General features: G+C 67.3%; 56 protein-coding genes, 2 pseudogenes and 1 riboswitch (1 of these 59 only partly in view). Of the genes and pseudogenes, 25 read left to right on the forward strand and 33 right to left on the reverse strand.

Annotated elements, in window-relative coordinates; translation table 11 throughout:
- Positions 1 to 209: 209 nt before the first annotated feature.
- The gene (locus ACFOD4_RS13095; RefSeq protein WP_379597076.1) at positions 210 to 1,157 is read right to left on the reverse strand and encodes a YihY/virulence factor BrkB family protein; all 948 of its coding nucleotides are present in this window, start codon (positions 1,155 to 1,157) and stop codon (positions 210 to 212) included.
- Between the two features lie 542 nt (positions 1,158 to 1,699).
- On the opposite strand from ACFOD4_RS13095, the gene ACFOD4_RS13100 reads away from it, so the two are divergent.
- The 7 genes from ACFOD4_RS13100 (at position 1,700) to ACFOD4_RS13130 (ending at position 9,149) form a co-directional block, all read left to right on the forward strand.
- Complete coding sequence (locus tag ACFOD4_RS13100) at positions 1,700 to 2,578, forward strand: oxygenase MpaB family protein (RefSeq protein WP_379597077.1); 879 nt, start codon at positions 1,700 to 1,702, stop codon at positions 2,576 to 2,578.
- A gap of 595 nt (positions 2,579 to 3,173) precedes the next feature.
- Positions 3,174 to 3,830, forward strand: a complete 657-nt coding sequence (locus ACFOD4_RS13105; protein ID WP_379597079.1) for a hydrolase — start codon at positions 3,174 to 3,176, stop codon at positions 3,828 to 3,830.
- 158 nt (positions 3,831 to 3,988) lie between these two features.
- Complete coding sequence (locus tag ACFOD4_RS13110) at positions 3,989 to 4,825, forward strand: alpha/beta fold hydrolase (protein WP_379597081.1); 837 nt, start codon at positions 3,989 to 3,991, stop codon at positions 4,823 to 4,825.
- Positions 4,826 to 4,947: 122 nt separating this feature from the next.
- The gene (locus ACFOD4_RS13115; protein ID WP_379597082.1) at positions 4,948 to 5,205 is read left to right on the forward strand and encodes a DUF1427 family protein; all 258 of its coding nucleotides are present in this window, start codon (positions 4,948 to 4,950) and stop codon (positions 5,203 to 5,205) included.
- Positions 5,202 to 7,160: an amidohydrolase gene (locus ACFOD4_RS13120; protein ID WP_379597083.1), complete on the forward strand. Its 1,959-nt coding sequence runs from the start codon at positions 5,202 to 5,204 to the stop codon at positions 7,158 to 7,160. The genes ACFOD4_RS13115 and ACFOD4_RS13120 overlap by 4 nt, the downstream gene beginning before the upstream one ends.
- Before the next feature lie 2 nt (positions 7,161 to 7,162).
- Positions 7,163 to 7,552, forward strand: a complete 390-nt coding sequence (locus tag ACFOD4_RS13125) for a DoxX family protein (RefSeq protein WP_379597085.1) — start codon at positions 7,163 to 7,165, stop codon at positions 7,550 to 7,552.
- Positions 7,542 to 9,149, forward strand: coding sequence for an MFS transporter (locus ACFOD4_RS13130; RefSeq protein WP_379597086.1), 1,608 nt, complete (start codon positions 7,542 to 7,544; stop codon positions 9,147 to 9,149). The genes ACFOD4_RS13125 and ACFOD4_RS13130 overlap by 11 nt, the downstream gene beginning before the upstream one ends.
- A 472-nt stretch (positions 9,150 to 9,621) precedes the next feature.
- Here the strand turns inward: ACFOD4_RS13130 and ACFOD4_RS13135 are convergent, their stop codons facing one another.
- Entirely contained in the window at positions 9,622 to 10,629 is a 1,008-nt protein-coding gene (locus tag ACFOD4_RS13135; protein WP_379597087.1) for a hypothetical protein, read from the reverse strand.
- A 75-nt stretch (positions 10,630 to 10,704) separates the two neighbouring features.
- Here ACFOD4_RS13135 and ACFOD4_RS13140 point away from each other — a divergent pair, with 75 nt between their 5' ends.
- Positions 10,705 to 11,340: a TetR/AcrR family transcriptional regulator gene (locus ACFOD4_RS13140; protein ID WP_379597088.1), complete on the forward strand. Its 636-nt coding sequence runs from the start codon at positions 10,705 to 10,707 to the stop codon at positions 11,338 to 11,340.
- A gap of 74 nt (positions 11,341 to 11,414) precedes the next feature.
- Here ACFOD4_RS13140 and ACFOD4_RS13145 read toward each other — a convergent pair whose 3' ends face one another.
- Positions 11,415 to 11,807, reverse strand: coding sequence for a RidA family protein (locus ACFOD4_RS13145; RefSeq protein ID WP_379597089.1), 393 nt, complete (start codon positions 11,805 to 11,807; stop codon positions 11,415 to 11,417).
- Positions 11,808 to 11,897: 90 nt separating this feature from the next.
- Positions 11,898 to 12,044 carry a hypothetical protein gene (locus ACFOD4_RS13150; protein WP_379597091.1) on the reverse strand — a complete coding sequence of 49 codons (147 nt, stop codon included), beginning with the start codon at positions 12,042 to 12,044 and terminating at the stop codon, positions 11,898 to 11,900.
- Positions 12,045 to 12,729: 685 nt separating this feature from the next.
- On the opposite strand from ACFOD4_RS13150, the gene ACFOD4_RS13155 reads away from it, so the two are divergent.
- Positions 12,730 to 13,131: a RidA family protein gene (locus tag ACFOD4_RS13155; protein ID WP_379597092.1), complete on the forward strand. Its 402-nt coding sequence runs from the start codon at positions 12,730 to 12,732 to the stop codon at positions 13,129 to 13,131.
- 91 nt (positions 13,132 to 13,222) lie between these two features.
- Here ACFOD4_RS13155 and ACFOD4_RS13160 read toward each other — a convergent pair.
- The 4 genes and pseudogenes from ACFOD4_RS13160 to ACFOD4_RS13175 all read right to left on the reverse strand — a co-directional run bounded on the left by ACFOD4_RS13160 (position 13,223) and on the right by ACFOD4_RS13175 (position 15,917).
- Positions 13,223 to 14,219 (reverse strand): annotated as a pseudogene (locus ACFOD4_RS13160) (L-dopachrome tautomerase-related protein).
- A gap of 30 nt (positions 14,220 to 14,249) precedes the next feature.
- On the reverse strand, positions 14,250 to 15,263 hold the full coding sequence (locus ACFOD4_RS13165) for a zinc-binding alcohol dehydrogenase family protein (protein ID WP_379597093.1): 1,014 nt from the start codon (positions 15,261 to 15,263) through the stop codon (positions 14,250 to 14,252).
- Positions 15,264 to 15,288: 25 nt separating this feature from the next.
- Complete coding sequence (locus ACFOD4_RS13170; protein ID WP_379597094.1) at positions 15,289 to 15,507, reverse strand: zinc-binding dehydrogenase; 219 nt, start codon at positions 15,505 to 15,507, stop codon at positions 15,289 to 15,291.
- A complete protein-coding gene (locus ACFOD4_RS13175; RefSeq protein ID WP_379597095.1) occupies positions 15,480 to 15,917 on the reverse strand; it encodes a hypothetical protein in 438 nt (145 codons plus the stop codon). The genes ACFOD4_RS13170 and ACFOD4_RS13175 overlap by 28 nt, the downstream gene beginning before the upstream one ends.
- A gap of 133 nt (positions 15,918 to 16,050) precedes the next feature.
- Here ACFOD4_RS13175 and ACFOD4_RS13180 point away from each other — a divergent pair, with 133 nt between their 5' ends.
- Positions 16,051 to 16,932, forward strand: coding sequence for a LysR substrate-binding domain-containing protein (locus ACFOD4_RS13180; RefSeq protein ID WP_379597096.1), 882 nt, complete (start codon positions 16,051 to 16,053; stop codon positions 16,930 to 16,932).
- A 9-nt stretch (positions 16,933 to 16,941) separates the two neighbouring features.
- Here ACFOD4_RS13180 and ACFOD4_RS13185 read toward each other — a convergent pair whose 3' ends face one another.
- From ACFOD4_RS13185 to ACFOD4_RS13195, 3 genes are all read right to left on the reverse strand, one after another.
- Positions 16,942 to 17,190 (reverse strand): carboxymuconolactone decarboxylase family protein, encoded by a 249-nt coding sequence (locus ACFOD4_RS13185; protein ID WP_379597097.1) that lies wholly within the window; start codon positions 17,188 to 17,190, stop codon positions 16,942 to 16,944.
- A 297-nt stretch (positions 17,191 to 17,487) separates the two neighbouring features.
- Positions 17,488 to 18,246: an SDR family oxidoreductase gene (locus ACFOD4_RS13190; protein ID WP_379597099.1), complete on the reverse strand. Its 759-nt coding sequence runs from the start codon at positions 18,244 to 18,246 to the stop codon at positions 17,488 to 17,490.
- A 28-nt stretch (positions 18,247 to 18,274) separates the two neighbouring features.
- A complete protein-coding gene (locus ACFOD4_RS13195; protein ID WP_379597101.1) occupies positions 18,275 to 19,084 on the reverse strand; it encodes an SDR family NAD(P)-dependent oxidoreductase in 810 nt (269 codons plus the stop codon).
- Positions 19,085 to 19,203: 119 nt separating this feature from the next.
- On the opposite strand from ACFOD4_RS13195, the gene ACFOD4_RS13200 reads away from it, so the two are divergent.
- From ACFOD4_RS13200 to ACFOD4_RS13215, 4 genes are all read left to right on the forward strand, one after another.
- Positions 19,204 to 20,139: a GlxA family transcriptional regulator gene (locus tag ACFOD4_RS13200; RefSeq protein ID WP_379597102.1), complete on the forward strand. Its 936-nt coding sequence runs from the start codon at positions 19,204 to 19,206 to the stop codon at positions 20,137 to 20,139.
- Between the two features lie 232 nt (positions 20,140 to 20,371).
- Positions 20,372 to 20,959, forward strand: coding sequence for a hypothetical protein (locus ACFOD4_RS13205; protein WP_379597103.1), 588 nt, complete (start codon positions 20,372 to 20,374; stop codon positions 20,957 to 20,959).
- A gap of 5 nt (positions 20,960 to 20,964) precedes the next feature.
- On the forward strand, positions 20,965 to 21,108 hold the full coding sequence (locus tag ACFOD4_RS13210; protein ID WP_379597104.1) for a hypothetical protein: 144 nt from the start codon (positions 20,965 to 20,967) through the stop codon (positions 21,106 to 21,108).
- 245 nt (positions 21,109 to 21,353) lie between these two features.
- Positions 21,354 to 21,803, forward strand: coding sequence for a GNAT family N-acetyltransferase (locus ACFOD4_RS13215; protein WP_379597105.1), 450 nt, complete (start codon positions 21,354 to 21,356; stop codon positions 21,801 to 21,803).
- Positions 21,804 to 21,935: 132 nt separating this feature from the next.
- Here the strand turns inward: ACFOD4_RS13215 and ACFOD4_RS13220 are convergent, their stop codons facing one another.
- Positions 21,936 to 22,127, reverse strand: coding sequence for an AbrB/MazE/SpoVT family DNA-binding domain-containing protein (locus ACFOD4_RS13220; RefSeq protein WP_379597106.1), 192 nt, complete (start codon positions 22,125 to 22,127; stop codon positions 21,936 to 21,938).
- A gap of 1,335 nt (positions 22,128 to 23,462) precedes the next feature.
- Between ACFOD4_RS13220 and panB the strand changes: the two genes are divergently transcribed.
- From panB to ACFOD4_RS13235, 3 genes are all read left to right on the forward strand, one after another.
- Complete coding sequence (gene panB / locus ACFOD4_RS13225) at positions 23,463 to 24,299, forward strand: 3-methyl-2-oxobutanoate hydroxymethyltransferase (RefSeq protein WP_379597108.1); 837 nt, start codon at positions 23,463 to 23,465, stop codon at positions 24,297 to 24,299.
- A 119-nt stretch (positions 24,300 to 24,418) separates the two neighbouring features.
- Positions 24,419 to 24,916: a YaiI/YqxD family protein gene (locus tag ACFOD4_RS13230; protein WP_456316892.1), complete on the forward strand. Its 498-nt coding sequence runs from the start codon at positions 24,419 to 24,421 to the stop codon at positions 24,914 to 24,916.
- A gap of 347 nt (positions 24,917 to 25,263) precedes the next feature.
- Entirely contained in the window at positions 25,264 to 26,502 is a 1,239-nt protein-coding gene (locus ACFOD4_RS13235) for an MFS transporter (RefSeq protein WP_379597112.1), read from the forward strand.
- A gap of 115 nt (positions 26,503 to 26,617) precedes the next feature.
- On the opposite strand, the gene ACFOD4_RS13240 is transcribed toward ACFOD4_RS13235, so the two are convergent.
- The 4 genes from ACFOD4_RS13240 to ACFOD4_RS13255 form a co-directional block, all read right to left on the reverse strand.
- Complete coding sequence (locus tag ACFOD4_RS13240; protein WP_379597113.1) at positions 26,618 to 27,496, reverse strand: type 1 glutamine amidotransferase; 879 nt, start codon at positions 27,494 to 27,496, stop codon at positions 26,618 to 26,620.
- 142 nt (positions 27,497 to 27,638) lie between these two features.
- The gene (locus ACFOD4_RS13245) at positions 27,639 to 29,813 is read right to left on the reverse strand and encodes a xanthine dehydrogenase family protein molybdopterin-binding subunit (protein WP_379597114.1); all 2,175 of its coding nucleotides are present in this window, start codon (positions 29,811 to 29,813) and stop codon (positions 27,639 to 27,641) included.
- Positions 29,810 to 30,805: an FAD binding domain-containing protein gene (locus ACFOD4_RS13250; RefSeq protein ID WP_379597115.1), complete on the reverse strand. Its 996-nt coding sequence runs from the start codon at positions 30,803 to 30,805 to the stop codon at positions 29,810 to 29,812. The genes ACFOD4_RS13245 and ACFOD4_RS13250 overlap by 4 nt, the downstream gene beginning before the upstream one ends.
- Before the next feature lie 3 nt (positions 30,806 to 30,808).
- A complete protein-coding gene (locus ACFOD4_RS13255) occupies positions 30,809 to 31,279 on the reverse strand; it encodes a (2Fe-2S)-binding protein (protein ID WP_456316893.1) in 471 nt (156 codons plus the stop codon).
- A 387-nt stretch (positions 31,280 to 31,666) separates the two neighbouring features.
- On the opposite strand from ACFOD4_RS13255, the gene ACFOD4_RS13260 reads away from it, so the two are divergent.
- Complete coding sequence (locus tag ACFOD4_RS13260) at positions 31,667 to 32,623, forward strand: LysR family transcriptional regulator (protein WP_379597117.1); 957 nt, start codon at positions 31,667 to 31,669, stop codon at positions 32,621 to 32,623.
- Between the two features lie 32 nt (positions 32,624 to 32,655).
- The gene (locus ACFOD4_RS13265) at positions 32,656 to 33,072 is read left to right on the forward strand and encodes a cupin domain-containing protein (RefSeq protein ID WP_379597119.1); all 417 of its coding nucleotides are present in this window, start codon (positions 32,656 to 32,658) and stop codon (positions 33,070 to 33,072) included.
- A gap of 63 nt (positions 33,073 to 33,135) precedes the next feature.
- On the opposite strand, the gene ACFOD4_RS13270 is transcribed toward ACFOD4_RS13265, so the two are convergent.
- The gene (locus ACFOD4_RS13270; protein ID WP_379597120.1) at positions 33,136 to 34,275 is read right to left on the reverse strand and encodes an aldo/keto reductase; all 1,140 of its coding nucleotides are present in this window, start codon (positions 34,273 to 34,275) and stop codon (positions 33,136 to 33,138) included.
- Between the two features lie 344 nt (positions 34,276 to 34,619).
- On the reverse strand, positions 34,620 to 35,669 hold the full coding sequence (locus ACFOD4_RS13275; RefSeq protein ID WP_379597121.1) for a lipoate--protein ligase family protein: 1,050 nt from the start codon (positions 35,667 to 35,669) through the stop codon (positions 34,620 to 34,622).
- A gap of 224 nt (positions 35,670 to 35,893) precedes the next feature.
- On the opposite strand from ACFOD4_RS13275, the gene ACFOD4_RS13280 reads away from it, so the two are divergent.
- The 4 genes from ACFOD4_RS13280 to ACFOD4_RS13295 all read left to right on the forward strand — a co-directional run bounded on the left by ACFOD4_RS13280 (position 35,894) and on the right by ACFOD4_RS13295 (position 40,028).
- A complete protein-coding gene (locus ACFOD4_RS13280; RefSeq protein WP_379597122.1) occupies positions 35,894 to 36,667 on the forward strand; it encodes a LamB/YcsF family protein in 774 nt (257 codons plus the stop codon).
- Entirely contained in the window at positions 36,664 to 37,353 is a 690-nt protein-coding gene (gene pxpB, locus ACFOD4_RS13285; RefSeq protein ID WP_379597123.1) for a 5-oxoprolinase subunit PxpB, read from the forward strand. The genes ACFOD4_RS13280 and pxpB overlap by 4 nt, the downstream gene beginning before the upstream one ends.
- Complete coding sequence (locus ACFOD4_RS13290; RefSeq protein WP_379597124.1) at positions 37,350 to 38,309, forward strand: 5-oxoprolinase subunit C family protein; 960 nt, start codon at positions 37,350 to 37,352, stop codon at positions 38,307 to 38,309. The genes pxpB and ACFOD4_RS13290 overlap by 4 nt, the downstream gene beginning before the upstream one ends.
- Positions 38,310 to 38,420: 111 nt before the next feature.
- The gene (locus ACFOD4_RS13295) at positions 38,421 to 40,028 is read left to right on the forward strand and encodes an ABC transporter substrate-binding protein (protein WP_379597126.1); all 1,608 of its coding nucleotides are present in this window, start codon (positions 38,421 to 38,423) and stop codon (positions 40,026 to 40,028) included.
- 234 nt (positions 40,029 to 40,262) lie between these two features.
- On the opposite strand, the gene ACFOD4_RS13300 is transcribed toward ACFOD4_RS13295, so the two are convergent.
- The 6 genes and pseudogenes from ACFOD4_RS13300 to ACFOD4_RS13325 form a co-directional block, all read right to left on the reverse strand.
- Entirely contained in the window at positions 40,263 to 40,763 is a 501-nt protein-coding gene (locus tag ACFOD4_RS13300) for a hypothetical protein (RefSeq protein ID WP_379597128.1), read from the reverse strand.
- A complete protein-coding gene (locus ACFOD4_RS13305) occupies positions 40,742 to 41,227 on the reverse strand; it encodes a hypothetical protein (protein ID WP_379597130.1) in 486 nt (161 codons plus the stop codon). The genes ACFOD4_RS13300 and ACFOD4_RS13305 overlap by 22 nt, the downstream gene beginning before the upstream one ends.
- 28 nt (positions 41,228 to 41,255) lie before the next feature.
- Positions 41,256 to 41,420: pseudogene (locus ACFOD4_RS13310) on the reverse strand (hypothetical protein); the annotation flags it as partial.
- Between the two features lie 246 nt (positions 41,421 to 41,666).
- On the reverse strand, positions 41,667 to 41,966 hold the full coding sequence (locus ACFOD4_RS13315) for a hypothetical protein (RefSeq protein ID WP_379597132.1): 300 nt from the start codon (positions 41,964 to 41,966) through the stop codon (positions 41,667 to 41,669).
- Positions 41,967 to 42,198: 232 nt separating this feature from the next.
- Positions 42,199 to 42,876: an RraA family protein gene (locus tag ACFOD4_RS13320; protein WP_379597134.1), complete on the reverse strand. Its 678-nt coding sequence runs from the start codon at positions 42,874 to 42,876 to the stop codon at positions 42,199 to 42,201.
- Between the two features lie 351 nt (positions 42,877 to 43,227).
- Positions 43,228 to 43,431: a hypothetical protein gene (locus tag ACFOD4_RS13325; protein WP_379597136.1), complete on the reverse strand. Its 204-nt coding sequence runs from the start codon at positions 43,429 to 43,431 to the stop codon at positions 43,228 to 43,230.
- A gap of 79 nt (positions 43,432 to 43,510) precedes the next feature.
- Between ACFOD4_RS13325 and ACFOD4_RS13330 the strand changes: the two genes are divergently transcribed.
- Both ACFOD4_RS13330 and ACFOD4_RS13335 read left to right on the forward strand, forming a co-directional pair.
- Entirely contained in the window at positions 43,511 to 45,160 is a 1,650-nt protein-coding gene (locus ACFOD4_RS13330) for a hypothetical protein (protein WP_379597137.1), read from the forward strand.
- Positions 45,161 to 46,174, forward strand: a complete 1,014-nt coding sequence (locus ACFOD4_RS13335) for a TAXI family TRAP transporter solute-binding subunit (RefSeq protein ID WP_379597139.1) — start codon at positions 45,161 to 45,163, stop codon at positions 46,172 to 46,174.
- 6 nt (positions 46,175 to 46,180) lie between these two features.
- On the opposite strand, the gene ACFOD4_RS13340 is transcribed toward ACFOD4_RS13335, so the two are convergent.
- From ACFOD4_RS13340 to ACFOD4_RS13380, 9 genes are all read right to left on the reverse strand, one after another.
- Positions 46,181 to 46,606: a pseudoazurin gene (locus ACFOD4_RS13340; protein WP_379597140.1), complete on the reverse strand. Its 426-nt coding sequence runs from the start codon at positions 46,604 to 46,606 to the stop codon at positions 46,181 to 46,183.
- An 11-nt stretch (positions 46,607 to 46,617) separates the two neighbouring features.
- Entirely contained in the window at positions 46,618 to 47,397 is a 780-nt protein-coding gene (locus ACFOD4_RS13345; protein WP_379597142.1) for an ABC transporter ATP-binding protein, read from the reverse strand.
- Positions 47,394 to 48,443, reverse strand: coding sequence for a FecCD family ABC transporter permease (locus ACFOD4_RS13350; RefSeq protein ID WP_379597143.1), 1,050 nt, complete (start codon positions 48,441 to 48,443; stop codon positions 47,394 to 47,396). The genes ACFOD4_RS13345 and ACFOD4_RS13350 overlap by 4 nt, the downstream gene beginning before the upstream one ends.
- Complete coding sequence (locus tag ACFOD4_RS13355; RefSeq protein WP_379597145.1) at positions 48,440 to 49,459, reverse strand: ABC transporter substrate-binding protein; 1,020 nt, start codon at positions 49,457 to 49,459, stop codon at positions 48,440 to 48,442. Before ACFOD4_RS13355 ends, ACFOD4_RS13350 begins: the two co-directional genes overlap by 4 nt.
- A 121-nt stretch (positions 49,460 to 49,580) precedes the next feature.
- A riboswitch (cobalamin riboswitch) is annotated at positions 49,581 to 49,776 on the reverse strand.
- Positions 49,777 to 49,882: 106 nt separating this feature from the next.
- Positions 49,883 to 50,551 carry an ABC transporter ATP-binding protein gene (locus tag ACFOD4_RS13360; protein ID WP_379597146.1) on the reverse strand — a complete coding sequence of 223 codons (669 nt, stop codon included), beginning with the start codon at positions 50,549 to 50,551 and terminating at the stop codon, positions 49,883 to 49,885.
- Positions 50,538 to 51,308: an ABC transporter ATP-binding protein gene (locus ACFOD4_RS13365; protein WP_379597148.1), complete on the reverse strand. Its 771-nt coding sequence runs from the start codon at positions 51,306 to 51,308 to the stop codon at positions 50,538 to 50,540. Before ACFOD4_RS13365 ends, ACFOD4_RS13360 begins: the two co-directional genes overlap by 14 nt.
- The gene (locus ACFOD4_RS13370; RefSeq protein ID WP_379597150.1) at positions 51,305 to 52,246 is read right to left on the reverse strand and encodes a branched-chain amino acid ABC transporter permease; all 942 of its coding nucleotides are present in this window, start codon (positions 52,244 to 52,246) and stop codon (positions 51,305 to 51,307) included. The genes ACFOD4_RS13365 and ACFOD4_RS13370 overlap by 4 nt, the downstream gene beginning before the upstream one ends.
- Positions 52,243 to 53,178, reverse strand: coding sequence for a branched-chain amino acid ABC transporter permease (locus ACFOD4_RS13375; RefSeq protein WP_379597152.1), 936 nt, complete (start codon positions 53,176 to 53,178; stop codon positions 52,243 to 52,245). Before ACFOD4_RS13375 ends, ACFOD4_RS13370 begins: the two co-directional genes overlap by 4 nt.
- Position 53,179: 1 nt before the next feature.
- Positions 53,180 to 54,327 carry the 3' portion of an ABC transporter substrate-binding protein gene (locus ACFOD4_RS13380; protein WP_379597154.1) on the reverse strand. Its footprint extends 211 nt past the window's final position, so 1,148 of the gene's 1,359 nt are visible here — the last part of the coding sequence; its start codon lies off the right edge, out of view — the gene reads right to left on this strand; its stop codon occupies positions 53,180 to 53,182.

Raw genomic sequence — 54,327 nt, forward strand, 5'->3', positions numbered from 1 at the left:
CGTACTTGCCGCCAAGCAGCTCCTGCAACGCCGCGCCGGCATTCGGGTCCGCGCGCTTCGGCGCCGGTAGCTCAGCCTGAAGCTTGTCCACGCGCATGAACATGGGGTCGTATCCTCAAGAGTTACGAGGGTCCAACGATGTTGCCGACGATAGGTTAGCGTCAGCTTGTCTTATTAAGATGCGGAGCCGTCGTCTCTTTCATCCCGGCTCAGGCTGTTTTGTCGGCCATGGCAGCGCCGCGCTGTCCCATTGGCCGTGCTTCTCCCGTTGTGGAATCCACGGTGGTCTGCCGTTCCATCTCCGCGTTGATCTCCGCGCCGACCAGGACAACGGTGGAGGAAAGCCAGATCCATGTCATGAAGCCGACCACTGCGCCCAACGAGCCGTAAGTCTCGTCGTAGCTGCCGAAGTTCGCGGCGTACCAGGAGAATGCCGCGGAAAAGAGCAACCAGCCCAAGGATGCAAAGGCGCCGCCCCAGCTTACCCACCGCCACCTGGCACGTTCACGGCTTGGTCCGTACCGATACAGGCAGGCCAGCAACGCCGTGATGCCGATCAGCAGGATGGGCCAACGTCCCAGGGCAAGGAGCCATTCCACCGCATTCCCCAGGCCGACGAAGTTCAGGATCAGCGGCACAACAACAATGGCCGAGATCGCCAACAGAACAAAGACGATGCCGGCGATGGTGAAGGCGAGGGAGACTGCCGTACGAAGAAGGAAGCCTCGCTTCTCCTTCTCCTCATATACGATGTTCAGGGCATCGAAGAACGCCTTCGTGGCGGCGTTGGCACTCCACAGCGCCGTGCCAAGGCCAACGGCCGCGCCGATCCCCAGAGTTCCATCAGCCTTGGACGCGACCCGCCTTGCCTGCTCCTCAACGATCTGCATGCCCCCGGCAGGAAGCACCTGCGAGAGCCCTTGCAGATGACCCGTGATGGTCGCGGGTTCAGCAACCAGGCCGTAAAGCGAAACCATGGCGGTGATGGCTGGGAACAAGGCCAGGAGGGCATAGAAGGTAATACCCGCAGCCTCGGTCAGAATCCTGTTCTCGGAGACCTGCTTCGCTGCTCGGCGAAGAATGCCCCACCAGCCGGCGCGTGGTATCTGCGTCGGGCTTGCTGCGTCATGGCCCTGGCTGTCAGGCGTGGCAGCCATGGAACGCGTCCCGTCCTGGGATGATTCTGAGGGCGGGGAGGCTGGTCTGCGGCGCAGCCCTGCGGCCATGAGGCCAGCGGTGGCGAGCGCACCCTGCAAGCTGGCCCGCGGCTTCCGGTGTTCTACCATCTTCATATCCGCTGATCGTGGCTGAATGAGATCACGACGTGAGGCCCGCTGAATAGTTGCGTCGCCCTAACGAGTCCTGTTCGCTGCGTTCGGCCTACCGTGCGTGGAGATCGATAAGACCGGGCAAGTCGTCTGATCCAATGTTGCGGCCGGTTGTTCTTGAAGGCGGCCAGTCCTGCGCGCCTTTCAGTAGATCGAAGTCCGATGCTGTAGGAGGCCTCGCTTGCTTCCGGCACACGCTAATGCGGCATTGCTCCCGGCCGCACGGACATCCGCTGCTGAACACGCGCAGGAGCCGCGAGCTCGCATTCAGGGCAGGGGCGACCGCCAAGCACGGTGCCGACGCCACCACGGCAGGATGACAGCCGCTGCGACGTCACCACATCTCAAGGATCATTGAGCAGGTGCACATCATGATGCCGTTTCAGCGAGCCGGCGTCGCTCTGGATCGTCTGCCGGACCTGCTGGCTCGTCAGGTCAAGCAAGCAATCGTCGGCGAGGTTGTTGGTCTCTTCAACGATGATTCACGCGGGGAGCGTCCGGTGACCCGTCGGCCCGACGGGCTGTTTGGTCCTCGGGCGGTGGCCTGGCGGGTGCATGGCGACGTGACGTCGATGATGCTGGGCGGCATTGCCGGGCTGTTGCTGCAGATGCTGCACCCCGCCGTGCTGGCCGGCGTCTGGGATCACTCGAACTTCCGCTCCGACATGCACGGCCGGTTGAGGCGCACGGCGCGGTTCATCGCCCTGACCACCTACGGCGGGCGGGACGAAGCCGAAGCCGTGATTGCCCGCGTCAACGCTATCCACGGGAAGGTGCGGGGCACCTTACCCGATGGAACGCCCTATGCGGCCACCGATCCTGCCCTGCTGGCCTGGGTACATGTCACCGAGACCAGCAGCTTTCTTGACGCTTGGCGGCGGTACGCCGAGCCAGCCATGTCAGGCTCTGACCAGGACCGGTACTTCGGAGAGATGGCGCAGATCGCCCACATGCTGGGAGCTGATCCTGTTCCTACCAGCCGTTCCGCAGCGCGTCGTCTGATCCAGGAGATGAAACCCCGGCTGGTCTACGATCAGCGCACACGCGACGTTGCGCGGCTTGTTCTGGACCAGCCCGCGCGGCACAGCTTGGCAGAGCCGGTCCAGACCCTGACAATGCAGGCCGCGATGGATCTGTTGCCGTCCTGGGCGCAGCGCATGCATGGCATGACTGTGCCGATTTTGGGTCGGCCGCTGATCCGTGCCGGCGCCCTGGGTCTGGCGACAACGCTGCGGTGGGCTTTCCGATAGCATCGGGGTGACCTTCTGGGAAAAGAAGGCACGGCTCTTCGGTTTCGATCAGTGCAGGGTCAGATCGTCTCGATGCCCGGCCTAGGAGCAAGAAGCATTGTTCTCCCTGAGCGCTGGGAAGGGCGCACTCCTCAACAGCTTCAAGGGGCGCTGAACTCAGGGTTTGCCAGGTTTGCCGGCGCGCCGGCCCTGCTGTGACGTCTGGTCGAGCTGAATCCGGCGGCCCGCGGTGTCGCTGAATGCGGGTGTCGGCTTCTGGTGCTGTCCCCCATCGGTTTGATTGGAAGCAGTAGCCGTGAGGGGATCATTTCCAACAGGCTTTGATCTTCGGCGGCGTGAGGCTGCGTTTGCTTTTTTACTGCCGACCCGCTGGCGCGCAGCCCCCGTGTCAGGATGCTGTAGACCAACTGGCACCAGGCGGCGCTCCGCCTGAGGGCTGCGCTTCATAGCAAGATCAACCTTTTCCTGGATGAATGACCGACCCGGTGGGGAGGAGGGATTGCAGGAATGCAATTTGGATCTTGCCAGATAAGGAATTTCATTGCTCGGAATCCCAGGCAATCTGTCTCCACCCCATTGTTCCTGGAGACACGAGATGACGATCACCGCCACCCCGACCCCCGGCAAGCTGCTGCTGAACGCCAACGACCACACGCTGGTCATGATTGATTTCCAGTCGCAGATGAGCTTCGCGACCAAGTCGATCGATGCCGTGGCGCTGCGTAACAACGCGGCCCTGGTGTCCGAGGCCGCCGCCGGCTTCGGCGTCTCCACCATCCTGACCACTGTGGCCGAGAAATCCTTCTCCGGCCCGATGTTCGAGGAAATCACCAGCGCCTTCCCGGGCCAGAAGCTGCTCGACCGCACTTCCATGAACACCTGGGAGGACGCCGCGGTGATCGAGGAAGTCAACCGCATCGGCAAGCCGCGCATCGTGCTGGCGGGCCTTTGGACCTCGGTGTGCATCGTTGGCCCGGCCCTTTCGGCGCTCGACCAGGGCTTCGAGGTTTATGTGATCGCCGATGCCTGCGGCGATATTTCGGAAGAGGCGCATGAACGCGCCATGGATCGCATGGTCCAGGCCGGTGCCCGCCCCATCACCGCCCTGCAATACCTGCTCGAGCTTCAGCGCGACTGGGCCCGCACTGAAACCTATGAGATGACCACCGGCATCGCCAAGCGCCTCGGCGGCGCCTACGGCCTGGGGATCGTCTACGCCAAGAGCATGTTCGGCGCATCCGAAGGTCACTGACGCAGGCCGCGATGGCCTCGAAAGACCAAGGCGCCCGTGACTGGCGGCAACCAGCCCGGCGGCGGGCCATCGCATTGGCGGCCGTGGTGCTCACCGCACCCGGCCCGCCTTGGACAGCAAGCGCAACCACGAGAGCCGATCCAAAGGAACCGAGCACCATGGCCTATGTCACCACCCGCGATGGCGTCGAGATCTTCTACAAGGACTGGGGCCCGAAGGATGCCCAGCCGATCATGTTCCACCATGGCTGGCCGCTTTCCAGCGACGACTGGGACACGCAGATGCTCTTCTTCGTTCAGAAGGGCTTCCGGGTCGTCGCCCATGACCGCCGCGGCCATGGGCGTTCCACCCAGGGCAGCGAGGGGCACGACATGGACCACTACGCGACGGACGCCTTCGCCGTGGCCGAGCATCTTGACCTGCGGAATAGCGTCCATATCGGGCATTCCACCGGTGGTGGCGAGGTCGCCCGCTACGTGGCCCGGCACGGCCAGCCGGCCGGCCGCGTCGCGAAGGCTGTGCTGGTCAGCGCCGTGCCACCGCTGATGCTGAAGACCGGGAACAACCCCGAGGGTCTTCCGATCGAGGTGTTCGATGGCTTTCGCAAGGGCGTCGCCGAGAACCGGGCGCAGATGTTCCTGGATGTTGCCTCCGGTCCGTTCTACGGCTTCAACCGAGCGGGCGCCGAAGTTTCTCAGGGCCTGATCCAGAACTGGTGGCGCCAGGGCATGATGGGCAGTGCCAAGGCGCACTACGACGGCATCAAGGCGTTCTCGGAAACGGACCAGACCGAGGACCTGAAGGCGATCACCGTGCCGACGCTGGTTCTGCACGGCGACGACGACCAGATCGTGCCGATCGCCGCTTCGGCGGAACAATCCGTCCGCCTGCTGCAGAACGGGACCCTGAAGGTGTACCCGGGCTATTCGCATGGCATGCTCTCGACCCATGCCGAGGTGATCAACGCCGACCTGCTCGCCTTTGTGAGAGGCTGACACCCTTCCTGAACCCCGCGGCGGGGAAGAATGTGCGCGCATCGTGCCGCCTTCCCCGGATGCCGGGAGTGGCCTGGCCGTGGCCGGCCAGCGTCCGCAATGCACCAGACGAGGTCTGCCGCATGAAACCCTATTTCCTGCCGCCCGGCGCCGGGCTCGCTGTGAGCGTGGCTCATGGCCGGCTGAATGTCCGCTCGCCTGCGGCTCCGGTGCCGGCCCTGTTCGGCCTCCCCACCATCCTGTCGGGCCAGCAAGCTGTTCCTGTGACGAAGCGCGGGCCGGCCGAGCACAGTGTCAGCCCGCCCCTCCCTCGGAACAAGTGTGTCGAGTACCTTTCCGGCCGGCTTTCCGGTCACAACAACGGGGATGCCGCCGGATGACCAACCCCACGCGCCGCACCCTCGCCGGGGGGCTTGCGGCCCTCGGCTTGGCCCTTTCCAACCGGAGCTCCGCCATGGCCGCCAATGCCCCCCCCGACATGATCCTGCACAATGGCCGGATCGCCACGCTGGACCGTGCCAACCCGGCACCACAGGCCGTGGCCATCACCGCAGGCCGCTTTTCCGCCGTGGGCGATGCGGCGGAGATCCTGCCCGGCGCCGGCCCGGGCACGCAGGTGATCGACCTCGGCGGCCGCCGCATGATCCCGGGGCTGATCGACAACCACATCCACATCATTCGCGGCGGGCTGAACTACAACATGGAGCTGCGGTGGGATGGCGTGCGCAGCCTGGCCGACGCGATGGCGATGCTGAAGGCGCAGGTGGCCGTTACTCCCGCGCCGCAATGGGTTCGCATCGTCGGGGGATTCACCGAGCACCAGTTCGTCGAGAAGCGCCTGCCGACGCTGCAGGAGATCAACGCTGCCGCGCCGGACACACCGGTCTTCATCCTGCACCTCTATGACCGTGCCCTGCTGAACGCCGCCGCGCTGCGCGTGGTGGGCTACGACAAGAACACGCCGGACCCGCCGGGCGGCGAGATCCAGCGCGGGCCGGACGGCACGCCCACGGGGCTTCTGCTGGCCAGGCCGAACGCCACCATCCTCTATGCCACCCTGGCCAAGGGCCCGAAGCTGCCCTTCGATTACCAGCTCAACTCCACACGCCACTTCATGCGGGATCTGAATCGGCTGGGCGTGACCGGCGCCATCGATGCTGGAGGCGGCAACCAGAACTACCCGGACGATTACGAGGTGATCCAGAAGCTCGCCGCAGACGACCAGCTGACGGTGCGCATCGCCTACAACCTCTTCACGCAGAAGCCAAAGGCGGAGAAGGAGGATTTCCTTCGCTGGACTTCAGAGAACAAGTACCAGCAGGGAGACGATTACTTCCGCCTGAATGGCGCCGGCGAGATGCTGGTCTATTCCGCGGCCGACTTCGAGGATTTCCGCGTCGAGCGCCCGGAGATGCCGCCGGAGATGGAGCCGGAGCTGGAGCAGGTGGTGCGCGTGCTGGTGCAGAACCGCTGGCCCTGGAGGCTGCACGCTACCTACGACCAGACCATCTCCCGCGCGCTTGACGTCTTCGAGAAGGTCAACCGGGAGATGCCTCTGGGCGACCTGCACTGGATGTTCGATCACGCCGAGACGGTGAGCGAGAGGTCGCTGGAGCGCATCGCGCGGCTGGGCGGGGGCGTCGCCGTGCAGCACCGCATGGCCTACCAGGGCGAGTACTTTGTGGAGCGCTACGGCGCCCGCGCGGCGGAGGCCACGCCGCCTGTGGCGAAGATGCTGGAAATGGGCGTGAAGGTTTCCGCCGGCACGGATGCCACCCGCGTCGCCTCCTATAATCCGTGGGTTGCGCTCTACTGGCTGACAACGGGCAAAACAGTCGGTGGGCTGCGCATGGCGCCCGAGCGCAACACGCTGGACCGTGAAACGGCGCTGCGCATGATGACCGAAAAGGTCGCCTGGTTTTCCAACGAGGAGGGCAGGAAGGGCCAGATCGCGGTGGGACAGCTGGCCGACATCGCCGTGCTGGACCGGGACTACTTCAACGTGCCCGGCGACGAGGTGCAGGACATCACCTCGGTTCTCACCGTTGTTGGCGGGCGCGTGGTGCATGGCGCGGCGGATTATGCCGGGCTCTCCCCGCCTCTGCCGCCCGCCATGCCGCACTGGTCTCCAGTCAACCGCTTCGGCGGCTATCAGGACCGGGCGGCGCGACGGGGGGAAGGGCGGAATGCCTTTGCCCGGGCTGTGGCGCGCTGCTGCGACACCGCCTGCGGCGTGCACGGGCATGAACACGCCCGCGCCTGGACCGCCACCACGCCGGCCGGAAAGGATAGCGGCTTCTGGGGTGCGCTCGGCTGCTCCTGCTGGGCCTTCTGACCATGGCCCGCTGGTACCCAATTCTCATCTGGCTCGGCCTGCTGGGCCTTTGCGCCGCCTATCTGCAGGGCGGGCTGAACAAGCTGCTGGATTATCCCGGCGCGGTCGCTGAGGCCGCGCATTTCGGCTTGCCGCTGCCGCCGCTTGTTGCGGCGGCGACCATCGCGCTGGAGTTGATCGCCAGCCTGCTGGTGCTCACCGGCCGGCTGCGCTGGCTGGGAGCGCTGGCGCTCTGCGCTTTCACCCTGGCCGCGACCTTTATCGCCAACCGCTACTGGAGCCTGCCTCCAGGGCAGGAGCGTTTCATGATGGCCAATGCCTTCTACGAGCATCTCGGGCTTGCCGGTGCCTTCCTGGTGGTCTTCGCCTGGGACCACGCCCGTGAGCGCTAAGCAACAAGGCGGCAGCTTCGCTCCGCTGCTGCAGCCGACCTTTGCGTTGCTGTGGGCCGCCACGGTGATCGGCAATGTCGGCAGCTTCATGCGCGACGTGGCCAGCGCCTGGCTGGTCACGGAAGCCGCTGCCGGCCCTGCCGCGGTGGCGCTGATCCAGGCGGCAGGTACGCTGCCGGTCTTCCTGCTGGCCATTCCGGCCGGCGTCATGGCGGACATCCTGGACCGGCGGAAATTCCTGTTGGCCGTGCAGGTGATGCTGGCCTGCGTGAGCCTGTCGCTGATGCTGCTGGCACAGGCGGGGTTGACGTCCGTGGCCGCACTGGCAGGGCTGACCTTTCTCGGCGGCATCGGTGCCGCGCTGATGGCGCCGACCTGGCAGGCGATCGTGCCCGAGCTGGTGCAGCCCAAGGACACCCGCAACGCCGTTGCGCTGAACTCCCTGGGCATCAACATCGCCCGCGCCATCGGTCCGGCTGCGGGCGGGCTGATCCTGGCCAGCTTCGGGGCCGCCGTGACCTATGGTGTCGATGTGGCCAGCTATGTCGTGGTCATCGCGGCCCTGCTGCTCTGGCGCCGTGCGCGGAAGGAGGAAGACCCGCTGGACGAGCGCTTCGCCGGCGCCTTCCGTGCCGGGCTGCGTTACGCTCGCGCCAGCCGCGAACTGCACATTGTGCTGCTGCGCGCCGCGTTGTTCTTCCTGCTGGCCAGCGCAGTCTGGGCTTTGCTGCCGCTGGTGGCGCGGCAGTTGCTGGGCGGCGATGCGGGATATTACGGCATGCTGCTGGGCGCAGTGGGGATGGGCGCCATCTTTGGAGCAGTGCTGCTGCCAAGGGTGCGTCAGCGCCTCGATACGGATGGCGTGCTGCTCTTCTCGGCCCTGCTGACCGCCGCTGTGATGGCATCGCTGGCCTTCGCGCCACCGCGCGCGCTGGCACCCTTTGTGCTGGTGCTTCTCGGCATGGCCTGGATCGCGGCGCTGACGGGGTTGAACGGCACGGCGCAGGCCATCCTGCCCAACTGGGTGCGTGGCCGGGCCCTGGCGGTCTACCTCACCGTATTCAACGGCGCCATGACGGCAGGCAGCCTGATCTGGGGGGCGGTAGCCGAGATGCTCGGCGTGCCCTGGACCTTGTGGACTGCGGCGCTGCTGCTGGCTGTTTCCGCCATCCTGCTGCGACGCATTCCGCTGCCGCGGGGGGAGGCGGACCTCACCCCTTCCAACCATTGGCCAGAGCCGCTGCTGGCCGCCCCGGTGGCGCAGGACCGTGGTCCCGTGATGATCCTGGTTGAGTACCGCGTCGCGCCCGAAGTGCGTGCAGACTTTCTGGCAACCATCCACCGGCTGTCCGCCACGCGCCGGCGTGACGGCGCCTATGGTTGGGGTATTGCCGAGGACGCCGCCGATCCATCGCTCATGGTGGAATGGTTCATGGTGGAATCCTGGGCCGAGCACCTGCGCCAGCACAGGCGCGTGGCGCAGGTGGATGCCGACCTGCAGATCGAGCTGCGGCGGTATCATACCGGGCCGGAGGCACCGCGCGTGCGGCACCTGCTGGCCAGCGACAAGGCAGTCTCGGCGATACCTGCGGCCTAACAGAGGCGCGTGGGAAGGCGAGAAGACTTGCCGCGAGGCTGATCCTTCCGGGCGGGGACGGTAATGGCCCGGCAGGATCCGTGACACCGGCAGCCGCAACCGTCGCCTGCCTCGCAGGTCCGGCGCGGCTGGTGGACTTTCCGGAAGTCGGGGTTGATCAAGGCGGAGCCGTTCGGCTCGTTCCCTGCATCCGGAACCGCGCCGGACACCCTGGGGCTGACGCGGGTCGGTTCCAGCCTCGCCGCCGAAGCCACCGGCTTGTCCGGCACCAATCGAGCGGGCGGCGTGGTGCCGCTGGTGGCAAGGTCCCGGCCCGACCTGGGGCAGGGTTCCGAGGAGGCGCCCGCAGCGATGCCGGAGAGCGGCGCTCTGCGGGAAGGTGGGTTAACGCCTCAGGTGCAGGCCGTGCTCCAGCGATCCAGTACCGGGCCGTCCTGCGGGAGCAGGCTTTTCTGCATCATCCTCTTCCTGATCACTGGGCCTCCAGCTCCAGGACTTCGCCACCGCACTTCACGAGGCGGGAAAGATAACGATCAGGATCGAGCAACTGGTACGGGAAGTACAATCCCGGCGGCGTGGCAGGCGCGCCATCAAGCCCGAGGAGCCTTTCCAGGATCATCGCCACTCCCATCCCGGTCAGCGGCGCTGCGCCTTCCCGATGAACAATCGCGTGGCGAGTGCGCAATGCGCGTCCCGCGTGATCTTCACCGGCAAGTTCGATGATGATCTCCGTCGACATTGCTTCGCCGCGGCGGCGGCTGGAACTGATGCCGGTTGCGATGTTGAACTGGACGTTCGGCGCGCCGGTCGCCGTTGCCAGTCCCGCCACGTCGATGGACGAGAAGCCGGAGGCTTCCATGCTGGTGCCATCGACGGCCCGGAACCTGGCCTTTGCATCCTCGCCGGAGCGCCAGATGTAGCCACCTTCGCGACGCGTCAAGGCGGCGGGCAAGGTGCTGTTCAACCGCTCGAAATCTTCGGCCACCGCCGGCCCGCCGGTGTCCTGCTCGTCGACCAGCGCTCCGATGACGATGTCGTCGATCCGGCCGAAGGCCTTGGCAAATCGAAGGGCTGGAACAGTTGTCGCCCCCACGAGCCATTCGTAGCCCAGGACGAGCGGCGAGACTGCCGGCCTGTGCATATAAGCCGCAACCTCCGGCGCGATTTCATAGATGCCCGAAGAAATGCTGAGGTGCGGCACGCCGCGCGCCTGCGCGAAGCGGAGCCCGGCAATCCTGTTGTCCGAGAAAAGTACGGCCACGGCCCGGATCGGGCGGCCGTCAAGGCCAAGATCATCCGCGGACAGGTCGATCGGGACGCCTTCTGCCTTGCCGATTCGGGCGGCGGCCTCCTCGGCCTTGGTGCGGTCGCGGCCCCCGATCAGCAGGGGCAGATCGGGTTGTGTGTCACGCAGGAACCGCGTGGTCCAGCCTCCTATGGCGCCGGAGCCACCCATGAGCAAAATGGGAGCCGATGACATTGCCAAGCCTCCTTGTGTCAAGCTACGAACCTACCATGAGTAGGTAGCGGGTCAGTTGGCTACTTTTGGTAGGTTATGCAAGGCGGGCATGAAGTGAAAAAGAACTGGCCGGCGGAAGGCGGGGATACGGCATCGCGCAGGCTTTCAAAAGCCGACCGGCGGCGTCAGCTGCTCGACACCGCGCTGGTGATTGTGCGCGAGGAGGGAGCTGATCGGCTGACTCTGGGGCACCTGGCCACACGCGCCGGTGTTTCCAAACCGGTGGCCTATGATCATTTCGGAACGCGGTCAGGCCTGCTGATCGAGCTCTACCGGTGGATCGACGTGGAGCGGGTCAATGCCTTCCGAGAAGGGATGAGGAATGGCGAGCGTAGCCTTGAGGAATGCGCGGGCGTTCTCGCCGCTGCCTATATCCATTGTGCGGCCGACAAGACGGACGAATTTCATGCGGTCGGCGCCGCGCTCGCGGGCAGTGAGGAAAAGGCAAAGGTTTTCCAGGAACTGCTGGACAACTCCGTCCAAATGTTTGTGTCGGTGCTGCAGCCTCACGCAGCCCTTCCGACACCGGAGTTGGAGCGGCGCTGCATTGGCCTGGTTGGTGCCGGCGAGGCACTCTCGGCCGCGCTGGTGCGCCACGCCTTGACCGAGATCGAAGCAGCCCAGGTGTTCGCGGCATTGATCCGGGGAGCGCTGGGCAGCGGCACGGGATGACGTGTTGGCTGTGACGTGTGGACGGGGCTCCTGGGTCCTAGCTGCGCTGATGCGGGGTTCCGGATTGTTGATGATCAGCGGGGAATGCGTGCGATGACTTTGATCTCAAAGTCGAATCCCGCAAGCCAGGTCACCCCGACCGCCGTCCAGTTCGGATAAGGGGCGGCTGGGAAAATCTCGGCTTTCACCGCCATGACCTTGCCGAATTGCTTCTCGGGATCGGTATGGAATGTTGTTACGTCAACAATATCGTCGAACCCGCATCCACCCGCCTGCAGGGTCGCCTCAAGGTTTGCGAAAGCCAGGCGCAGCTGGGCCTCGAAGTCTGGCTCCGGAGAACCATCGCTGCGACTGCCGACCTGACCGGAGACGAACAGGAGATCACCCGATCTGATTGCAGCAGAGTAGGTCTGCGATGTGTAGAGATCCTGCCGGCCAGCAGGAAAAACGGCGTCACGTTCGGCCATGGGGGAACTCTCCTGTTGCGGACCGCTGTGGGTGGTCCGGACGGCTCATCGTCGTTGCGTAGCCTGCCCTGCGACACGCTGGATCGGCAGTCAGCTGCGCGCCTCACGTTTGAAGAAGTAATGCAGCACGAAGTGGGCCGGGGAAACAACCGCAACCAGCTCCCATCCTTCAGCCCCCAGCTTCCCGAGGTCATCTGCTTTCAAGGTTTTCTCAACCACCAGATAGTCCCATTTCATGGTTCATCCTCCAATCGATATGGCGTCCACTCTGAACTGCGGCCATTCGCCAAAGCCCAGTGGGCATGAAGACGCGCTGGGCCGCACCCAAGCCCCAGGCGGTTCGCGACTCGGCATTTTGTCAGCGCCATCACCCGCGACAAGCATGACGGGCGCCTTCCATCATCACGATGATGGTCAACCCGCCCATCGATGACGGAAAGCGAAGAGCGATGGACAGCAGGCGCCTGGGCGAAGTGATCCTTCCGCGGAGATGGGCCAGCGGCCAGGATCGTTGAAGGCAGCGCGCTGTTCCGAACTCGATCCCCAGGTGCCACGTAAAGCCTTCTCCTGCTTGCCGTAGCCTCGCTCGTCTCTGCTATCCCCTTGAAGGTGCGCGTGCCTGTTTCGCAGCGGAACGATGCTGCGTGGCGCTCGATCGGCTGATGGGGCTTCCACTATTGGCTCTGCGCGATCTGTCCTTATGTCTCGGCTGATGCCAGCCAGCCGGCAGAGATGTGCGTGAGAGGTGAGGACAGAGGCCACGTTCCTCGCTCGACATTGATGGAGCCGAGGAGCTTCGGAGATGTCATCGCTCTGGTACCGCCGCATCTGCGCCATGGCGCCGAGCAGATCAGGCAGTCCGCAGCGTCGCCGATCCTGCTCTGGGACCGGGACGGATCGAGTCCAACACGGGAGACACACGATGGACAAACCGGAATTCTTCGTCACCGGCGGCTTCGGTCAGCGATTCCGCGAAGCCTTGCATTTCTCGACCGCCGTGAAGATCGGCAACCGCGTGGAGACGTCGGGACAGGGCGGCTGGGATGACGATCTCAACATTCCCGAAGCGATCGAGGATGAGATCACCGCTGCCTTCCGGAATATCGGACTGGTCCTGGCGGATGCGGGCGCAGCCTGGGACCATGTTGTTCACGTCAACACCTACCACGTCGGCGGCTTCCCCCCCATCGTCAACCAGACGATCCTTGCCATGTTCCGGCGCTCCATGCCGAACCACGCACCGATCTGGACCCAGCTCGGGGTTGAGGCCCTGGGGCTGCCGGCCATGCGCTTCGAGATGCGCGTTACGGCCGTGATCGCCTGAACAGGCACCGGGTGCCTGGGGCCTGCGCGGGCGGCGCCTCAAAGCGGCCGGCCGATCCTGGCCCTGTTCATGCCGGGAGCCGCAGCGCCAATCACCGGTGCGGATGTGGTCCAGGAAGGGCTGCCACCGCCCGTCCGGAGTCATCGACGGATGCTGTTATGCCCGTAATCGCCGGCATAGAGGCGGCACTGGTCATCCGCCTCCAGCCCGTCCAAGGCGCCCTTCTCACCGAGGTCCCGTACCGCGGCGGCAACAGCGTCCTCGCTGGCCGTGTGGTCGGCACCGCGAAGAGATGGTGGCTGGAGAGCGGGCAGTAGAACAGCGTCTTGCCATCGGCCGAGAGAGCGATGCCGTCGGAGGCGACGCGGAAGGGCTGCGCCGGCGGGCCTCGCCGGGGCACCGCCATGATCTCGCCCTCCACCAGCGGCACGAGGGCGAGGTCGGGCATGGTGGAGGGGTGGCCGGACGGGCGTCGCCAGGCCGCGCCACTGTCCAGATCGACCACGATGATGCCGCCAGGGCCGGAAACGGAGGAATCGGTGATGTAGGCCATCCCCGCCACACCCCTGCCGCAGGTCGAAGCGCACGTCATTCACATAGGTCGTCGGCAGCACGGCGCTGTCTGGCAGGACGATGCTGCCGATGACCCGGTTGGTGGTCAGGTCCACCGCCACCAGCTTGGTGCCGCCCGGCACCGGCGGCGCGAAGCCCGGCGCCGCGGTATCGAGGTCCCAGAGCCGGTGGGCAGGATCGACCACCACGCTCAGCAGCGTCTCGCTGGGGCGGTCGCGGTCGGCGCGGTTGATGGCCGCATCCGGGAAAGGCACCACCCAGCCGGCGCGGATCTCGCCCACGGTGGAGAGCGCGTCGTCACCCCATTGTGGGTAGTTGACGAAGCTCCGGACGTGGGCGGAGACGGTGACGCCGGTCGGCATCGGTCCGTCGCGGAACTCATGCACCAGCTCGATCTGTCCGATCGTGCCGGCGGCGGGTTGATCCGCACGGAGCGGCCGCGCCGGAATGCTCCGGGCGCGCAGCGGGCCGGGCGCGAATGCAGGCAGGGACGCGGCGGATCCGGCCAGGGCCATGCGACGGTTGACCGTGGGCCCGTCGCCGCCTCAGAAGCCGCTCAGCACGGTCTTGCCGATGCCGCCGCCGCTCTCCAGCAGGCGGTGGGCACGGCGCAGATTGGCGGCGGTGATGGTGCCGTAGTCCTGGTGCATCGTGGTACGCAGCAGACCGGCATCGACCAGCGCAGAGATCTCGGCCAGAATCTCGCCTTGTCGTGCGATGTCGGCGGTTCCGTAAAGCGGTCGGGTGAACATCAGTTCCCAATGCACCGACAGGCTCTTGCGCTTGAACGGCACGATGTCGAATTGTGCCGGGTCGTCGATCATTGCCAGCGCGCCCTGCGGCGCGAGCGAGGCGATGATGGCGTCACGATGCCGGTCTGTCGCGGTCAGTCCGGCGACAAAGCGCACCTCGGGGATGCCAATGGCGGCCAGACCCTCATTCAACGGCTCACGATGGTCGATGGTGTGGTGTGCGCCCATCTCTTTCGTCCAGGCGATGGTCTCGGGGCGGGAGGCAGTGGCAATCACGGTGAGCCCGGTCAGCCGCCGCGCGATCTGCGTCAGGATGGAGCCGACGCCGCCGGCGCCGTTGACGATCAGCAGTGCGTCGCCGCTTGTCTTGCGTCCGTAGGAGATCTGTAGCCGGTCGAACAGCAATTCCCAGGCGGTCAGCGAGGTCAGCGGCAGGGCGGCGGCTTCCGCGAAGGACAGGCTGGCCGGTTTGCGGGCGGCAATGCGCGCATCCACGGCATGATATTCGGCATAGGTGCCGGGGCGGTCGATGCTGCCGGCATAGAAGACTTCGTCGCCCACGGCGAAGCCGGTGACCGCGCTGCCCACGGCCTCCACCGTACCGGCGGCGTCATAGCCGAGGATGCGGTGAGTGCCGGCGGGTGGGGTGGCGCTGGCGCGCACCTTGACGTCAGCCGGGTTCACCGAGATGGCAGCGACCTTCACCAGGATGTCGTACGGGCGCAGCTCGGGAATCGGCAGTTCGATGTCCTGCAGCGACCGCTCATCATCGATTGGCAGAGGGGCGTCGAAGCCGATGGCTTTCATGGGAATGGTCCTTGCTGTGAGGGGATCACGCGATGTCGATCACGACCTTGCCCTGGGCACGGCCGGATTCGAGGAAGTGGTGGGCGTCGGGCGCGGTGGCCAGGTCGAAGCGCGCAGGGTCGATCAGCGGGCGCAGCGTCCCGGCCTCCACCAGCGCAGCGGCTTCGCGCAGGATGCGACCGGGCTGCTCGCGGTGCAGGTCGTACAGCATCGGGATCAGCACGAAGACGACGTGGAGCGACAACGCCTTGCTGTGCAGGGGGAGAGGTCGTGGGTGCTGCGCGCGGCTGTGGCGGAAACCCTGCCGCCTAGCGCCGCCGCCTCAAAGGATCCGTCGAGATTGGCGCTGCCCACCGTGTCGAACACCACGTCGAAGCCGCGCCCGCCGGTGAGGGTGGCCAGCAGCATCTGCCAGGATGCCAAGGCTATGGCGCTCGCGGCGGGCCGGCCGTGGCGCAGATGCAGGATGCAGACAGCCCGGCAGGCGGCGCCCGCCGCGAAGCGCATCGCGGAAAACCAGAGCGGCGTGACATGCGCGAGCCCCGCCTTCATCACCGGCCAGTTAGCGCCCCAAAGCAAGATCGCGCCAACGAGGCCGAAGACCCAGGCCGGGCTTCGGTCAGCGGCGCGGTTCAGGGCAGCGATGTGTTGCATCCGGCACGTTCCAGACTGGCGTAGCGGCAATCTGGACGTCGGCAGGCAACAAGGAAAGCGTATAGATCAAATCGTTGCCAGTAGATTTCCTGCTGGATTATGCCTAGCTTCAGCGCGCCAGGAGTGTCCGCCGATGCGCTACCCCGATCTCGAGATCGACCTGCTGCGCGCCTTCATGGCTGTCGCCGAAGCCGGCAGCTTCACCGCCGCCGCCGAGGTGGTCGGCCGCTCTCAATCCGCTGTCAGCCAGAAGGTGCTGCGGCTGGAGGAGATTCTCGGCCACCGGGTCTTCGACCGTACCAGCCGCTCGCTGAGCCTGACGCCGGAAGGGGAGACGCTGCTGGTCGCAGCCCGGCGCATGGTGGAGTTCAACGACAGTATTGTCCGCCGCATGCGCGAGCCGGCGCGGGCAGGACTGCTGCGCCTAGGCATCTCGGAAGATTTCATCCCGGCGGAGTTGCCGCAGCTGTTGGCGCGCTTTTCCCGCCTGCATCCTGGCGTGCGGATCGACCTGATGACAGGGCTGAGCTGCGAGTTGCTGGCGGCGCATGAGGCCGGCACCCTGGATGCGGTGATCGCCAAAAAGGACGGCGCCGCCCAGCGTGGCCGCGTCATCTGGCGCGAGCCGCTGGTCTGGATGGCAGCGACTGACTACCGGCTCGACTTCACCCGTCCGGCGCGGCTGGTGATGTTGCGTCCGCCCTGCACCTATCGCGAGATCATGGTGGCGGCACTGGATAATGTGCGGCGGGAATGGGTGGCGGCCTGTACCGCCAGCAGCCTGATGGGCGTGCAGGCCGCCGTGGCAGGCGGGTTGGGCGTCACCGTGCTGGGCCGGTCCTTTGTGCAGCCGGGCATGCAGATCCTGACCGCGCCGGAGCATTGGCCCGCTCTGCCGATGACGGAGATCACCGTGATCGGCGAGGAGGGCGAAGCGCGGTATCTGGTGGAGCCGCTGGTGGGCTTCCTGACCGAAAGCCTGGCCAAGCGGCGCGCCGAGGTGGTGGCCGCCTGACAGGCACGTTCAAACTTCGGCGGACGCCGCGAAGGCGTCCAGCGCGCAGGTGGAGTAGACGATCGCCGCGCCGGCATTGATGCTGACCGCCACACCCAGCGTCTCGGCCAGTTCGGCCTCGGTGGTGCCAGCCTTGCGAGCGGCATCGGTGTGCACGGTGATACAGCCGTCGCAGCGCAGGCTGATACCGACGGCGACCGCGATCAGCTCGCGCGTCTTGGCATCGAGCTGGTTGGTCGTCTGCCCGGCGGTGCTCATCGCGCCATAGCCGCGAACGGTGTCCGGGCTCAGCTTGGCAGGCCGCCGACGCCGGTGCCGACCTGCTGGCGATAGGTGTTCCAGTTCATCATGTGTTGAATGGGTATGCTCCTGGGGTTGGTGAGGGTGGATGTTGCCCGTCGCCGACCCTTCTCTCGGGCAGGACGCCGGCGCGGCAACGCAGAGCTCAGATTCTTGCCAGCAGCTTTGCTGATGGATTGGCGGAACGCGTCGCGCGGCGGTCGAGTGCGATGGCGATCAGTTGCAACAATCCGGCGATGACGCCGATGCCCCAGACTATGCCGGGATGGGGTCGGTGATCATCGCGGTGTTGAAGTCGTTGATGAGCTTGTGCTCGCCCGCGCCTGGATTGTCGCGGATCGTGCGGATGGCATCGACCACGATCTCCTCCTCGTCGCCGGCGAGCTTCTCCATCGTCTCGGCGATGAAGGCGTCGAGCGACATGGCGCGCGGGTCGCCGCTCCTGCGGATTAGGTCGGTGTCCACCCAGGGAGGCGCGATCTCCTGCACCCGCACAGAGGTGTCACGCAGCATGAAGCGCTGCGACAGGGTAAAGGAATGCAGCGCCGCCTTGCTGGCCGAGTAAACCGCGTTGCCGGCCAAGGGCAGGTAGGCCAGCACGGAAGTGTTGTTGACGATGGTGGCGCGTGGCTGCGCCTTCAGGTGCTCGATCAGCGCCGAGGTCATGCGGATGGGCCCGAGCAGGTTGGTCTGCAGGATCGCCTGGCTGACCACGTCGTCCAGCGGCTTCGACGGATCGTCGAAGGGCATGATGCCGGCGTTGTTGATGAGCACGTTGAGCGCCGGGAACTCCGCCACCAGCTGCGCCGCGGCGGCGGCGATGCTGTCGCGGTCTGCGATGTCGAGCTCGATGCCCGCCATGCCGCGGTTGGCCGCGGCGACTTCGTCCAGCAGCCTGCGGCGGCGGCCGGCGATGATGACCTGGTTGCCCAGGCGGTGGAACGCCTCGGCGAGCGCGCGGCCGATGCCGGAAGTGGCGCCGGTGATGAAGATGGTGTTGCCGGTGAGTTGCATGGTTCGTGGTCCTGGAATGCGGTTCGGATCAGGCGGCGACAGCGGCGGCGCGGTATCGCGCGGCGGGTTCGCTGCGGGAGAGGTTGGGCAGCATCGCTTGGCGGGCGGCCTCATAGGCCTGCCATTGGGCGAGGTCAGGGAGCGCGGGAATGGTGACCAGCTCGCCGGCATCCAGCCCGGCCAGCGCGGCATCCACCATGGCGCTGGCGGGCATGACGATCTCGCCCGGCAGGTGCTCGACCGCCGTGCCGGCGATGCCCCAGAAATCGGTGGCCGTGGCACCCGGCAGCACCGCCTGGAGGCGCAGGCCCTTACCCGCCAGTTCGTGGTGCAGCGACTGGGTGAAGGCCAGCACGAAGGCCTTCGCTCCGCCATAGACGCCGTTCAGCACCTCCGGCCCGATGGCTACGATGGAGGCGATGTTCACGACCGTGCCACGGCCGCGCGTCACCAAGGCGGGCGCGGCCGCATAGGTCAGCCGCATCAGCGCCGTCACGTCGAGGTCGATCATCCGCTCCATGGCGTCGACATCGGCCGAGAGCAGCGGTGCGGTGGCGCCGACGCCGGCATTGTTCACCAGCATGGTGAGGCTGGCATCAGTGGCCAGCAGCCGCTCAACCGATCGCAGGTCGGCCTTGTCGCCCAGATCAGCGGCGACGACCTCGACCGAGCGGCCGGTGCGGTCAGCGATTTGCGAAGCCAGCGCCGCCAGCTTGCCGCGGTTGCGCGCCACGAGGATCAGGTCGTGGCCGCGGACGGCCAGGCGATCCGCGTAGATCGCGCCGATGCCGGAGGAGGCGCCGGTGATGAGTGCTGTGCCGAGAGGAGAGAGGCTCATGGGTCTAGGTCCTGTCCGTGGCTCGCGTGCTTGCCGCCCGGTGTGACCTCAGGATTAGAACTTCCGGCGCTTGTCCTGAATGTCGTATATGCCTCGTTTCAGGACAGAGGGCGTCTGCCATGCGCGTCGGCTTCGTGATTTTTCCCGGCTTCCAGATGATGAGCCTGGCTGCCGGATCGGTTTTCGAGTTCGCCAATCTGTGCGGGGGTCAGGAAGCCTACGAGCTGGCCACGGTGTCGGAGCGTGGCGGACCGGTCCGCAGCTCGACAGGCATAGCGGTGGACAGCATCCCCTTCGCCGGGGAGGCATTCGATACGGTGCTGGTGGGCGGCGGGGTGGAGCGGCCGCAGCCCAGCGAAGGGCTGCGCGCCTGGATCGCCAGCCGGCTGCCAGCCACCCGGCGTCTAGGTTCGATCTGCACCGGCGCCTTTGTGCTGGCAGAATCCGGTGTGCTGGACGGGCGCCGCGCCACCACCCACTGGCTGCTGGCGCGCGAGCTCGGGGAGCGTTTCCCGGCCATCCAGGTGGAGGAGGACCGGATCTTCATCATCGACGGCCCGGTCTGGAGTTCCGCCGGCATGACGGCGGGCGTCGATCTGGCGCTGGCGATGGTGGAGAAGGATCTTGGCAGCGACATCGCGCGCTCCGTGGCGCGTAAGCTGGTCATGTACCACCGGCGCGGCGGCGGGCAGACCCAACATTCGGAACTGCTGGAGATGACCGCCAAGTCCGATCGCATCGAGGCGGCGCTGACCTATGCGCGGCAGAATCTGACGGCCGAATTATCTGTGGAGGAGCTGGCCGGCGCCGCGGCTCTGAGCCCGCGCCAGTTCAGCCGCGCCTTCCGGACGGAGACCGGGCAATCGCCTGCCAAGGCGGTGGAGCAGCTTCGGCTGGAGGCGGCGCGGCTGATGCTGGAGCAGACGCGCCACCCCGTCGATGTCATCGCCCGAGAGAGCGGCTTCGCGGACCCGGAGCGTATGCGCCGCGCCTTTCTGCGCGCCTTCGGCCAGCCGCCTCAGGCGTTGAGGCGGTCAGGGCGCGCCGCGGCGTGAGCCGCCGGCAAGGCCCTTCGATTCCCTGTTCCCTGCGATCCTGGATGCCGCTCTCCGGAGCGGCACTCGCGAGCGAGTGCCTCTGCTTCGCCCGTATCAGCAGCGCCAGGCAGCAACAACGAAGTTCCAGCTTATGAACCTACCGAGTGTCTTAGCGATCGCGAAATGAACATTTCGTACCGTCATCCTTCCGCTCATCGTCGTGGCATCGGCATGCTCGTGGAGCAAAGTGATGGGCGTTACCAACCTCAAGATCGTCCAGCGGATCGGGCTCGGCTTTGGCGCCTTGCTGCCGGTAACGGCCATGGCCGCCGCCTTCGGATACGCGCAGCTCGGCGACGCCACGCTGGCCAGGCAGGCGCACGACGAGCTGTCCGGAGCGGCCACGCGACTGCGGGAGGCGGCGGCACAGCTGAGCACGGCGGCGCCATGGGGGGCAGCCACTCGCACGGAGGCGCAACTCGGTGCCTCCCAGGCCGCCTTCGACGAGGAGGTGAAGCGGACCCAGGCACTGACGACGACAGTCGATTCCCAACTTAATCCGACCGGTGCTCGTCTGCACGAACTCCTCGGTGCTGCGAGCAGCTCGAACGCAGACAGCCAGAACACGAGCGGCCGGGAACTCACCGCCGCCAACGAGAACGCCCGATGGCTGCTGCTGATGCTATCCACCGCGGCGGTCCTGCCCGGCGGGGTGGTAGCCTGGGCAATCGGCCGCTCCATCACTCACCCTGTTGTCTACATGACCGGCACGATGCAGATCCTCGAGGCCGGCAACACGGGGTGCCGGTGCCAGCCCTGGAGCGTGGTCACGAGCTAGGCGGCATGGCGCGAGCTGTGCAGGTCTTCAAGGACAACATGATCAGGGCTCAACAGCGCGCGGCCGATCAGGTCCGCGAACTCTCCCGCCAGTCGGAAAGCCTGGGCGCCGAGGTGAAGACCTTCCTGGCCGACGTCAGGTCGGCCTGATTGTGGCTGACCGGCCAGCGGCGTGGCCTTCCGCCGTGCAAGGCGATGCGGCTGGAATTCCACGCCACACTTCAATTCATCGGTCCCGACCCTGGCGCGTCATGGCTGAGCCTGCATGGTCCTGACCATGTCGGTCGCCCGCCCGCATCTTGGCCAAAAGCGGAGCAATGGCCTGGGAACGCAACTCCGCTGCGCGCCGGGGTTAACTGTGGCTGACCTGCCACGCACATGAACGGACCGCACGGGTGACGTCACGCTACGGTTTGGAGATCCGCGCTGCCACCGCCACCGAGGCAACTGGCCTCGCTGAACTGCTGGCGACGGCCGGTTACGCCATCGATGCACGTGATCTGGCAGAGCGGCTCGTGGCGTTGCGCCAGGCACCGGCGACGGCGCTGGTGGCACTGCAATGGGGGCCGCCCAGCGGCCTCGTGGTGATGCACTGGTATCCGACGCTCGAGGCGGCTCGCCCCAGGGCGCAGATCAGCACGTTGCTGGTCAGCGCCGAGGATCGCCGGCAAGGTATCGGCCGGCTGCTGGTCAAGGCAGCCGCACAGGCTGCGCGCGTTGCTGGCTGCGGTGAAATGGAGATCATGATGCCGCCGGATGCGTCGGCTCTGGGCGAATTCTGCCGAGCCACAGGATTCGCCGAAACCGGCTCCCGGTTCACTCGATCACTGCGCAAGCAGGGATAGCAGTGTATTCCAGCCTTCAGGCGCACGCGCTGATCAGCCTGCGTCCATCCCGCTGCCGCTGCCGCAACCCCTGATCTGGCCCGATCAGCGCGGCAGTCGGGAAGTAGCTGCGGTACCGTGCTGCATCCCGCGTTAGTAGGGGAAGTTTTGCCCTGCGGCCCCGCGCAACCGCTCAAAGCGGCTGTACGGACGTGGCGCCGAATCGGCCCGGGCGAGCAGAACCTGACCCTCAGGCGTCAGGCGGAACTCGACCGCGCTGCCAGTCGTAATGCCCAGGAGATCACGCACCGGCTTCGGGATCGTGACCTCGCCTTTGCTGGTCACAGTGTTGGCCTGGGCTGCCTCCGGTAATACCTGTCAGTCAGAAGGTATGACCTAGAGGTCTCAGGCTACTGCCAAGGATGTTCTGATGTCCGCGATAGGGAGCTGACGGCGGCCTTCCGCTCACACAAAGATCGGGTTCTTCAGGAACTCCCAGAAGCTCTCTTCCTCCTCCGCCGCGTCGGTGGCGTACCCCAGCGCCATGTCCAATGGCCCTACGGAATAGCCACAAGCTCTGCGGCGACAAGATCTAGGTAAAAGCATCGCCCTAAACCCTGTTGGCGAAATCGTCCTACCCTCAAGGTCCGAGACTCTCCGCCGTCCAGAGAGCAAAACGCGCCCTCCTTCCTGCCGCGTACCATCAAGGTCGGCTCGAGAAGTGTGGGAAATTCTGCAAGCTTGTAGAGTTCCCTCAGCGGGGAAGACTATTCGTGGGAGTACCGACTGGAGCCCCAGGAAGGGCTCGAACGCTCACCCTCTACCAGCTTCCTAAGCCGCTGAACTGAAAGGAACTTAATCTTGGGTCAAGACGACCAGGACCCAAGGTCTGGAAAGCCTCCGCCGCTCAGAGAGAGAATTCTGCCTCTTCCGCCTCTCGACACCCCAAGGCTACCGCGCGAACCCACGTGGAACCCGGGCTTCGAGGCGCCTGCAGCAGCCTAGAAAGCGATATCTCAGGAAGGAAATGGTGTCCGCGGCGGGATTCGAACCCACGGCCCCAGGATTCATCCCACTTCGGCTTTCGCCGCCGCCCGGAGGCGTTCGTGGTCTGGACTGTCCCTTCACCCTAGGCCGAGGCCCGTAGGTGCCGCCCGTCCAGTCTCTACACCTTCCCCGCCGGAGGAGGGGCTTGGCTCGGGATCGGCAAGGCGACCAGCGCGCCGTAGCTTTCCCCGACTTTGAGCGGATCCGTTGCGCCGTTTCCGAACGCAACGCCCAATCGAAACAAGGAATCCTGTGCTCTATCCAGCTGAGCTACGCAGACATTGCAGCTCCGAGTATAGCGGCGCACCGCCCTCTTGGAAACCACCTCCTTTGCTCCCAGTCCAACCTGGGGGGAGCAGCAGGTGACAGGTTGCGCCTGCCCCTCAAGATCGCCTGCCGCCGGACCGTCACCGAGCTTCCGGGTCAGACGGGGTCACCCCGCCTGCTCGCATACCTGATTGCGACGCACCAACCTGGGCAGAGCAGTCTCTTCTCAGCCAGCCGCCAAGGTGACGGTGCGAAAGCCGGCAGGCTGTGCCAAGAGCTGGGCCGGGCGCCGCAGGTGTTCGGATGCGCCAGCCGTCTCCCCCCCGGCCGGAGCCCGGATGCGGCAGGAATGAGGAGGAACGATTCATGAGCACACCCGTTCGCGGCAGGCGGTTGAGCACCCCGGCGATCCGGAGGCGGAAGGGCGGGGCCGCGCTTGTTTGCCTGACCGCCTACACCACGCCGATGGCCCGTTTTCTCGATCCGCATGTGGACCTTCTTCTGGTGGGGGACTCCCTTGGAATGGTGCTGTATGGCTTCGACAGCACCTTGCCTGTGACGCTTGACATGATGATCAATCATGGCGCCGCTGTGGTCAGGGGCAGCGACACCGCCTGCGTCCTCGTCGACATGCCCTTCGGCAGCTACCAGGAGAGCCCCGAACAAGCCTTCCGGAACGCGGCCCGCATCATGGCCGAAACCGGAGCATCCGGCGTGAAGCTAGAAGGCGGCGAGGAGATGGCGCCAACCATCCGCTTCCTTGCGCAGCGCGGCATCCCTGTGTGCGGGCATGTGGGTCTGATGCCCCAGGCGGTGCATGTGGCCGGCGGGTTCCGGGCTACCGGACGCTCGGAAGAAGAAGCGGCGCAAATTGCCGCAGATGCTCGCGCCGTTGCCGAGGCCGGTGCCTTCGCCATTGTTCTCGAGGGCACATTGGAGCCTGTGGCGGCAGCAATCACGGCGGAACTGCCCATTCCCGTCATTGGCATCGGGGCCTCAGCCGCCTGCGACGGGCAGATCCTGGTCACGGAGGATGTGGTCGGGCTGTTCAGCGACTTCACCCCGCGCTTTGTCCGCCGGTATGCCGAGTTGGGAGGGATGATCGCCGAGGCCGCCGCGGCCTATGCCGACGATGTTCGCGGGCGGCGATTTCCGGGCCCCGAACACTGCTTCCACGCACCCGGCCGGAAAGAAGCGCGATGATGCTGTCCTGTTTCCCTCGCCGGCGCCCGTTCGGACCAGGCCTGGAGAATGGCCGATCGTCCATGGTGCCCATCGCCTCTGGCTCGGCTTAGATTGCGGCGATGGACAAAGCCACAACACTGCCCGAAATCTTTATTGACGCCGATGCGTGCCCGGTTCGCGATGAGGTCTTCCACGTTGCCGAGCGCCTCGGGCTCGACGTCCAGGTCGTTTCCAACGGTTCCCGCGGCATCAGGCTACCGGACGCCCCCTGGATCAAGCGGGTGATCGTCGAGGCCGGAGCGGACGTGGCGGATGATTGGATCGTGGCGACCATTCGCCGCCATGATCTTTGCGTCACGGCAGACATTCCCCTGGCCTCCCGTTGTCTGGAGAAGGGTGCCCGGGCGCTTTCGCCAAAGGGAAGGCCGTGGACGGCCGAGAATATTGGCGGTGCGCTGGCGGGCCGCGAAGTTGCGCAGCACCTGCGTGAGATTGGCATGGTCACGCGGGGCCCGGCACCGATGCAGGGTGCCGACCGGGGACGGTTCCTTTCGGCCCTGGAAACGGAGTTGCAGGCCTCCATCAGGGCCATTCAGACGCCGGAGGTCAGGCTCTGGCGCCCTATCGAATGGTGAGCATGCGGATGCCCTGGGGGGCGTGGGAACCGGCAGGCCGGCGCATTCTCGCACGCAGCGTTTCCACGTCCGGCAACTTCGCGCCCTGTGGCCCGGGCTTGCCGAACCGTTCGCAGCCGAGCGCAATGGGCGTCCAGTGAGCGGGCGCCTCCCCATCCTGCCTGATGTTCCTTGCGGTCAGCAATTCCGGCCGTCAGCACCGGATCCTGTGCCCGGCCGGGGGACGGCGTCGCTGCGGCGCGGCGTTTGGCCGAAGATGATGCGACGCTCACGCATGGCCGCGATGACTTGCTGCGCCGGGTTCCCGGCCGGACAACACCGAATGATGTTCAAAGGGAATGGCCGCTGTGGCTGATCAGACCGGAACCCCGCTTCCACCCATAGACCGTGACGCTGTCACCCCCGCCGCCTGGAAGGCGCTTTGGGGCTCCGCCCTCGGCTATGCCATGGACGGCTTCGACCTGCTCATCCTCGGCTTCATGCTGCGGGCCATCTCGGCCGATCTCGGCCTCAGCCCGGCAGAAGCCGCCTCGCTGGTGACGGCGACGCTGGTGGGTGCGGTAATCGGCGGCGTGGGCTTCGGCATGCTCTCCGACCGGCTTGGCCGGGTCCGCGTGCTGACTTGGACCATCGTCCTCTTCGCCGTCTTCACCGGCATGTGCGCACTGGCCCAGGGGTATTGGGACCTGCTGCTCTACCGCACCATCGCCGGCATCGGGCTGGGCGGCGAGTTCGGCATCGGCATGGCGCTGGTTGCCGAAGCCTGGCCGGCCTCCAAGCGCGCCCGCGCTTCCTCTTATGTGGGGATCGGCTGGCAGGTGGGCGTGCTCGGCGCCGCCTTGCTTACCCCCTTGCTGCTGCCGGAGATCGGCTGGCGCGGCATGTTCGTCATCGGACTTTTTCCGGCGGTGGCAGCCTATTTCATCCGCAAGAATCTGCATGAGCCCGAGGTGTTCGTGCGAAAGAGCGCCGGCGCGGCCGGGCCATCCCCGCTGCGTCTGCTGGTCGCCGATCGCCGCACCACCCGCATCAGCCTGGGCATGGTGATCCTCTGCGGCGTACAGAACTTCGGCTACTACGGGGTCATGATCTGGCTGCCGAACTACCTGTCCACGCGCTTCGGGTTCGGCCTGACCCAATCCGCCACCTGGACGGCGGTGACGATCCTCGGCATGGCCATCGGCATCTACGCCTTCGGCCAGGTCGCCGACCGCGTGGGCCGCAAGCCTGCCTTTTTCGGCTGGATGCTGGGGGCTGCCATTATGGTGGTGGTTTATGCCCAGCTGACGGATGCGACGGCCCTGCTGATCGCCGGCGCGGTGATGGGCTTCTTTGTTAACGGCATGCTGGGCGGCTACGGCGCCTTGATGAGCGAACTCTACCCGACGGCCGCCCGCGCCACGGCGCAGAACGTGCTCTTCAACATCGGGCGGGCCATTGGCGGCTTCGGGCCCGTGGTGGTGGGTGCCATTGCAATCGCATATGGCTTCCAGACCGCCATCGCCCTTCTCGCATTGCTTTACCTGCTCGACATTCTGGCCATGTGGCTGCTGATCCCGGAGAAGAAGGGGGAGGAGCTGGCATGATCACCCTCCTGATGGCCGCCTGACCGGCAAGGTTTGAAGCGGCGGAAGGCTTCGGATGCGGCGGTTTCCTCGCCGCTTCCTCCAGGATGTGCAGCCCGGTCCGGGACCGGTGCCTTCAGCGTGGCTGAGCGCCGCTGCGCCTGGCACGGCGCGGCTCCGCGAGATGTTCGATGAAGCGACGCAGCTCCGTTTGCCGCAGAACGGTGTCGGTGACCTGCCGGTCCAGGCCGAGCTGCCAGGCCAGATCCCGGCGGGCTGGCTCCTGCGCCAGCTGTTCCAGCTGCATGACGTGACGATCAACCGCCGCGGCATCCTGCGCCAGACCGTTCTTGACCAGGCTGTCGGATTGGCGGCGCAGGGCCTGGGCCACCTCGTGGAGGGTGAGCTCAGGGTGATACTGCACGCCCCAGAAGACGCCCTCGCCGAAGCGGATCTCGGCGGCCTGGACCTGCGTTGCGCCGCTGGTCGCCAGCAGGGTGGCTCCCGGCGGAAGCCGCTTGACCTCGTCCGAGTGGATGGCCGGAGCATCATAGGACGGGGGGCGCCCGCTCAACAGGGGGTGCGCGCGCCCCTCAGCCGTGGGCGTGATCCGTCGGGCAAAGCCCGCTTCCTCGCCGTGCGCATGGGGACCGACCTGACCACCCGCCGCGGCCACTGCGACCTGCAATCCCGCGCAGGAGCCGAAGGCTGGTGTGCCCACCGCGAACACGGCGCGCATGAAGGCCAGGAGGCGACCGGTTTCCGGCGTGTCCTCGTACACATGCAGGGGAGAGCCGCAAAGAAAGATGGCGTCATATCCGCGGAGTGCGTCAGGGTCCGGCAACGCGTCATCCTCCTCGGCCGGCTTCACCTGATCGCAATGCGCGTCGGGCGCGATGCTCCGCAGAATGGCGGCATAGGTTTCTCCCGAGCTGCGGCCGACGCTTTGGCGGCGAGCCTCCCGGTCCTCCGGCGCCTCGCTCTCGGCGATCAGGAAGCGAAATGGGTGAGGCATGGAGGGTCCCGCTGGGTGACATGAAGGATGAAAGGTCAGGCCTTGCCAGAGGTGGCGCTGGCTTGAGTTCCATCAAGGCACTCATCGGGGACTCGTCCGGGACCATCTTCCTTCGCCGGGCCGCCCGCCTCCGGCCATCGCGCTAAAGCAGGTGCTCCGCCCGCATCGGCAGTTCGCGCAGGCGCCGCCCCGTTGCATGGAAGACGGCATTGCCGATGGCTGCCGCCACCCCGACCATGACCACCTCGCCGATGCCTTTCACGCCGGTCGCGTTCAGCAGCGGATCGGGGCGGTTGATGAAGCCCACCTCGATCCGGCCGATATCGGCGTTCACCGGCACCACGTATTCGGCAAGGTCGTTGTTGAGCGCTCCGCCAAAGCGCGGGTCGGTCTCGCCCGCCTCGCGCAGTGACGCGCCCAGACCCCACACCACGCCGCCACGCACCTGGCTTTCTGCCGTGCGGGGGCTGACCACCCGGCCGCAATCGATGATGCTGACGACGCGCGGCACCCGGATGCGCCGCGTCGTCGGCTCCACATGCACCTCCACGAAATGTGCGGCATAGCTGAAGGACAGGAAGTTCGGGTGCTCGGGCCCGGCCGGTGCGGGCAGTCCGCCCGCCAGGCGGCCGAAGACGGCGTCGGGCTGGCCCGGTGCCCGGCTGCTCGCCTCCACCTCGATGGAAGGCCGTTTGAGGCTCGCAAGGCCCTGGTGCAAGGTGCCTGTCAAAGTCCGTCCGTTGCGCAACTCGTCATAGCGCTGCTGCAGCAAGTCCGCGGCGGCACAGACAGCAGGGATGGTGCTTGCCGTCCCCCAGGAACCGGCGGTGAGGTGCTGCGGGGCTGCATCGGGATCGCCGATCAGGATCTCAACGCGTTCCGGGTCCACCGCCAGCCGCTCCACCAACGCGTTCAGAATGGCGGTGCGGATGCCCTGGCCCATCTCGTGCCCGCTAACCGCGATCCGCGTGGTGCCGTTGGCACTGACCCTCAGCCGGGCCGTTGCCGGCGACGACGCCGCCTTGTAGGCGCCCGTGGCCACGCCCAGCCCGATCAACGTGCCGTCCGGCCCCCGCATCGAGCCCGGTTCCGGGCTGCGGCGATCCCAGCCGAAGCGCCTGGCGCCGTCACGCAGGCACTCGACCAGGAAGCGGGAAGAAAACGGTTTACCCGTCACCGGGTCGCGCGCGGCGTCATTCGCCAGACGAAAGGCCAGTGGATCCTGGCCGGCGACATGGGCCAGCTCGTCCACCGCGCTCTCGAAAGCGAACACCGCCTCGTGGTCGAAGGGGGAACGCATGTAGCCGACGCAGGCCGTGTCGCAGCGAACCAGTTGCTCGGAGGCGGAGAAGTTGGCGATGTCGTAGAGCCGTGCCGGCACCGTGGCGAAATTGGCGTTCAACGTGTCGGCGCGATTGTTCTGTTGCCGCGATTGCAGGGTCGCGGCGACGATCCGGCCCTGGGCGTCGGCACCGAGCCTCACGGTGTGGCGGGACGCCGGACGCAGCGGCGCCGTGAAGAAGATCTGCGCCCGCGGCAGCACCAGCTTCACCGGACGGTTCAGCATCATGCTGGCCCGCGCTGCCAGAACGGTTTGCGGTTGCATCGAGTTCTTTTGCCCGAATCCGCCGCCGGTGAAGGCGCTGTTCACCCGGATCCGGCTCGGATCGAGCCCCAGCGCGGCAGCGAGGCCATGCTTGATGGCGCCGGAATTCTGCGTGCCCTCATGGATCGTCAGCCGACCGTCTTGCCAATCGGCGGTGGTCGAGATCAGCTCCATCGGGTTGTGGTGGGCAGATGGACAGTGAAAACTGCCTTCGACGCGGAAAGCGGCAGCTGCCAGCGCTGCCTCCGCATCCCCGATCTTCACCGTGTCGCGCGGCGCGGTGACTTCGGCATCAGGGGAATCCGGCGTCGCTGCGAAGGGCTCCGTGTCGTACCGGAGGCGCACCAGGCCGGCAGCCTCGACGGCCGTTTCCAGGGTTTCCGCCACCACCAGCGCTACCGGCTCGCCGCGATAAGCGATACGGTCGGACAGCATGGGCTGATGGCTGTGGGTGCCGTATCCGCCGCCGAGCACGTAGCCTGCGCTTGTCACGCCGGCGAAGTCCGCGTGCGTCAGCACCGCCAGCACGCTTGGCAGGACGCGTGCAGGCCCGGTCTCGATGGCAGTGACGCGCCCCCGTGCGATGGCGGACGGCACCGTCATCGCATGCGTCATGCGCGGCAAAGGCACATCGGCGGAGTAAAGGGTAGCGCCGCGCACCATGTCGCGCGCGGCAACGCGGGCGCGATCGGGAAAAGCTGTTTCGCTCATGGCATGCCGCTCCGCGAGGCTGCGATCAGAAGGGCGTCGGCCACCGTTCGCGCGCCCAGTTCCATCTTGAAGCCGTTGTGCCGGCCCGGCTGCGCCCCGGTGAAGGCCAGGCGCCCCGCCTCGGCCGCAAGGGCGGCATCCATGCGACGGCCGATCAGCGCTGCCTCGGCCTCCGGTACGCGCCAGGGCCGCGTGGCGACGCCGCCCAGCGCGATCCGCGCCTGCCGCACCACACCCCCGTCGAGATCAAGTGCCACGGCGGCGGACACCAGCGCGAAGGCATAGGATTCCCGGTCGCGGATCTTGTGGTAAGTCGAGGCCTCGCCGAGCCGCCCCAGCGGAACTCGGATACGCTGGATCATCTCACCGGGTTGCAGCACGGTTTCCCGCTCCGGCGCGTCCCCGGGCAGCCGGTGCAGGCTGGAAACCGGCAGGCTGCGCGAACCGCCCGGCCCCAGCAGGTCCAGCGCCGCATCCATGGCCACCAGGGCTACCGCCCAGTCGCCAGGATACACGGCGATGCAGGCTTCGCTTCCGCCGAACAAGGCGTGGCCACGGTCCAGGCCCTCCTGCGCCGCGCAGCCGCTGCCGGGCACGCGCTTGTTGCAGGGATAGTCCGGGCCGTTGCGGAAGTATGCGCAGCGTGTCCGCTGCAGCAGGTTGCCGCCCAGAGTCGCCATGTTGCGCAACTGCTGCGAGGCCGCCCTGTTCAGCGACTCCGCCAGCACCGGGCAGCGCCGCAGGACCTCGGGATGCGCGGCGGCGTCGCTCATCCGCGCCAGCGCGCCGAAGACCAGCTGCCCCTCCGTGACCTGGATGCCGTCGAGGCCCGGAATGGCAGTGATGTCCAGCAACGTGGCTGGCGCTTCCAGGCCCAGCTTCATCAGGTCGTAGATCGTCGTGCCGCCCGCCAGAATGCGCGTCCGGCTGTCAGCCAGCGCGGCGGGCACGGCCTCCGCCGACGGGGCGATGACGTAAGTGAAGGGCTGCATCGCTCAGCCCCCTTCCATCTGCGCCGCGGCGTCCTGTATGGCCGCCACAATCCCGGCATAGGCGCCGCAGCGACAGATGTTGCCGCTCATGAATTCTTGGATCTGCTCGGCGCTGGTGGCGTGCCCCTCTTGCACGCAGGCCACAGCCGCCATGATCTGCCCCGGCGTGCAATAGCCGCATTGCAGCGCGTCATGGTCGATGAACGCCTGCTGCATGGGATGCAGTGAGCCTTCCGGAAGCGCGAGCCCTTCAATGGTGAGCACCTCGCGGCCTTGCATCTTGGCGGCGAGGGTCAGGCAGGACACCACGCGTCGCCCGTCAACATGCACGGTGCAGGCACCGCATTGCCCGTGGTCGCAGCCCTTCTTGGCGCCGGTGAGGTGAAGCCCTTCCCGCAACAGGTCCAGCAACGAGGTCCTGGGATCGATGCTGGCGTCCACCTGCTGGCCATTGACCTGCAGGCTGAGCGGCAAGGTCGCACCGGCTGCGGGGACGGGGGCAGGTTGCGCCTCGGCCGATCCGCCGAGCGGCAGGCTGGCCGTGACCGCCGCGGCGAGGGCGGCATCGCGCCGTGTGATGCAGGCCGCGGTGGCAGCGGGCGGTGCTTTGTTCCGGTCCGGGGTCATCAAGGGTCCTCGTCTGGTCGAAGCTCGTGGGCCACAGGCGGGGCAGTCCCGGAACCAGCATGCCCCCGAAGGACTCTGGGCCGGTGCGGCAGGGAGCCCACGCCATAGCGGGCGTCGGCGCAGGCAGGCGTCATCAGCCATGGCCTCGAATTGTTAGAAAAAGCCTACATCTTCGTTGGATTGGAATAATCGGCTGTATTCCAGCATCAGAATTCGACGGGAGCGAACGTGGCGATGGACAAGCTGGAGGTGATGCGCCTGCTGACCCGCATTGTGGAGCGACGCAGCTTCAGCGCGGCGGCAGGGGATCTTGCCGTGCCGCGCTCCACGGCAACCGAGGCCATCAAGCAGCTGGAGGCGCGGCTCGGCGTGCGGTTGCTGGACCGGACCACGCGTCATGTTTCGCCCACCCTCGACGGCGAGGCCTATTACAGGCGCTGCGTCGCCATCCTGGCCGAGATCGAGGATGCCGAAGGCGGCTTCGCCGACAGGCAGCCCCGGGGCGTGCTGCGGATCGACGTTCATGGCAACATGTTCCGGCAGCTGGTGCTGCCCAGATTGCCGGAGTTCCTGACCTGTTATCCGGAGATCGGGCTTCGAATTGGGGAAGGGGACCGCTTGGTGGATCTGGTCCGCGAAGGTGTGGATTGCGTGGTCCGTGCCGGGCTGCCGGCCGGCAATGGCATGATTGCCCGGCGTCTCGGCGAATTGCCGGAGGCCACCGCCGCCAGCCCCGGTTACCTGGCGCGGCATGGCACGCCACGTTCGCCAGACGAGCTCGCAGGGCACCAGATGATCGGCTTCCTGTCCTCCGCGAGTGGGGAAGTCCTGCCGCTGGAGTTTACCAGGGATGGGCAGGTTCAGGAGGTCCGCCTGCCGGGCCGGCTCACCGTCACTGGCTCCGACACCAGCGCTGCTCTCGCGAGGCTGGGCTACGGCCTGGTGCAGGCGCCCCGCTACCGCTTCGAGGCGGATTTCAGATCGGGCACGCTGCTGGAGGTCCTGCCGGATTTCCCGCCCTCCCCGACACCTGTATCGGCCCTCTATCCCCAGAGCCGGCAGCTTTCGCCCCGCGTCAGGGTCTTCGTGGATTGGCTCGTGCAGGTTTTCCGGTCTGTGCCACAACAGATGGCAAGGGGCACGGCCACCGCCGCCACCGGCGGGGCAGACCAGAAAGCGAAGTCGTACTAGCCTGCCGCCTCACCGTTGCGGAACAGCGCGCCATGCCAGAAATGATCGAGTTCGGCTCCTTCCAGCTCCGCTTCCTGCGAAACCGGCACGACACCGGAGGAAGCCTCGACATGTTTGAGCTGACGCTGCAGCCGCAAGGACGGATGCCCGTGCCGCATTACCACGAGAGCTGGGAGGAGACGGTGTATGGCCTGTCCGGCGTGGTGACCTACACGGTGGAGGGTGTCCCACACGAGATCGGCGCTGGCGACACGCTGTTCATCCCGCGCGGCAAGGTGCATGGCTTCAGCAATATCAGCGGGTCGGTGGCGCGGTGCCTCTGCATCCTGACACCAGGGGTGCTGGGGCCGGAATACTTCCGGGAACTGGCTGCGCTGCTGGCCGCCGGCAAGCCTGACCCCGCGGCGGTCCGATCGATCATGCTTCGCTACGGTCTGGTGCCCGCTTAAGCCGCGGGGGAAAACTGACGGGCGCTGCGGAACACGCCCGGCCCTCAGGCCGGGCCCCTCGGGTCACGCGGGCACGGCGGCGCGCTCGTGAATCAGGCCTTCCTCACGTAGCTCGGACCAGAACTGGGCGGGGATGGCGGCCCGAAAGGCCTCTACATTCTGGACCGGCTGCTCGGGATGGCTCGCGCCCGGCACGCTGCAGGACACCACCGGGCTGGCGTCGAGAAACTGCAGCGCCGCCACGCGCAGATCCACACCATGGTTGCGGGCCACCCGCAGCATGCGGCGGCGCTTCTCCAGAATCGCCTCGGGGATGTTCTGGCCGTAGTTGAACCGTTCCTTCCCGGCCAGAAAGCCGCCATTCAGGGGCGCGCCCACCATGATGGAAGCGCCCGCCTTCTGGATCGCTGGCACGATGCCGTCCATCGCCCTGTCATGGTCGATCAGCGAATATTGCGTCGCCGCCAGGAAGATGTCGGGCTCGGCCGCTTCCAGCGCGGCGAGGATGGGCTCCGGATCGTTCACGCCGAGCCCCCAGGCCTTGATCATGCCCTCGCGCTTCATCCGCTCCAGTGCCGGGAAGGCGCCCTGACGCGCGATCTCGAACTGCTCGCGCCAGTCACCGATGTCGGAGGTTCCCGGAGAAAGGTCGTGCACGAAGACGATGTCGATCCGGCCCAGGCCGAGGCGCTGCAGGCTGTCCTCGACCGAGCGGCGCGTGCCGTCGGCGGTGTAGTCGAAGCGGTGCCGGAAAGCTGGCGCATCGGCCCAGTTGGCGACACGGCGCAGGTCCAGCCCGGCATCCGGCTCCAGGATGCGGCCGATCTTGGTGGCGATCTGGAACTCGTCGCGCGGCTTGCTGCTGAGCACGGTTCCCATGCGTCGTTCGCCACGGCCCAGCGTGTACCAGGGCGAGGTGTCGTAGAGGCGGATGCCGGCGTTCCAGGCGGCCTCCACCGTCGCGATGGCCTGGGTATCGGACACCACCTTGCCGAAGCCGTTGCTCAGGGGCTGTCCGCCAAGTCCCAGCCGGTGGGTTGGGCGCCAGCGGCCCTGGTCGCCGGAATTGCGCGGCAGGCTGTCGGGGGCGCGGCCAGCGGTTCCCTGGTCTCTCGTTTGAGCGGCAGCCGCCCGGCCCAAGCCAATTGCGCCAAAGGCAGCGCCTAGGGAGGCTGTGGTGAGGAAGCTTCGGCGATCGGTCATGAATGGTCCCGTTGTCGAGAGTTGAGCGGCCTGGAGGTCGCAGCTGGCCGAAGGCCGTCGATGACCGAAGAACTAAGGTGCCGCGCGAAAGTGTCCGAAAGTTCAGAAACAATCTGTGTCAGGTCTGGGGAGGAGAGGCTGCCCGCTCTGCTCCGGCATGTGCCTGCTGCGGTTGCCAACCGTTGATGCCGCCGCGCTTCATGGTCGGCGGCGGGCTGCCTGCCTTGCTTGCGACCCAGCACCGGCTCGCATTCAGGCCGCGGCGCACGCTGCCGCGGGGGCTTCCCCCTTCGCACCATCCATGGCCCGAGACGGGGCGCAAGCCCGCATCTTCCGCCTCGCGATCAGGGCAGATGATGCAGCCATTCGGCGGAAGAGAATTTCCCGGCGGCGATCTTCTGGGCGGCTGCAAGCTCCGCGTCGGTGATCTGTCCATGCGCGCCGCCATGCAGGTCGACAAAGGTTTGCCGCATCCGGCGGATCACCTCCGCGCGCGGCAGGCCTGTCTGACTGCGCAGAGGGTCGACTCGCTTCACAGCGCTGGTCGTGCCTTTGTCGCTGAGCTTCTCCCGGCCGATCCGCAGCACCTGGACCATCTTCGCCGCATCCATGTCATACGCCATGGTGACATGGTGCAGCACCGCCCCGCCGGGATAGCGCTTCTGCGCCGCGCCGCCGATCTTGCCTTTGCTGCTGGAGATGTCGTTCAGCGGCTTGTGGAAGGCGTCGATGCCGAGCGACACGAGTGCCTGCAGCACCCACGAATCCAGAAAGGCGTAGGACTCCGCGAAGCCCATGTCTTGCACCAGCTCGGCCGGAGCGTAGAGCGAATAGGTGACCGCGCTGCCGGGCTCGACGAACATGGCGCCGCCGCCCGTCACGCGGCGCACCACATCAACACCATGCGCTGCGGCCGCGTCCAGATCCACCTCGTTGCGCAACGACTGGAAGGCGCCGATGATGATGGCGGGACGGTCCCATTCCCAGAAGCGCAGCGTCGGTGCCCGCAGCCCGCGCGCCACGTTCTGCGCCAGCACCTCGTCCACGGCGAGATGCATCGCGGGGGAGAGCGGCGGTGCCTCAATGATCTGCCAGTCGTAATGGTGCCAGCCGCCCCCTGCGCCGAGGGCACGGCGGATCGCCACGGCCACGGATTCGGCGCTGAAGCCGATCAGGGCAGCGTCCGGCCTGAGGCCTGTGCGGATCGCGGTGGCGATCGCCTCGAAGGAGGCATCGGCCGGCAGGCCCTCGGCCGCCGCCACGATGTCGTCCAGCGCCTCGGGCGGTTCCAGGAAGAAGTCGCCGGCGACCCGCACTTCGGCCAGCCTTCCGTCACGGACCTGGAGGTCGACCACGACGAGCTTGCCGCCCTGCACCTTGAACTCGCCATGCATCGTCGCGTCATCCCTGTTCCGTTGGGCCGAGGGCGCCGAGAATAGGTTGCTTGCATGCCCTGCGGAATGGCCAGGCCGCTGCCGCAGGAGCCACGCAAGTGGCCGCGGGCCTTCCGGCCACCGGAAGCGTATCATCCATGCCCGGGGCTACCGCTCACCATGCTCCCATTGTAACGAATCAACCGGCGCGGCGGCGTGGCGTCGCAGGGTCAAGGAGCAGAACAATGGCGCGAACGATCGACCTCAACTCCGATCTGGGCGAAAGCTTCGGTCCTTGGCAGATGGGCGATGATGCGGCGATGCTGAGCCTTGTCACCAGTGCCAATATTGCCTGCGGCGCCCATGCCAGCGATCCGGAAACGATGTTCAAGACCCTGACCCTGGCGCGGGAACGTGGGGTGGTGGCCGGGGCGCATCCAGGCTTTGCCGACCGGGAAGGCTTCGGCCGCCGGCTGATCCCGCACAGCCTGGGCGAAGTGGAGCGGCTGGTGGCCACGCAGATCGGCGCGTTGATGGGCGCGGCGGCACTGGTTGGAACCACCGTGCGCTTCGTCAAGACGCATGGCGCGCTGGGCAATTGGGCGGCGGCCGACCCGGATGTCGCCGCCGCCGTGGCCCGGGCGGTGAAGGCGGTGTCGCCAGACCTCGCCATGCTGTCCATTTCCGGCACGGCGCTGGACCGCGCTGGGCACGATGCGGGCCTTGCGAGCTACAGCGAGATCTTTGCCGATCGCGGCTACCTGTCCAACGGGCAACTGGTGCCCCGCAGCAAGCCGGGCGCCATGATCCACGACCCGGAAGAGGCGGCGTCGCGGCTGGTGGCGTTTCTGGAAACCGGCCTGATGCCTGTGGTCGATGGCGCTCCCATCCGGCTGGAAGCGCGTTCCATCTGCGTGCATGGCGACAGCGCCGGCGCCGTGGTGATGGCACGGCATGTGCGCCAGCGCCTGGCCGAGGCCGGCATCGGGGTGGCGCCCTTTCTGGACGCAGCCTCGTGACCCTGCGCTACCCGGTTTTCCGGCCCGTGGCGGATCACGGCGTGCTCGTGGAGTTCGGCGACTCCATCAGCGAGGCGGTGCATGATGCGGTGCTGCGCCTGGATGCGCGGCTTTCGCGCGAGGCGGTGCCGGGCTTCCTGGAGGCCGTGCCGGCTTACGTGAACATCCTGGTCCGCTTCGATCCCCTGGCTGCCGACCACGAGGCTGTGGAGGACGCCTTGCGGCGGTTGATCGAGGCGCCCGGAGCGTCGCCTGCGGCGGGGCAGGAGCGGGAGGTGCGCGTCTGCTACGATGCCGACCTCGCGCCGGACCTGTCCGATGTGGCCAAGGCCGCCGGCCTGTCGGAAGAAGCGGTGATCGCCGCCCATCTGGCCGGTGACTACCGGGTTTACATGTACGGCTTCGCGCCGGGCTTCGCCTATCTGGCCGGAGTGCCGGAGGCCATCCGCCTGCCGCGCAAGAACGCTCCGGTGCGGGATGTGGCGGCAGGCAGCGTGGTGATTGCCGGGCCCCAATGCCTGGTGACCACCCTGGTGATGCCTACCGGCTGGTGGATCATCGGCCGCTCCCCCACCCGTATCCTGTACGGTGAGGAAGAGGAACGACCCGTCCTGTTCGACGTGGGGGACCGTGTGCGCTTCACTCGCATCGGCCGCGCCGATTTCGAGGCGGAGGCGCCGCGGTGAGCGAAGCCGTCTTCACCGTCACCGCCGCCGGCCCGCATGTCACCTTCCAGGATGCCGGACGGGCGGGGATGATGCGCTTCGGCGTTCCCACCTCGGGCCCGATGGATCGTTCCAGCTTTGCCGCCGTGCAGGCCGTCTTAGGCAATGCGCCCGGCGCCGCCGCCATCGAAATCTCGCCTGGTGGGCTGTCGCTGCGCTGCAAGCAGGGAGAGGTGACGCTGGCCGTGGCAGGGGGCGGCTTTCAGGTGGTGCTCGATGGCAGCCGCCATGGCGCCTGGACCGTGTTGACGCTGCGCGCCGGATCGGAGCTGACCGTACGGCCCGGCTTCTGGGGCTGCTGGACCTATCTGGCCTTCGCCGGCGATTTGCAGGTGACGCCATGGCTCGGCAGTGTTTCGACCCACGGTCCGACCGGATTGGGCGGCGGACGCCTCGCCGCCGGGCAGGCCTTGACCGTTTCGGCGACGCGGGTGCTGCGTGGCCCGCCGCTGCGCATGCCATTGCCGGCCTGGGCACGGCCTCCGGCGGAGGTGCCGGTGGTGCTGGGGCCACAGGACCGCTTCTTCGCACCGGACACCATTGCGGCCTTCCTGCGCGAACCCTTTACGCTCAGCGAGGCCTATGACCGGATGGGGGTTCGTTTGCGGGGTCCCTCCTTGCGGCCGGCCGCCGCGCTGGACATGCCTTCGGAGCCTATCGCGCGCGGCTCGGTCCAGGTTTCCGGCGATGCCGTGCCGACCGTGCTGCTGGCCGACCACCAGAGCACCGGTGGCTATCCCAAGATTGCTACCGTGGTGTCCACCGCGCTGGACCGGTTCGTGCAACTCCGCAGCCGCCAGCGTGTCGCCTTTCGCGCGGTGTCCGCCAGGGAGGCGATTGGCCTCGCCCGGAGCCACCACATGGCGGCGCAGCGCTACCTTGAAGGACTGCGGCGGCTGGGAGCGAAAGGAAGTTAAGCCCCGGGCCATACGCACTGGTCGTTTTCACGAACTCGGATCGCGATATGGACATTCTACAGATCGGCGCGTATGCCGTTCGCGACGGTGCCTGAAAGGGGATGAGGGATGATGGTGCGACGCCTCGCGCGACTGGCTCTGGCCATGGCGGCCTTCACCACGGGCGGCGCCGCGGCGCAGACCTTGCGGATCGGGCTTGCGGCCGAAACCACTGCCATGGATCCGCTGAGCAACGAGATCACCTCCAACTACACGCCGACCCGCCACATCTTCGACACTCTGGTGCACAGCGACGCGCAGCAGCGGCCGGGGCCCGGGCTTGCCCTGCGCTGGGAAGCGCGTGGCGAGCGGGAATGGGTCTTCGACCTGCGGCCGGATGTGCGCTTCTCCGATGGCTCACCCTTCACCGGGCGCGACGTGCTCTTCACCTTTTGCCGCATTCTCAACAATCCGACCGCGGCGCCGGGCGCCTTTGCCGAGCCCATCCGTAACATGGAGAAGGTGGCACTGGATGGCGATCATCGCGTGATCGTCACCACCCGTGCGCCCAACCCGCTGCTGCCGGTGGAACTGGCGAACACCGCCATGCTGTCCGCTCGCGCCGTGGCCGGCAAGCCGCTGCACTTCGCGCCCGCCGAAGGATGCGGCGTGGCCGGCAGCTTCCCGGCCATCAACGATTTCAACAGCGGGCGGGCGGCGATCGGCACCGGGCCGTTCAAGCTGGCGAGCTACGTTCCCGGCCAGCACATCCTGCTGGAGCGCAACGAGGATCACTGGGGGCCGAAGCCCCATTGGGCGCGGGTGGAGCTGCGCCCTGTCACGGCGGCGGGCCCGCGTGTGGCCGGGCTGCTGGCCGGCGATTTCGACCTGATCGAGAACCCTGCCGCGCGCGACCTGGAGCGCATCCGCCAGGACAGGCGGTTCACCGATGTGATCACCCCTTCCACTCGCATCATGTTCCTGCAGCCGGATGTGGGCCGCGCGGAAAGCCCGGCGGTCAACAACCGTGGGCCCAACCCGCTGCAGGATCTGCGCGTGCGGCAGGCGATCTCCGCCGCCATCGACCGCAAGGCGCTGGTGGAGCGTGTGATGGAAGGCGCGGCCACCACGGCGTACCAATTCCTGCCGGACGGCATGGCCGGTGCGCTGAACCCGGCCCCCGAAATGGCCTATGACCCCGCCCGCGCAAGGCGGCTGCTGGCCGAAGCGGGCTATCCCGACGGCTTCACCCTGACCCTGCATGCCAGCAACAACCGCTACGTCAACGATGCACGCATGGCCCAGGCGTTGGCGCAGTACCTGAACCGCATCGGCATCCGCACTGCCGTGGACACCATGCCCGTCTCGGTCTTCTTCACGCGCCGGCGCGAGGGCGATTTCAGCCTGACGCTGGGTGGCTGGGGTTCCAGCAGCGGCGAGGCGGCCTCCTTTCTGCGCAACTGGGTGGCGACCGCAAGCCGGGAAGATGGCCTTGGCACCCGGAACTATGGCGGCTTCTCCGATCCCGCGTTTGACGCGGTGCTGAAGAAGGCGCTCGGCACCATGGAGGATGCGCCGCGCGAGGAATTGCTGCGCCGCGCAGTGACCATGGCGACCGAGAGCCTGCCGGAAATCCCGCTCTACTTTGAAAGCTCGACCTGGGCCTTCCGCAAGGATCTGAACTTCAGCGGAAGAGTGGACCAGATGACCTTGGCGACCGAGATCAGTCCCGCCCGCTGATCGGGCGATCCGCCGACCGGGTGACCAACCCGGTCAGCCCGGCACCTCGATCGTGGCGCCCGGTTCAAGGCGCCGCTCCCTGATGGGATGCCATACCGGCACAGCGGCGGTGTTCTCCGGCGCGGCGCGAAGGCACGTCGTCCGGCCGGTCCATTCCAGCGAGAATTGCCCGAACCGGCATTTGAAGCCCACGCGGACCGGCGTGAGGCGCGGAGGCGGGGGCAGGGTCCAGCGTCAGCCCGCCCGGCTCCACCAGCAGCCCAAGGTAGTGGTGCTGCAGCACGTCAAAGGATCCCCATAGGTGCCGAGATGGGGTTCTTCCGCCACGGAGGAGGCGCCGGAGGGATCGTGCTCGGGCTTCATGGACGAGTCATGCGTGGTGCGCGTCAGGTCGTGCTCTGCCGTGCGGCGCCCCTGTTCCTCCGTCATGGCATGGCCCATCGCGGCGAGGGCTTCGGAGAGTTCCCGGCGCGGCAGCAGGAAGGGCAGCATCATCGTGTCCGCCTGCTTCAGGACCTGGTAGCCATTGGTGCCCTCGCCCTGGCATTCCAGCACCCAGTCCAGGCGCTGCCCGGCATGCTTCTCCGCCATGGCTTGCAGATCCAGCGGCCGCAGACGGTCGAACCCTTCGAAGGGCAGCAGCGTGCCCTCGTTCGCGAACGCCAGGCGCAGCCCCCGGGCGACATGCTGCCAATGCGCGACTTCCGCCTGCCTCAGCGACAGGGCGCGGCACAACGCCGCGCCGCCGGCAGCCGCTCCAGCACCTCTGGCGCGCAGAGCAGCATCCAGGCGGCCAGCACGTTGGTGTAGGCGTTGTTGCGCAACCCTGGTTCTCGCGCGCCGGGATAGCCGGTGTGATACTCGTCCGGTCCGCTGACACCGGTAATGTCGAACCGGCCGGTGGCCAGGTCATGGCGCGCGGCGCTGCCCCAGAAGCGCGCCACCTCCAGCATCACCTCCGCCCCATGCTCGGCCAGGAAATCCTCGTCTCCGGTGACGTCGCAGCAGCGCCACTGGTTCAAGGCGACGGTGGAGCCGCCATGGCGCTGCAGGCGCGTGTGGTCCTCCATCCAGCGGCCGGAAAGCGGATTCCACTGCAGGCGCGGCGTCTGCTCGTGCCCGTCGCTGGCGCAGCACCAGGGAAACATCGCGCCGCGGCACCTGGCGGCACCCGGCGGCACGGGCGGCGGCGCGGGCATCATCGAGCCTGCGGCAGCGGTACAGCAGAAGGGCCCGGGCGATCTCCGTCGTCCGCAGGGTCACAAAGGGTAGAACAAAGGTTTCATCCCAGAAGATGTGGCCGCGATCGGCCTCCTGCCAGCCCCGCGCCGGAAAGCCGACATCAAGCCCCAGCGTATGCGGTGAGGGGGTCTGCAGGATGCGCAGCGCCATCAAACGTCCGCCGCAGCCCTGCTCGGGCACCTCGGCATCGATGCGGACCCGCTCCAGCAACGGTGACCAGGCCGCAACATGCGCCTCCTCCAGGTCTGCGAAGCCTTGGGGCAGTGCGGACCGCGTCCAGCGCCGCGTCCCGGATGTCGCGTCCGTCAGCTTCCAGGGTGGTAACGATGGCAGCGGTTTTCTTCAGCGCCACAGGGCTGCCCGGCGAACAAAGGCAGCGCAGGGCGTCGGACACCGTCACCTTCTCCAATTCCCGTCTCGCCGCAGCAGATCGCCTTGCGCCACGGCGGTGCGGAGGGCGGTGGCAATACCGATGCGGGAGTTGCGGGTGCGGCAGCGAAGCAGCAGCAGGTCAGGCTCCACGAGCTGCGCTTCCACAGCCTTCAGATGCTGTTTGTCGAAGGGCTGGAAGCGCGGGACCCGTGCGTTCACCACGCCGCCATCGATGCCCGAGCGGATCTCCAGAACGCCCGACCAATTCTCTGGTCCGACGGAAATGCGGCCGGGCACTGCGGAAGGGCGGCGACCTTTTGCCATGCCCGGCCGCCGGTTCGAAAAAGAAGTGGTGCCCGGCCGCCCGAGCCATCACGCTGTCCGGCTGCACTGCCACTGCGGGCTCGGAGCGAAGGAACGGGCCGTCAACGTGCAGGGGGGGCAGCCGGCCTGCCTGTACCGGAGCAGTGCCGGGTGCCTGGACCAGCCAGGCCGGCGCTGCGTGCCAGGGCTTCAGGGGGTAGGCGGCTTGCCGCTTCGCTCAGTTTCCCGGGCCTTACTCCTCGATGATGCAGCCGCGCGCCTGCAAGGCCTTGTCCACCCAGGAGCGGTCGCTGGTGCCTTCGCGGATCGCGGCCATTTCCCGCAACTCGGCCGCCTGCTTGGCCTCGGCCGCTGCCAGCACGGCCTCGGCGTCCAGGCGGGGCACGGCAAGCACTCCGTCCGCGTCGCCCAGCACCAGGTCGCCAGGCTCGACCACCATGCCGTCCAGCGCCACGGGCACGTTGATCTCGCCCGGTCCGTCCTTGTAGGGGCCGCGATGGGTGACGCCGGCGGCGTAGAGTGGCAAGCTGAGAGCACGGATGCTGTCCACGTCCCGCACCGCCCCATTGATGATGATGCCGCCGATGCCGCGCCGGATGGCATGGTTCAGCATCAGGTCACCCATGATGGCCGTGGTCAGGTCACCGCCCGCATCGGCGACGATGATGTCGCCGGGCTCGGCCATGTCGAGTGCCTTGTGCAGCATCAGGTTGTCACCGGGCCGAAGCTTCACCGTCAGGGCCGGCCCCGCCATGCCGCCTCCGGCATGGAGGGGCCGCAGGCGCGGGCCTCCCGCCATCATGCGCGACATGGAATCGCTGATATTGGCCACGGGGATGGTGCGGAAACGCTCCACCAGTTCCGCCGCGACCTGGTGGCGCCGCCGGAGAATGCGAAAGCCAGGCGTCATGCCGTCTCGTCCCTTGTTGTCTTTCCGCAGCTTAGGGCGGCAGAGCCGAAGCGAAAGCTTGTTTCTGTTACGCCGTCACGCGGTGGCGCGGCATAACAGGAGCGTTCTTCTGACAACAGCCCCGCACCGGTGGGGGCAGATAGAGTATCCTTTGACCGTCAGGCGTGGCCAAGATCACGCTCCGGATTCCGTGACACTGGCCTCCGGTGTTTTCCACCAAAAGCTATTGTGCGCGGTATTCCGCTGCCCTAGCCTTCACTAAAGGCGGAGGCGCCGCTGAAAAGTAAAAATAGAGAGGAGAGGTTTGTCTTTGCGTCTTCTGTGCCGATACATGCTTTCCGGTGCGGAGACTCATCGGGGCAAAGGAAGGATTTCCACTGATGGGGGCGAAGAGCCGATCCTGGAAACCATGCGGACCGTGGCGCCGGAATAAGCCGGGCCGGCAAGGATAGCACTGCCACTGCCGGCAATGCGGTGGACCGGAAGATTTCCCGCGACCTTCGCCTTGTCTTCTATGGCTTCGAAGTCACGCAAAATGGACAGTGGCTGAACCATGCAAACCTTTTCTGATCGTGCCCCCTCAGGGCCTTCTGATGCCAGGCGAGATGCGCCGGGCAGGCGCTGGCCAGGCCTGGTGGCCTCCATTGCCGGCTCGGGCGCGTTGCTTGGTACCGGCGTCGCGGTTCTGGTTCAGCTTTCGCCGGATCTGACATTGTTCACCGGCCAGACCCGGTCGGCCCTGCAGTCACAGCCCCCTCTCGCGCCACCATCCGGCACCGCGTCGCCTTTGGCGGCCCGTCCGGTGTCCGATCGCCCTGAAGCGGTGGCGGTGGCGGAACCGGAGTCCGAATGGGTTTCACAGCAGAATGCCTATGTCGCGGCATTGCAGGCCGAGATCGCGGAACTGCTGGCCGAGGCAGACCAGATCGACCAGAGGCTTGATCGTCTGCGGGACGAAGGAAACCTGATCCCCGCTCCGGGCCTTCTGGCCGGCGGCAGGCCCAGCCCGGGTGAAGCGGAGCCGCCGGGTTCCGAGGAAATGGCGGATCCGGGCGGCATGCCCGTGCTTGCCCTGCAGGCCATGGGGCCGTCACCGGAAGAAACCGGGATCGCTCTTCCGGCCATGCTGGCCTATCCGACGCAAGCGGAAACCGTTTGGGTGGCCGCGTTGCCGCAGGGGCTGGCCATGGTGGCCGTGCCCGACACCATTGGCGCCCTTGCCTCTGGGGAGGAGCACGGTTCTGCCGGAAATGTGCCGGACCACCTGGAGGCGGTACCGGTTCCTGAAGCGCAAGCCCATGCGGAAGCGGATCTCCCACACCAATTGGTGCAGGAATCCACGCAGGCTGCCGCACCGCCGGATGAGGCCCCAACGGAGCCGCCACCGCCGGAGGAGCAGCCAACCCCTCCGGAGATCCAGCAGCCGGCCGTGGCGGAACCCGCCAATCCGGCGGCTCGGGCGGCCGGGCGGGAAGTCACTGCAACAGAGAATGCGGGCGGTGCCGTGGCCGCCGCGCTTCCCGCTCCGCTGAGCACAGCGGACAAGGCCGCATTGCTGCAGCAGGCTGAGCAGAAGCTGGCGCTGGGGGATGTGGCGGCGGCCCGCAGCCTCTACCAGCAAGCCGCGCTGGGCGGCAGCAGCCGTGCGGCGGCGGCTTTGAGCCGGACCTATCAACAGGACTTCCTGCAGGGCCTTGGGGAAAGCGGCATGCCGCACGATCCGCTGCTGGCCATGGTCTGGGCACGCCGGGCCGAGCTTCTGGCCGCTGCCGAGCCGCCGGATGCTCCGGCCGCGCCGCCCCCCGCTTCAGCGTCCACTTCCCTTTCGCTGGTGGTGCCGGCACCACCGCCCCCGGCCACAACGGCGAGGCTGCCGCCACCGCAAGCTCTGGCCCCGCCGCAGCCTTCCCAGCCGGCCGCCGTTGACCCTGCTCCGGCTTCCCGTCCGATCCCACCTGCGGCTCCGCCGCCGCGCCCGGAGGCAGCGCAGCCCACGGCGCCCGGCGGGCCCGACCGGCTGGCGCCGGTGCTCCGCCGCGCCGACGAAATGCTGGCCCTGCACGACATCTCCGCAGCGCGCCGTCTCTACACCTACGCCGCCGAAGCCGGCAGCGGGCGTGCCGCGGTGGCGTTGGGCCAGACCTACGATCCCGCCTTTCTGGATCGAATTGGCGCGCGGGGTATGCGCCCGGATCCCGAACTGGCGGCACGTTGGTACCGGCGCGCCGCAGAACTGGGCGAGGCGCAGGCCGCGTCTGCCCTGTCACGGCTGGAAGGGCGCTGAATGCGCCGCAACCGCATGGAGGAAGCCTGCGCCATGTTCCGCTATTTTCCCGGCCGGCGCGCGGCATTGCTGGGCGCCGCGGCACTGCTGGTCGGCCGGCCGTCCCTGGCGCAGAACCGCGCCACCGATCCGGCCGCCGCTGCCCGCATCACTGCTTTGACCCGGCAGGCCAATGCCGGGACGATCGGCATCATCTCGGGCGGGGTGGACGGCACCTATATCCGCATCGCCACCGACCTGGCTGCCGTGTTGGATGACGGCGACCAGCTTCGCGTGCTGCCGGTGGTCGGCAAGGGTTCGCTGCAGAACATTTCGGACCTGCTTTACCTACGCGGCATCGATGTGGCGGTGGTGCAATCGGACGTTCTGGCCGCGGCGACGCGCGACCGGGCGTTTCCCGGCGTGGGATCGTTGGTGCAGTACGTCGCCAAGCTCTATGACGAGGAGGTGCACATCCTGGCCCGCCGAGATGTGGAACGGGTCGAGGACCTCGCTGGCCAGAAGGTGAATGTGGATCTTCGGGGCAGCGGCACGGCCATGACTGCCTCGCTGATCTTCGACAGCCTGGGTGTGGCGGTGGAGGCGGTGTACGCGCCGCAGGATGCCGCGCTGGAGCGGCTGCGGCGCGGAGAGATCGCCGCGCTGGTCTATGTGACAGGCAAGCCGACGCGGCTGTTCTCCGGTGTGCGGGCCGAGGAAGGGCTGCATTTTCTTTCCCTGCCCATGGCACCGGAGCTTTTGCAGACCTACCTGCCGGCCCCGGTCACCCACGCCGATTACCCGGCCCTGATCGCAGAGGGCGCATCGGTGCAGACGGTGGCGGTCGGCGCCGTGCTGGCCGTCTATGCCTGGCGGCCCAGCGGTCCCGGCGCCGAGCGCCACGCGAAGCTGGCCCGCTTCGCGGAACGGTTCCGGCAGCGCTTCCCGGAGTTGCTGCAGCCGCCGCGACATCCCAAGTGGCGCGAGGTCAACCTCTCGGCCCAGCTGCCCGGCTGGACCCGCTTCGAGCCCTGAGGCGGACTAATCGCCGGCCACGCGGGCAGCGATCTCGGCGATGCGTTGCCTTACCCGCGGCGGCAGGCCGTCCGGAATGGCGTCGGCCGCCACCTCACCGTCGCCCACCTGCACCAGCATCACCATGCCCATGGCATAGTGCGGAATGCACTTGATGCCGTAGAGGCCGGGCTCGGTGAAGCGCACCTCGATTTCCTGGTCGATGCGGCCCTTGAACGGCAGGGCACCGGCCGGCAGTATTTCCGGCATCGAGGCGGCATTGTGCGTCACATGGGTGGCCAGGAACTTCACGCTGTCGCCCGGCTGCAGCCGCAGGAAGTCGGGCTCGTAGACCATGCCGCCGCTTGCGTTACGGTTCAGCATCTTCACCTCGTAAACCTCGGCCTGGGCGGTGCCCGCCAGCAAAAGCAGCGGCAGGATCAGGAAGCGCATGGTTCGGTCCTTCAGGATGCGGCGTGGAAGCGGATGATCCGCGCGTCATCGCCGGGATCGGTGAGAAAGGTGGCGCGCACCTTGAACACGTCGCGCAGCAGTTCCGGGGTCAGCACCTCCGGCGGACGGCCCAGCGCCACCAGCCGTCCTTGATGCAGCACGCCGAGCCGGTCACAGCTCATCGCCTGGTTCAGGTCATGCAAGGCCAACACCGTCGTTACCGGCAGCGCCGCGACGAAACGCAGGATCGAGAGCTGGTGGTGGATGTCGAGGTGGTTGGTTGGCTCGTCCAGCAGGAGGATGCCGGGGCGCTGCGCCAAGGCACGCGCGATGTGCACGCGCTGCCGCTCGCCACCCGAGAGCGTGGCCCAGTCGCGTTCCGCGAAGCCGGCCATGTCCACCGCCTCCAGGGACCCAGCGACAATGGCGTCATCCTCCGTTGACCAGGGGCGTAGCGCCGAGAGCCAGGGCGTGCGTCCCAGCTCCACAGCGTCGCGCGCCGTGATGCGCTCGGCCGTGGCAGCCTGCTGCTCCACCAAGGCGAGGCGCTGCGCCACCTCGCGCCGGGTCATCCGTGCCACAGGCCTGCCATCCAGCCGGACCTCTCCGCCTTGCGGCTTCAGCACACCCGCCAGCAGCCGCATCAGCGTCGACTTGCCGGAGCCGTTGGGACCGATCAGGCCGAAGGTCTCGCCGGACGCGATCTCCAGCCCGACATCGTGCAGGATCGGCGTGCCGCGCGCCGACCAGCGGAGCCCGCTGGCGCCCAGCGTCATTGCCCCCTGGCTCATCGTGCCGGCCTCGCGCGCAACAGGATCAGCGCGAAGACGGGCGCGCCCACCAGCGCGGTGACCACGCCGATCGGCAGCACCTGACCCTGCACGGCGATGCGCGAGATCACGTCGGCGGCGATCAGGAAGATCGCCCCCATAAGCGCCGCCGCTGGCACCAGCCGCACGTGCCGCACGCCGACAATGAAGCGCGCGGCATGCGGCACCACCAGGCCGACAAAGCCGATGGAGCCGACGATGCTGACCATCACCGCAGTGGCCAGCGAGGCGCAGAGGATCAGCAGCGCCTGCACCCGGCGCACCGGCACGCCGAGGGCAGTTGCGGAATCGGCACCGAAGGTGAAGGCGTCCAGCGCGCGGGCGTGCCAGAGGCAGACCAGCGTCACGGCCAGGGCGACGGGCACCGCGCTGAGAACGCTGTCCCAGCGTGCGCCGCTGAGATTGCCGAGCAGCCAGAACATGATGCCACGCGCTTGCTCGGCGCTGGCCGAACGGGTGATGATGAAGGCTGTCAACGCGTTGAAGAGCTGCGACCCGGCAATGCCGGCCAGCACGATCTGTCCGGTGCCGCGTGCGCCGGTCCCGCCGCCCGAGGCACGCGCCAGCAGCGCCACCAGCAGAAAGGCCGCAAGGGCGCCGGCGAAGGCGCCGGAGGAGAGCGAAATGGCGCCCGCGCCAACTCCTGCCACTGTCACCAACACCGCGCCGGTGGAAGCGCCAGCCGAAATCCCGAGCAGATACGGATCGGCCAGGGCGTTGCGCAGCAGCGCCTGGAGGATGACGCCGGCAACCGCCAGCCCTGCGCCGCAGCAGGCGGCGACGATGGCGCGCGTCAGCCGATAGTTCCAGACAATGCCGGCATCGATGCGGTCCAGAGGGTAGCCGGCGCCGAACAGCCGGTTGGCCAGGGTCTGGAGCACGGTGGCGGGCGGGATGGCCGTTTCCCCGATGCACACCCCGCCCAGGATCGCCGCGGCCAGCACCACCACGATCCACCCGGCATGCAGTGCCGCCCGGCCAAGCAGCCGCGCGAGCGCCCCGCTCACCGCGGCAGCTTGGCCATGGCGTCGGTCAGCGCCTCCAGCCCGCCCACCAGGCGGATGGTGGCCTGCATGGCATGCGCGTCGATGATGACGATGCGGTTGTTCTTCACCGCCTCCATCTCCTTTGTCACCGGGTCGGAGCGCAGGAACTCCAACTTCTTCTCGTAGTCATCGGCAGGGAAGCGGCGGCGATCCATGCGGGCGATGACCAGGACGGACGGATCGGCGCGTGCGATGGTTTCCCATCCCACGGTCGGCCATTCCTCGTCCGATTGCACCACGTTGCGCAGACCCAGCGTACGCATCATGTAGCCGGGGATGCCCTTCTGCCCGGCCATGTAGGGATCGAGGTCGAGGTCGGCCGAGGAAAACCAGAAGGCCGCCGATGCGTCTGTCAACTTCAGCGCTTCAGCCTTCAACGCCGCTGCCGCCTCGCGCTCGCGCAGATCGGCCACCAGCGCCGCGCCCCGATCCTGTCGGTTGAAGATCTGGGCAAGCTGGCCGATGCCCTTGTAGATCGCTTCGGTGGTGAAGGGCGCCGTCCGGGTGCCGTCGGCTCCGACAAGGTTGTTCTTGCCCTCGCAATCGGCGGGCATGATGTAGGTGGGCACGCCCAGCTCGTGGAACTGCTCGCGCGTGCCAACCACGCCCTGGGCGCCGATCATCCACTCGAACTGGGTGGCCACCAGGCCAGGCCGCTTGTTGATGACGGACTCATAACTCGGCGCGTTGTTGTCGAGGCGCGGAACCCTGTCGTTCTGCGCGCGGAACTCCGGCAGCACGTCGTTGAACCACAGCGCCGTGCCGGCCATCCGGTCGCCCACGCCCAGCGCGTAGAGGATCTCGGTCGCGGACTGGCCGATGGTGACGGCATCGCGCGGTGCCGCGTCGAAGCGCAGCGTCTGGCCGCAATTCTCGATGGAAAGCGGGTAGGGCGTGGGCTCGGCCCGGGCCTCTGGTGCCGCCAAGCCGAGGGCCATGGCCAGCAACAGCGGCAGGCCCCTGGCCGCCCTTGCCATGGATGCCCCACAGGCCGCCCGAGGCCGGCAAGGACGGTTCGCGCCGGCGGCAGCCGCCAGCAATGGCCCTGAAGGGCATTGCACATCAATCATCGGATCCTCCCCGGACACCCCGCCGGCTGGTCAGTTGCACATGCCGGCAGGTCTCCTGACTGGCGGGTCACCACCCTGTCCGGCCTTCCCGGGATCGCTCCCAGTGGCGTGTTCGGACAGGGCTCGCCGCCTACAGTTGCGGGGGCAGTTCCGTTTCGCGGCCTTGCGGTCCGCATCGGATTCCCTGTTAGTTCCTTTCGGAAACCGGCAAGCCTGCCTAGACGAGCGCGGCGACGGTGACAAGCGGGGCAGCCTGCCAGAGGCTGCGCAACACCCTTGATCGCCAAGCCGCGTTCTATGTGCGCCCGCCGCAGGGCGGCGAGCGGCCCTTCAGGCTGTGGCGGCCTGGGCGGCGATCTCGCCGCGCTCGATCACAAAGGTCTGGTCCACCAGGGATCGCAGCAGGGCCGGGCTGCTCTCGGTGATCAGGATGGCGACATCGGGCAGGGCCGTGCGCAAACGGCCCAGCGCCTCCGCATAGCGCTGCGCCAGGGCCGGCGCGAGGCCCTGGAACGGCTCGTCCAGCAGCACGGCGCGGGTGCCCACCATCAATGCGCGGCCCAATGCCACCATCTTGCCCTGGCCGCCCGAGAGCCCGGCAGCACGCCGCGGAGCGAAGTCGCGCAGCTCCGGCAAGAGCTCGTAGATCGCATCCAGGCGACGCGTGATCTCGGCCGGGGGCAACCCCAGCACCTGGGCGGGCAGCAGCATGTTCTCCCGCACGGTGAAGGCCCCGAACAGCTTGCGCTCCTCCGGGGCATAGCCGATGCCAAGCCCGGCGCGACGATGCGCCGGCAGTCCCGTGCCGGACCTGCCATCCAGCATCACGTCGCCGGCACTTGGCGTCAGCAGCCCCATCAGCGTCCGCAGCGTGGTGGTCTTGCCCGCGCCGTTGCGGCCGATGAGCGCAACCCGCCCGCCCGGCGGCACGGCCATGGACACTCGCCGCAGCACCGGCGCTCCGGCGATCTCGACCGATACTCCGTCAAGCCGCAGCATGGCCGTCCTCCGCCGGGATGATGCCGATGACGTCGCGCCGCACGGCCGGATCGTTGAGCACTTCGTCGGGCGGGCCAAGGGCCATGATGCGGCCCTGACCCCACACCGCGACGCGGTCGGCGAAGCGGGCCACCACGTCCATGTCGTGCTCCACGAACACCGCCGTCACCTTCGATTGGCGCAGCACCCGCGCCAGGGTTTCCACCACCGCCATTTTCTCGGAGGAGGCGACGCCGCTGGTCGGCTCGTCCATCAGCAGCAGGCGGGGTCGCAGTGCCACAGCCATGGCGATGTCGGCGAGCTTGCGCGCGCCCTCGTTCAGCGCGTCGGCGCGGCGGCCAGCAAGGGGGAGCAGGCCGAAGCGGTCCAGAAGTTCCTCGGCCTCCGCCCGGATGCCGCCGCGCAGCAGCGGCGCCAGGGGGGACCACGGCCCGTCGCGCGCAGCGATGGCCAGCGCCGCGTTCTCCAGCACGGTGTGTTCGGTGAAGAGCTGCGGCAGCTGGAAGGAGCGCGCGATGCCTTCCTTCACGATGCGACGCGGCTTCATGCCCAGGATCGGCCGGCCATCATAGGTGATGCTGCCGGCCTGCGGCCGCAGGTAGCCAGTGGTCATGTTGATGAAGGTGGTCTTGCCGGCGCCGTTGGGGCCGATGATGGCCAGGAACTCCCCCTGCATCACGTCGAGGTCGATGCCATCGGCGGCCTTCAGCCCGCCAAAGGCGATCTTCAGCCCGCGGGCGGAAAGCAGCACGGTCATGCCGCCCTCCGCCGCGCCAGCAAGGCGCGCCCGATGCCCCACAGCCCGCCCGGCGCGAACAGGATCACCAGCAGCAGCACCGTGCCCAGAATCATCTGCCAGGCGCCAGCCACCAGCGCGGCGGCATAAACCCGCGTCAGCTCGTAGGCCACGGCGCCGAGGAAGGGCCCGAAGACCGCACCCGCGCCGCCCAGGATGGCGATGAAGACCAGCTCGCCCGAGGCAGTCCAGTAGGACAGGGCCGGTGTGACGTGGCGCGTGGTCATCGCCAGCACCGCGCCGCCCGCGCCTGCCATGAGGGCGGAGAGCACATAGGCGGCCAGCAGCACGCGGCGACCGGAAATGCCCATGAACTCCAGACGCGTTTCCCGCGTCTTGATGGCGGAAAGCGCCTGTCCCATCGGCGATGCCAGGTAAGTTCGCACAAGGAGGCCAAAGCCCAGCGACAGCACCAGCGCCGTCATCAGCATGGCCCAGCCCTGAGCCTCGTTCGACAGGGTCAGCCCGGCAAAGGTGGTGGGCGGCAGGCGGATGCCGTCCGTACCGTGGGTGATGGAGTAGAACTTCTCCAGCAAGGAAAAGAAGACCATGGACAGGGCCAGGTTCAGCATGCCGAAGAAGATCTCGCGGTATCGGACCACAAAGGCGCCGATCACCAGCCCGAGCAGCGCCGTGCCCAGGGCCGCGAGTGGCAGAAGGATCAGCGCCTCGGGGATCACCGAGGCGCCAAAGGCGACGATGTAGGCGGCGAAGGCCAGGAACATGGCATGGCCGAAGCTGACCTGGCCGGCGCGCAGCAGCAGGAGGATGCCGAGCACCGCCAGCCCCTTGGCCAGCGCGATGGTCATGACGAAGCGCAGCCAGGGCACGGCCCAGCCCACCACCAGCACCAGGGTCGCTGCCAGCAGGGCGAGGATGATCTCGGAGCGGCGGCTCATATGCGACGGGTCTCCGTGGTGCCGAACAGGCCTTGGGGACGGATCAGCAGCACCAGCACCATGATGATGTAGGGCACCACCACCTCCAGCTCCGGCTCGAAATACACGGCGAAGGAGCGGCCGAGGCCGATCAGCAGCGCGGTCACCGCCGCGCCCTCCACCCGGCCGAGCCCGGCCGTCGCCACCACGGCAAAGGAGAGCACGATGGTCTGCGCGCCCACTCCCGGCACCAGCGAGGCGGTGGGCGAGGCCAGTGCGCCGCCCAGCGCAGCCAGCGCGGCCCCGGCCGTGAAGCACAGCATGGTCACCTTGGCGGCGTCGATGCCCATGGCGCGGGCAGCCTCGCGATCCTCGGTGACGGCGACGATCATGCGCCCGGCCAGCGTCCGGCGCAGGAACCAGGCCAGCCCCACCAGGGTCAGAAGCGCAATGCCCGGCAGCACGAAAAGCTGGTAGGCGGTGAAGGGGATAACGTCGGCGCCGAAGGGAATGTCCACATTGCCCAGCAGCCGGACCGGCGTGTCCGACACCACCGGCTGCACGCCCCAGACCAGCTTCTGCAGATCCTCCAGCACCATGAACAGCGCGAAGGTCACGAGCAACTGCAGCACCGGCTCCTGCCCCTCGACCCGTCGCAGCAGCAGCCGCTCGATAAGCGGGCCGAGCAGCACGCCCACCAACGCGGCCGCCACCACCAGCGCCGGCAGCGACAGCCAGGCCGGCAGTCCCTGTGCCGTCAGGAACAGGCCAAGGGACGCCGCCGAGTAGCCGCCTATGGCGTAAAGGCTGCCATGCGCGATGTTGAGGATGCGCAGCACGCCGAAGACGAGGTTCAGCCCCACCGCCACCATGAACACCGCCGCCGCGTAGGACAATCCGTCCAGCGCGGCGAGGCCGAGCAGCAGGCCGTTCTCCGAGAACCAGGTCCCCATCTCAGGGCTTGTAGGCGACGGGTTGCGGCAGGGACTGGATGATCTCGGGCTTCAGTGTCTTCAGCCAGTCCAGGCTCTTCTGTCCAACGGGGGTGGTCACCGTCTCCGCCGGGAACACGACCATGTCGGTCATCACGGCGAAGGGGTACTTGTCCGTGTGCAGGCTGGTGCCGATGATCTGGTTCTCCAGCCCCTGTCCATCTTCCCGGATGCGGACCGAGGAGGTGAGGGAAGGGAACTCCAAACCCCGGAAGGCCGCTGCCAGCTCGGCATCGGTGGGCCAGCCGCCGCCCTTTGCCGCCATCGCCTTCTCGTACCCGGCCTTCATGGCATAGACGGCCTGCGCCATGTGGTGCGTCGAGTAGATGGGATAGGCGTTGAACCGCTTCCGGTAGTTTTCCGTGAAGCGGGACAGAAGGGCGGCGTCGCGCGGGCTGGGATGCAGGAACCAGTGGTCGCCGCGGGCGCCGATGATGTGCCCGTTCGGCAGGGACTTCCCGACGCGCTCCAGCGAGGATTCCGCCAGCGGCAGCACAAAGGTGCTGCGCTCGAACAGGCGGCGATCGGCGGACTGGCGGATAAACGCGTCAAGGTCGCCGCCCCACAGTGTGGAGAAGATCACATCGGGCCGCAGTGCCAGCAGGCGTGTGATTTCAGTGGAGAAATCCGTGGCGCCGAAGCGCGGGAACAGCTCGGCCGCGACGCGCACGCCCGGCTTCAGTGCCTGCAGGCCGGTGCGGAAGATGTCCCACGAATCCCGCCCCCAGGCATAATCCTGGTTCACCACCGCGAGGGAGCGGAGATCCGGCTTCGCCTTCAGCAGGTAGAGCAGGGCCGAGAGCACTTCGGGCGTCGCATTGGCCTGGGTGCGGAAGGCGTACTCGTACTTGCCATCCTCGAAGATGCGTTGCGTGCCGCAATCCCACAGCAGCGTTGGCCGCTTCATCTCGTCCGAGAGGGGCGCGCAGGCCAGGCAGTCGGCGGAGGAGATGCCGGCGAAGATCAGCTGAACGTTCTCGCTCTGCACCAGTCGCCGGTACTCGCCGACAAAGTGGTCCACGCCGGGGCCTTCATCGACAAAGATGGGGCGCGCCTTGACGCCGCCGATGCCACCCGCCTCGTTCAGCTCCTCGAACAGCATCTCGGCCG

The sequence above is a fragment of the Teichococcus globiformis genome (assembly GCF_042646265.1).
Classification (GTDB): domain Bacteria; phylum Pseudomonadota; class Alphaproteobacteria; order Acetobacterales; family Acetobacteraceae; genus Pseudoroseomonas; species Pseudoroseomonas globiformis.

Excerpts from the sequence above, each read along its gene's own strand:
- ACFOD4_RS13095 (WP_379597076.1), bottom strand. The coding sequence starts at position 1,157 with ATGGCTGCCACGCCTGACAGCCAGGGCCATGACGCAGCAAGCCCGACG.
- ACFOD4_RS13100 (WP_379597077.1), top strand. The coding sequence starts at position 1,700 with ATGATGCCGTTTCAGCGAGCCGGCGTCGCTCTGGATCGTCTGCCGGAC.
- ACFOD4_RS13105 (WP_379597079.1), top strand. The coding sequence starts at position 3,174 with ATGACGATCACCGCCACCCCGACCCCCGGCAAGCTGCTGCTGAACGCC.
- ACFOD4_RS13110 (WP_379597081.1), top strand. The coding sequence starts at position 3,989 with ATGGCCTATGTCACCACCCGCGATGGCGTCGAGATCTTCTACAAGGAC.
- ACFOD4_RS13115 (WP_379597082.1), top strand. The coding sequence starts at position 4,948 with ATGAAACCCTATTTCCTGCCGCCCGGCGCCGGGCTCGCTGTGAGCGTG.
- ACFOD4_RS13120 (WP_379597083.1), top strand. The coding sequence starts at position 5,202 with ATGACCAACCCCACGCGCCGCACCCTCGCCGGGGGGCTTGCGGCCCTC.
- ACFOD4_RS13125 (WP_379597085.1), top strand. The coding sequence starts at position 7,163 with ATGGCCCGCTGGTACCCAATTCTCATCTGGCTCGGCCTGCTGGGCCTT.
- ACFOD4_RS13135 (WP_379597087.1), bottom strand. The coding sequence starts at position 10,629 with ATGTCATCGGCTCCCATTTTGCTCATGGGTGGCTCCGGCGCCATAGGA.
- ACFOD4_RS13140 (WP_379597088.1), top strand. The coding sequence starts at position 10,705 with ATGCAAGGCGGGCATGAAGTGAAAAAGAACTGGCCGGCGGAAGGCGGG.
- ACFOD4_RS13145 (WP_379597089.1), bottom strand. The coding sequence starts at position 11,807 with ATGGCCGAACGTGACGCCGTTTTTCCTGCTGGCCGGCAGGATCTCTAC.
- ACFOD4_RS13150 (WP_379597091.1), bottom strand. The coding sequence starts at position 12,044 with ATGAAATGGGACTATCTGGTGGTTGAGAAAACCTTGAAAGCAGATGAC.
- ACFOD4_RS13155 (WP_379597092.1), top strand. The coding sequence starts at position 12,730 with ATGGACAAACCGGAATTCTTCGTCACCGGCGGCTTCGGTCAGCGATTC.
- ACFOD4_RS13165 (WP_379597093.1), bottom strand. The coding sequence starts at position 15,263 with ATGAAAGCCATCGGCTTCGACGCCCCTCTGCCAATCGATGATGAGCGG.
- ACFOD4_RS13175 (WP_379597095.1), bottom strand. The coding sequence starts at position 15,917 with ATGCAACACATCGCTGCCCTGAACCGCGCCGCTGACCGAAGCCCGGCC.
- ACFOD4_RS13180 (WP_379597096.1), top strand. The coding sequence starts at position 16,051 with ATGCGCTACCCCGATCTCGAGATCGACCTGCTGCGCGCCTTCATGGCT.
- ACFOD4_RS13185 (WP_379597097.1), bottom strand. The coding sequence starts at position 17,190 with ATGAGCACCGCCGGGCAGACGACCAACCAGCTCGATGCCAAGACGCGC.
- ACFOD4_RS13190 (WP_379597099.1), bottom strand. The coding sequence starts at position 18,246 with ATGCAACTCACCGGCAACACCATCTTCATCACCGGCGCCACTTCCGGC.
- ACFOD4_RS13195 (WP_379597101.1), bottom strand. The coding sequence starts at position 19,084 with ATGAGCCTCTCTCCTCTCGGCACAGCACTCATCACCGGCGCCTCCTCC.
- ACFOD4_RS13200 (WP_379597102.1), top strand. The coding sequence starts at position 19,204 with ATGCGCGTCGGCTTCGTGATTTTTCCCGGCTTCCAGATGATGAGCCTG.
- ACFOD4_RS13205 (WP_379597103.1), top strand. The coding sequence starts at position 20,372 with ATGGGCGTTACCAACCTCAAGATCGTCCAGCGGATCGGGCTCGGCTTT.
- ACFOD4_RS13210 (WP_379597104.1), top strand. The coding sequence starts at position 20,965 with ATGGCGCGAGCTGTGCAGGTCTTCAAGGACAACATGATCAGGGCTCAA.
- panB (WP_379597108.1), top strand. The coding sequence starts at position 23,463 with ATGAGCACACCCGTTCGCGGCAGGCGGTTGAGCACCCCGGCGATCCGG.
- ACFOD4_RS13240 (WP_379597113.1), bottom strand. The coding sequence starts at position 27,496 with ATGCCTCACCCATTTCGCTTCCTGATCGCCGAGAGCGAGGCGCCGGAG.
- ACFOD4_RS13245 (WP_379597114.1), bottom strand. The coding sequence starts at position 29,813 with ATGAGCGAAACAGCTTTTCCCGATCGCGCCCGCGTTGCCGCGCGCGAC.
- ACFOD4_RS13250 (WP_379597115.1), bottom strand. The coding sequence starts at position 30,805 with ATGCAGCCCTTCACTTACGTCATCGCCCCGTCGGCGGAGGCCGTGCCC.
- ACFOD4_RS13260 (WP_379597117.1), top strand. The coding sequence starts at position 31,667 with ATGGACAAGCTGGAGGTGATGCGCCTGCTGACCCGCATTGTGGAGCGA.
- ACFOD4_RS13265 (WP_379597119.1), top strand. The coding sequence starts at position 32,656 with ATGCCAGAAATGATCGAGTTCGGCTCCTTCCAGCTCCGCTTCCTGCGA.
- ACFOD4_RS13270 (WP_379597120.1), bottom strand. The coding sequence starts at position 34,275 with ATGACCGATCGCCGAAGCTTCCTCACCACAGCCTCCCTAGGCGCTGCC.
- ACFOD4_RS13275 (WP_379597121.1), bottom strand. The coding sequence starts at position 35,669 with ATGCATGGCGAGTTCAAGGTGCAGGGCGGCAAGCTCGTCGTGGTCGAC.
- ACFOD4_RS13280 (WP_379597122.1), top strand. The coding sequence starts at position 35,894 with ATGGCGCGAACGATCGACCTCAACTCCGATCTGGGCGAAAGCTTCGGT.
- ACFOD4_RS13295 (WP_379597126.1), top strand. The coding sequence starts at position 38,421 with ATGGTGCGACGCCTCGCGCGACTGGCTCTGGCCATGGCGGCCTTCACC.
- ACFOD4_RS13305 (WP_379597130.1), bottom strand. The coding sequence starts at position 41,227 with ATGCCCGCGCCGCCGCCCGTGCCGCCGGGTGCCGCCAGGTGCCGCGGC.
- ACFOD4_RS13315 (WP_379597132.1), bottom strand. The coding sequence starts at position 41,966 with ATGGCAAAAGGTCGCCGCCCTTCCGCAGTGCCCGGCCGCATTTCCGTC.
- ACFOD4_RS13320 (WP_379597134.1), bottom strand. The coding sequence starts at position 42,876 with ATGACGCCTGGCTTTCGCATTCTCCGGCGGCGCCACCAGGTCGCGGCG.
- ACFOD4_RS13325 (WP_379597136.1), bottom strand. The coding sequence starts at position 43,431 with ATGGTTCAGCCACTGTCCATTTTGCGTGACTTCGAAGCCATAGAAGAC.
- ACFOD4_RS13335 (WP_379597139.1), top strand. The coding sequence starts at position 45,161 with ATGCGCCGCAACCGCATGGAGGAAGCCTGCGCCATGTTCCGCTATTTT.
- ACFOD4_RS13340 (WP_379597140.1), bottom strand. The coding sequence starts at position 46,606 with ATGCGCTTCCTGATCCTGCCGCTGCTTTTGCTGGCGGGCACCGCCCAG.
- ACFOD4_RS13345 (WP_379597142.1), bottom strand. The coding sequence starts at position 47,397 with ATGAGCCAGGGGGCAATGACGCTGGGCGCCAGCGGGCTCCGCTGGTCG.
- ACFOD4_RS13355 (WP_379597145.1), bottom strand. The coding sequence starts at position 49,459 with ATGGCAAGGGCGGCCAGGGGCCTGCCGCTGTTGCTGGCCATGGCCCTC.
- ACFOD4_RS13360 (WP_379597146.1), bottom strand. The coding sequence starts at position 50,551 with ATGCTGCGGCTTGACGGAGTATCGGTCGAGATCGCCGGAGCGCCGGTG.
- ACFOD4_RS13365 (WP_379597148.1), bottom strand. The coding sequence starts at position 51,308 with ATGACCGTGCTGCTTTCCGCCCGCGGGCTGAAGATCGCCTTTGGCGGG.
- ACFOD4_RS13370 (WP_379597150.1), bottom strand. The coding sequence starts at position 52,246 with ATGAGCCGCCGCTCCGAGATCATCCTCGCCCTGCTGGCAGCGACCCTG.
- ACFOD4_RS13375 (WP_379597152.1), bottom strand. The coding sequence starts at position 53,178 with ATGGGGACCTGGTTCTCGGAGAACGGCCTGCTGCTCGGCCTCGCCGCG.